Source organism: Streptomyces sp. NPDC052225 (genome assembly GCF_040679615.1).
GTDB lineage: Bacteria > Actinomycetota > Actinomycetes > Streptomycetales > Streptomycetaceae > Streptomyces.
Genome location: NZ_JBFAVD010000024.1, coordinates 82,301 through 139,971, shown reverse-complemented (window position 1 = coordinate 139,971; position 57,671 = coordinate 82,301). Strand labels below are relative to the sequence as shown.

Annotated in this window: 45 protein-coding genes (2 of these 45 running past the window's edge); 23 read left to right on the top strand and 22 right to left on the bottom strand. The window is 72.7% G+C overall.

The window, feature by feature from the left end:
* From AB0L37_RS29645 to AB0L37_RS29635, 3 genes are all read left to right on the top strand, one after another.
* Positions 1–1,787 carry the 3' portion of a DNA repair ATPase gene (locus AB0L37_RS29645; RefSeq protein WP_365511996.1) on the top strand. It extends 2,989 nt beyond the left edge of the window, so 1,787 of the gene's 4,776 nt are visible here — the last part of the coding sequence; its start codon lies beyond the left edge, outside the window; it ends in the stop codon at positions 1,785–1,787.
* A gap of 136 nt (positions 1,788–1,923) precedes the next feature.
* Positions 1,924–2,985 (top strand): helix-turn-helix domain-containing protein, encoded by a 1,062-nt coding sequence (locus AB0L37_RS29640; protein ID WP_365511993.1) that lies wholly within the window; start codon positions 1,924–1,926, stop codon positions 2,983–2,985.
* 86 nt (positions 2,986–3,071) lie between these two features.
* Positions 3,072–3,866 (top strand): alpha/beta hydrolase, encoded by a 795-nt coding sequence (locus tag AB0L37_RS29635; protein ID WP_365511990.1) that lies wholly within the window; start codon positions 3,072–3,074, stop codon positions 3,864–3,866.
* 24 nt (positions 3,867–3,890) lie between these two features.
* Here AB0L37_RS29635 and AB0L37_RS29630 read toward each other — a convergent pair whose 3' ends face one another.
* Positions 3,891–4,646 carry a phosphotransferase gene (locus AB0L37_RS29630; RefSeq protein ID WP_365511987.1) on the bottom strand — a complete coding sequence of 252 codons (756 nt, stop codon included), beginning with the start codon at positions 4,644–4,646 and terminating at the stop codon, positions 3,891–3,893.
* Between the two features lie 266 nt (positions 4,647–4,912).
* Here AB0L37_RS29630 and rsgA point away from each other — a divergent pair, with 266 nt between their 5' ends.
* The 3 genes from rsgA (at position 4,913) to AB0L37_RS29615 (ending at position 8,215) form a co-directional block, all read left to right on the top strand.
* Complete coding sequence (rsgA, locus tag AB0L37_RS29625) at positions 4,913–6,034, top strand: ribosome small subunit-dependent GTPase A (protein ID WP_365511984.1); 1,122 nt, start codon at positions 4,913–4,915, stop codon at positions 6,032–6,034.
* 269 nt (positions 6,035–6,303) lie between these two features.
* Positions 6,304–7,713, top strand: coding sequence for an Ada metal-binding domain-containing protein (locus AB0L37_RS29620; RefSeq protein WP_365512028.1), 1,410 nt, complete (start codon positions 6,304–6,306; stop codon positions 7,711–7,713).
* Positions 7,714–7,720: 7 nt separating this feature from the next.
* Positions 7,721–8,215 carry a methylated-DNA--[protein]-cysteine S-methyltransferase gene (locus AB0L37_RS29615; protein ID WP_365511981.1) on the top strand — a complete coding sequence of 165 codons (495 nt, stop codon included), beginning with the start codon at positions 7,721–7,723 and terminating at the stop codon, positions 8,213–8,215.
* A 71-nt stretch (positions 8,216–8,286) separates the two neighbouring features.
* Here the strand turns inward: AB0L37_RS29615 and AB0L37_RS29610 are convergent, their stop codons facing one another.
* From AB0L37_RS29610 to AB0L37_RS29590, 5 genes are all read right to left on the bottom strand, one after another.
* Positions 8,287–8,931, bottom strand: a complete 645-nt coding sequence (locus AB0L37_RS29610; RefSeq protein ID WP_365511979.1) for a response regulator transcription factor — start codon at positions 8,929–8,931, stop codon at positions 8,287–8,289.
* Complete coding sequence (locus AB0L37_RS29605; RefSeq protein ID WP_365511976.1) at positions 8,922–10,061, bottom strand: histidine kinase; 1,140 nt, start codon at positions 10,059–10,061, stop codon at positions 8,922–8,924. The genes AB0L37_RS29610 and AB0L37_RS29605 overlap by 10 nt, the downstream gene beginning before the upstream one ends.
* An 11-nt stretch (positions 10,062–10,072) precedes the next feature.
* A complete protein-coding gene (locus tag AB0L37_RS29600) occupies positions 10,073–10,750 on the bottom strand; it encodes a DedA family protein (protein WP_365511973.1) in 678 nt (225 codons plus the stop codon).
* Positions 10,751–11,107: 357 nt separating this feature from the next.
* Positions 11,108–11,590, bottom strand: a complete 483-nt coding sequence (locus AB0L37_RS29595) for a DUF456 domain-containing protein (RefSeq protein WP_365511970.1) — start codon at positions 11,588–11,590, stop codon at positions 11,108–11,110.
* A gap of 112 nt (positions 11,591–11,702) precedes the next feature.
* Positions 11,703–12,683 carry a helix-turn-helix domain-containing protein gene (locus AB0L37_RS29590; protein ID WP_365511967.1) on the bottom strand — a complete coding sequence of 327 codons (981 nt, stop codon included), beginning with the start codon at positions 12,681–12,683 and terminating at the stop codon, positions 11,703–11,705.
* 191 nt (positions 12,684–12,874) lie between these two features.
* On the opposite strand from AB0L37_RS29590, the gene AB0L37_RS29585 reads away from it, so the two are divergent.
* The 3 genes from AB0L37_RS29585 to AB0L37_RS29575 all read left to right on the top strand — a co-directional run bounded on the left by AB0L37_RS29585 (position 12,875) and on the right by AB0L37_RS29575 (position 20,030).
* Positions 12,875–16,627 carry a S8 family serine peptidase gene (locus tag AB0L37_RS29585; RefSeq protein WP_365511964.1) on the top strand — a complete coding sequence of 1,251 codons (3,753 nt, stop codon included), beginning with the start codon at positions 12,875–12,877 and terminating at the stop codon, positions 16,625–16,627.
* A 122-nt stretch (positions 16,628–16,749) separates the two neighbouring features.
* Complete coding sequence (locus tag AB0L37_RS29580) at positions 16,750–18,006, top strand: protein phosphatase 2C domain-containing protein (protein ID WP_365511961.1); 1,257 nt, start codon at positions 16,750–16,752, stop codon at positions 18,004–18,006.
* Between the two features lie 278 nt (positions 18,007–18,284).
* Positions 18,285–20,030: a pyruvate dehydrogenase gene (locus AB0L37_RS29575; RefSeq protein ID WP_365511958.1), complete on the top strand. Its 1,746-nt coding sequence runs from the start codon at positions 18,285–18,287 to the stop codon at positions 20,028–20,030.
* Between the two features lie 40 nt (positions 20,031–20,070).
* Here the strand turns inward: AB0L37_RS29575 and AB0L37_RS29570 are convergent, their stop codons facing one another.
* Positions 20,071–23,136, bottom strand: coding sequence for a glycoside hydrolase family 38 C-terminal domain-containing protein (locus tag AB0L37_RS29570; protein WP_365511955.1), 3,066 nt, complete (start codon positions 23,134–23,136; stop codon positions 20,071–20,073).
* Between the two features lie 174 nt (positions 23,137–23,310).
* Here AB0L37_RS29570 and AB0L37_RS29565 point away from each other — a divergent pair, with 174 nt between their 5' ends.
* Complete coding sequence (locus tag AB0L37_RS29565; protein ID WP_365511952.1) at positions 23,311–23,862, top strand: ATP-binding protein; 552 nt, start codon at positions 23,311–23,313, stop codon at positions 23,860–23,862.
* Between the two features lie 47 nt (positions 23,863–23,909).
* On the opposite strand, the gene AB0L37_RS29560 is transcribed toward AB0L37_RS29565, so the two are convergent.
* Positions 23,910–24,983, bottom strand: a complete 1,074-nt coding sequence (locus AB0L37_RS29560) for a DUF2637 domain-containing protein (protein ID WP_365511949.1) — start codon at positions 24,981–24,983, stop codon at positions 23,910–23,912.
* 186 nt (positions 24,984–25,169) lie between these two features.
* Positions 25,170–26,033, bottom strand: a complete 864-nt coding sequence (locus AB0L37_RS29555; RefSeq protein WP_365511946.1) for a (2Fe-2S)-binding protein — start codon at positions 26,031–26,033, stop codon at positions 25,170–25,172.
* Between the two features lie 241 nt (positions 26,034–26,274).
* Between AB0L37_RS29555 and AB0L37_RS29550 the strand changes: the two genes are divergently transcribed.
* On the top strand, positions 26,275–27,027 hold the full coding sequence (locus AB0L37_RS29550; protein ID WP_365511944.1) for a GntR family transcriptional regulator: 753 nt from the start codon (positions 26,275–26,277) through the stop codon (positions 27,025–27,027).
* A gap of 105 nt (positions 27,028–27,132) precedes the next feature.
* Here the strand turns inward: AB0L37_RS29550 and AB0L37_RS29545 are convergent, their stop codons facing one another.
* Positions 27,133–27,894, bottom strand: a complete 762-nt coding sequence (locus AB0L37_RS29545) for a hypothetical protein (RefSeq protein ID WP_365511941.1) — start codon at positions 27,892–27,894, stop codon at positions 27,133–27,135.
* A 153-nt stretch (positions 27,895–28,047) separates the two neighbouring features.
* Positions 28,048–29,724 carry a PucR family transcriptional regulator ligand-binding domain-containing protein gene (locus AB0L37_RS29540; protein WP_365511938.1) on the bottom strand — a complete coding sequence of 559 codons (1,677 nt, stop codon included), beginning with the start codon at positions 29,722–29,724 and terminating at the stop codon, positions 28,048–28,050.
* A gap of 300 nt (positions 29,725–30,024) precedes the next feature.
* On the opposite strand from AB0L37_RS29540, the gene AB0L37_RS29535 reads away from it, so the two are divergent.
* From AB0L37_RS29535 to AB0L37_RS29515, 5 genes are all read left to right on the top strand, one after another.
* Complete coding sequence (locus AB0L37_RS29535) at positions 30,025–30,915, top strand: xanthine dehydrogenase family protein subunit M (RefSeq protein ID WP_365511935.1); 891 nt, start codon at positions 30,025–30,027, stop codon at positions 30,913–30,915.
* Positions 30,915–31,502, top strand: coding sequence for a (2Fe-2S)-binding protein (locus tag AB0L37_RS29530; RefSeq protein ID WP_365511932.1), 588 nt, complete (start codon positions 30,915–30,917; stop codon positions 31,500–31,502). Before AB0L37_RS29535 ends, AB0L37_RS29530 begins: the two co-directional genes overlap by 1 nt.
* 4 nt (positions 31,503–31,506) lie before the next feature.
* Positions 31,507–33,906, top strand: coding sequence for a molybdopterin cofactor-binding domain-containing protein (locus AB0L37_RS29525; RefSeq protein ID WP_365511929.1), 2,400 nt, complete (start codon positions 31,507–31,509; stop codon positions 33,904–33,906).
* 145 nt (positions 33,907–34,051) lie between these two features.
* On the top strand, positions 34,052–35,509 hold the full coding sequence (locus tag AB0L37_RS29520; RefSeq protein WP_365511926.1) for an NCS2 family permease: 1,458 nt from the start codon (positions 34,052–34,054) through the stop codon (positions 35,507–35,509).
* Between the two features lie 42 nt (positions 35,510–35,551).
* Positions 35,552–36,700: an XdhC/CoxI family protein gene (locus tag AB0L37_RS29515; protein WP_365511923.1), complete on the top strand. Its 1,149-nt coding sequence runs from the start codon at positions 35,552–35,554 to the stop codon at positions 36,698–36,700.
* Here AB0L37_RS29515 and eccCb read toward each other — a convergent pair.
* Both eccCb and AB0L37_RS29505 read right to left on the bottom strand, forming a co-directional pair.
* Complete coding sequence (gene eccCb / locus AB0L37_RS29510; protein ID WP_365511920.1) at positions 36,697–40,983, bottom strand: type VII secretion protein EccCb; 4,287 nt, start codon at positions 40,981–40,983, stop codon at positions 36,697–36,699. The two genes, AB0L37_RS29515 and eccCb, sit on opposite strands and share 4 nt — an antisense overlap.
* A complete protein-coding gene (locus AB0L37_RS29505; RefSeq protein ID WP_365511917.1) occupies positions 40,946–41,395 on the bottom strand; it encodes a hypothetical protein in 450 nt (149 codons plus the stop codon). Before AB0L37_RS29505 ends, eccCb begins: the two co-directional genes overlap by 38 nt.
* Positions 41,396–41,663: 268 nt before the next feature.
* Between AB0L37_RS29505 and AB0L37_RS29500 the strand changes: the two genes are divergently transcribed.
* Positions 41,664–42,917: a glycoside hydrolase family 6 protein gene (locus AB0L37_RS29500; protein ID WP_365511914.1), complete on the top strand. Its 1,254-nt coding sequence runs from the start codon at positions 41,664–41,666 to the stop codon at positions 42,915–42,917.
* A 5-nt stretch (positions 42,918–42,922) separates the two neighbouring features.
* Here AB0L37_RS29500 and AB0L37_RS29495 read toward each other — a convergent pair whose 3' ends face one another.
* Positions 42,923–43,951, bottom strand: a complete 1,029-nt coding sequence (locus AB0L37_RS29495; protein WP_365511911.1) for a saccharopine dehydrogenase NADP-binding domain-containing protein — start codon at positions 43,949–43,951, stop codon at positions 42,923–42,925.
* A 127-nt stretch (positions 43,952–44,078) separates the two neighbouring features.
* The gene (locus AB0L37_RS29490; RefSeq protein ID WP_365511908.1) at positions 44,079–44,513 is read right to left on the bottom strand and encodes an SRPBCC family protein; all 435 of its coding nucleotides are present in this window, start codon (positions 44,511–44,513) and stop codon (positions 44,079–44,081) included.
* A 192-nt stretch (positions 44,514–44,705) separates the two neighbouring features.
* Here AB0L37_RS29490 and AB0L37_RS29485 point away from each other — a divergent pair, with 192 nt between their 5' ends.
* A complete protein-coding gene (locus tag AB0L37_RS29485) occupies positions 44,706–45,917 on the top strand; it encodes a cytochrome P450 (protein ID WP_365511905.1) in 1,212 nt (403 codons plus the stop codon).
* Between the two features lie 43 nt (positions 45,918–45,960).
* On the opposite strand, the gene AB0L37_RS29480 is transcribed toward AB0L37_RS29485, so the two are convergent.
* Positions 45,961–46,749, bottom strand: coding sequence for a polysaccharide deacetylase family protein (locus AB0L37_RS29480; RefSeq protein WP_365512025.1), 789 nt, complete (start codon positions 46,747–46,749; stop codon positions 45,961–45,963).
* A 97-nt stretch (positions 46,750–46,846) separates the two neighbouring features.
* Positions 46,847–49,900, bottom strand: coding sequence for a glycoside hydrolase family 3 N-terminal domain-containing protein (locus tag AB0L37_RS29475; protein ID WP_365511902.1), 3,054 nt, complete (start codon positions 49,898–49,900; stop codon positions 46,847–46,849).
* A 355-nt stretch (positions 49,901–50,255) separates the two neighbouring features.
* On the opposite strand from AB0L37_RS29475, the gene AB0L37_RS29470 reads away from it, so the two are divergent.
* Positions 50,256–51,776 (top strand): hypothetical protein, encoded by a 1,521-nt coding sequence (locus tag AB0L37_RS29470; protein WP_365511899.1) that lies wholly within the window; start codon positions 50,256–50,258, stop codon positions 51,774–51,776.
* A 151-nt stretch (positions 51,777–51,927) separates the two neighbouring features.
* Here AB0L37_RS29470 and AB0L37_RS29465 read toward each other — a convergent pair whose 3' ends face one another.
* Positions 51,928–52,395, bottom strand: coding sequence for a CBS domain-containing protein (locus tag AB0L37_RS29465; protein WP_365511896.1), 468 nt, complete (start codon positions 52,393–52,395; stop codon positions 51,928–51,930).
* A gap of 100 nt (positions 52,396–52,495) precedes the next feature.
* Positions 52,496–53,794, bottom strand: a complete 1,299-nt coding sequence (locus tag AB0L37_RS29460; RefSeq protein ID WP_365511893.1) for an ArsB/NhaD family transporter — start codon at positions 53,792–53,794, stop codon at positions 52,496–52,498.
* Between the two features lie 199 nt (positions 53,795–53,993).
* On the opposite strand from AB0L37_RS29460, the gene crcB (AB0L37_RS29455) reads away from it, so the two are divergent.
* The 4 genes from crcB (AB0L37_RS29455) to AB0L37_RS29440 are packed head-to-tail and all read left to right on the top strand — an operon-like array spanning position 53,994 to position 55,511.
* The gene (crcB, locus tag AB0L37_RS29455) at positions 53,994–54,458 is read left to right on the top strand and encodes a fluoride efflux transporter CrcB (RefSeq protein ID WP_365511890.1); all 465 of its coding nucleotides are present in this window, start codon (positions 53,994–53,996) and stop codon (positions 54,456–54,458) included.
* The gene (locus tag AB0L37_RS29450; RefSeq protein WP_365511887.1) at positions 54,455–54,829 is read left to right on the top strand and encodes a DUF190 domain-containing protein; all 375 of its coding nucleotides are present in this window, start codon (positions 54,455–54,457) and stop codon (positions 54,827–54,829) included. Before crcB (AB0L37_RS29455) ends, AB0L37_RS29450 begins: the two co-directional genes overlap by 4 nt.
* A complete protein-coding gene (crcB, locus tag AB0L37_RS29445) occupies positions 54,826–55,200 on the top strand; it encodes a fluoride efflux transporter CrcB (RefSeq protein WP_365511884.1) in 375 nt (124 codons plus the stop codon). Before AB0L37_RS29450 ends, crcB (AB0L37_RS29445) begins: the two co-directional genes overlap by 4 nt.
* A gap of 38 nt (positions 55,201–55,238) precedes the next feature.
* Entirely contained in the window at positions 55,239–55,511 is a 273-nt protein-coding gene (locus tag AB0L37_RS29440) for a DUF190 domain-containing protein (RefSeq protein WP_365511881.1), read from the top strand.
* A gap of 4 nt (positions 55,512–55,515) precedes the next feature.
* Here the strand turns inward: AB0L37_RS29440 and AB0L37_RS29435 are convergent, their stop codons facing one another.
* The 3 genes from AB0L37_RS29435 to AB0L37_RS29425 form a co-directional block, all read right to left on the bottom strand.
* Complete coding sequence (locus AB0L37_RS29435; RefSeq protein ID WP_365511878.1) at positions 55,516–56,601, bottom strand: hypothetical protein; 1,086 nt, start codon at positions 56,599–56,601, stop codon at positions 55,516–55,518.
* A 135-nt stretch (positions 56,602–56,736) separates the two neighbouring features.
* Positions 56,737–57,627, bottom strand: coding sequence for a YhjD/YihY/BrkB family envelope integrity protein (locus AB0L37_RS29430; protein WP_365511875.1), 891 nt, complete (start codon positions 57,625–57,627; stop codon positions 56,737–56,739).
* A protein-coding gene (locus tag AB0L37_RS29425; RefSeq protein ID WP_365511872.1) for a DUF6069 family protein crosses the window boundary here: on the bottom strand, positions 57,608–57,671 show its end. 449 nt of this gene lie beyond the right edge of the window; 64 of the gene's 513 nt are visible here — the last part of the coding sequence; its start codon lies beyond the right edge, outside the window; it ends in the stop codon at positions 57,608–57,610. The genes AB0L37_RS29430 and AB0L37_RS29425 overlap by 20 nt, the downstream gene beginning before the upstream one ends.

Sequence of the window (57,671 nt, the reverse complement as noted above, 5' to 3'; positions counted from 1 at the left end):
TGCCGGACGCGGAACGGAAGGTGCTCACCCGGCGCGCCGCCTCCCTCGCCCGCGCGCGGGACACCTTCGGACTCGCGCCCGCCCTCGACGACTTCCGTGCCGAACTCGCGGCGCGCATGGACGGCGACCAGGAGGCCGCCGAGTACCTCTTCGCCGAACTGAGCTGCGCGCCCGCGGGCTTCGTCGTCGCGTCGCGGACCCGCGATCTCCTCGACAAGTTCCGCCGCACGGTGGACAGTTCGGCCTACGAGGACGACGTCACGGCCGTCACCGACCTGGCCGCCCGCCGCCAGCTGGTGGAGGCGTGGCTGACCGCGTACGCCACGGCGGCCGGCGAGGACCCCACCGACCTGCCCGAGGCCGTGGCCGTGGAGCTCTGCCCGGACCTGGAGCGGTACGAGAACGCCACGGACCTGACCGCCACGGTCGACGGGCTCCTCGGCGCCCACCCGCGGATCGAGAGCCGCCGCCTCGCCTTCCGCATCGACGAACTCCTCGCCCGCACCGAGGAGTTCAGGACCAGGACGGTGCCCGGGTTCCGCGCCTACCAGCGGCTGCGCACCCGTGTCGCCGCCACCGAACGCGCCCGGCTGCGCCTCGACGACCACCGTCCCCGCGTCCTGTCCACGTTCGTGCGCGGCCGCCTCGTCGACGAGGTGTACCTGCCGCTCGTCGGCGACAGCCTCAGCAGGCAACTCGGCAGCGCGGGCGGCCTGTTGCTGCTCATCTCGCCGCCCGGCTACGGCAAGACGACCCTCATGGAGTACGTCGCCGACCGGCTCGGCATGATCCTCGTCAAGGTCGACGGGCCCGCCCTCGGCCGCACCGTCACCTCCCTCGACCCCGCCGACGCCCCGAACGCGACCGCCCGCCAGGAGATCGACAAGGTCAACTTCGCCCTGGAAGCGGGCAACAACGTCCTCCTCTATCTGGACGACATCCAGCACACCTCGCCGGAACTCCTCCAGAAGTTCATCGCCCTGTGCGACGCCCAGCGCCGCATGGACGGGGTGTGGAACGGCGCCCCGCGCACGTACGACCTGCGGGGCAAGCGGTTCGCCGTCTGCATGGCGGGCAACCCGTACACCGAGTCGGGCGCCCGCTTCCGCGTCCCCGACATGCTCGCCAACCGCGCCGACGTGTGGAACCTCGGCGACGTCCTGACCGGCAAGGAGGACGCCTTCGCCGCCTCCTTCATCGAGAACGCGCTCACCGCCAACCCGCACCTGGCGCCGCTCGCCGCCCGCGACCGCGCCGACCTCGACCTCCTCCTCGGGCTCGCCGAGGGCGACCCGGCCGCCCGCGCCGACCGGCTTCTCCATCCGTACGCACCCGCCGAGCGCGACCGCGTCGTCGCCGTCCTGCGTCACCTCGTCGCGGCCCGCGCCACGGTCCTCGCCGTCAACGCGGCCTACATCGCGTCGGCGGCCCAGGACCCGGCCACCCGCACCGAACCGCCGTTCCGGCTCCAGGGCTCGTACCGCGACATGAACAAGATCGCCGCCCGGATCGACCCGGCCATGAACGACGCCGAGCGGGACGCCGTCGTCGACGACCACTACACGAGCGAGGCCCACACCCTGACCAGCGGTGCCGAGGCCAACCTGCTCAAACTCGCCGAGCTGCGGGGCCGGTTGACGGAGGGTCAGGCCGCGCGCTGGGCCGAGGTGAAGGCGGGCCACGTACGCGCCCAGAGCGACCCCGGCGTGCGGGCCGTCACCGCCCTCGGCCTGCTCGCCGACCGTCTGGCCGCCGTCGAAGCGGCGATCACCGGCCGTGGTCGCTGAGGGCGCCCCGCCGGACCCGGCCGGCACCCCTTTCGCCACGGTCGGCGCGGGCCGCCCGGCGCACCCCCATCGCCCCGCCGTGCACGCCCGTGCGCTAAGAATGCGTCAGCGAGGCACCGGAACGGCGGGGGCGACCATGACGACGACGGCACAGGACATACCCGAGGAGTATCTGGCGGGCTGCGCCGACATCGTCGGCAGGGCGTCCTCGACCGGCCGCCGGCTGACCCGTGACGAACTGGAGTCGCGCCGCGCCCTCGGCGCGCGCGCCGCCGAGGCCGGGCTTCCCCTGCGGGCGCTGATCGGCGCCCACCTGGCGACGGCCTCCGGCTCCCTCGTCACCGGCGCCGCCACGGAGGCCGTCCTCGCCGCGAGCGCCCAGGCCGTCGACGCGCTCATCGAGGGGTACGAGCGGGCCCAGCGCCACACCATGCGGCAGGAGGAGGCGGCCCGCCGCGAGTTCATCGACGACCTCCTCTACGGCCGCAGCGATCTCGGCCGACTCGCCGAGCGCGCCGAGCGGTTCGGCCTGCGCCTGTCCTTCGCGCACGCGGTCGCGGTGGCCGAGGGGGAGTCCGCCCACGACGAGGGCGACCCCGTGCTCCGCGCGGTCGAGCAGGCCCTGATCGCCCGCTTCGCCGACCGCAGCATCCTGCTCACCACCAAGGACGGGCGCCTCGTCTGCGTCGCGCCCGGCGACCAGGACGAGGTCCTCGCCTTCTTTGCCAAGCAGGCCTACGCCGCCACCGACGGCGGCCGGGTCGCCATCGGCCGCCCGCACTCGGGCCCCGGTGGCGTCGTCCAGTCCTACGAGGAGGCGCTGAGCGCCCTCGACCTCGCCGCCCGCCTGGATCTCGACGCGCCCGTGCTGCGCTCGGCGGACCTGCTCGTCTACCCCGTCCTCACCCGCGACCGGCAGGCCATGGCCGAACTCGTGGGCAGTGTCCTCGGCCCCCTCCGGCAGGCGCGGGGCGGCGCCCGGCCCCTGCTCGACACCCTCACCGCGTACTTCGACGCGGGCTGTGTCGCGGCCGAGGCGGCCCGTCGCCTGTCCCTGAGCGTGCGCGCGTTCACGTACCGCCTGGCCCGCATCCACCAGCTGACCGGCGCGGATCCCTCCGACCCCGTCCACCGCTACACGCTCCAGACGGCGGTGATCGGCGCGCGCCTGCTCGACTGGCCGACGCGCAGGCTCTGACCCGGCGGGGCGCCCGCCAGAAATTTATACGCTCGTATTAGACGAACGTATTGAACAACCGTATAGATCCGGGCTACGGTACAGCCATGGACATCGACGAGAACACCCACCGCTCCGCGCTGACCATCGACGGCCGCACGCTCTCCTACGTCGATTTCGGCGGCGCGGGACGCCCGCTGCTCGCCCTGCACGGGCACATGTCCGAGGGCGCCTCGTACGCGGACCTCGCCGCCCGCCTCGGCCCCGAGTGGCGGGTCATCGCGCCCGACCAGCGCGGCCACGGCGCCTCGGACCGCGCCGCCGACTACACCCGCGAGGGCTACCTCGCCGACATCGAAGCCCTCCTCGACCATCTGCACCTGGACAGCGTCGTCCTGCTCGGCCACTCGCTGGGCGCCATCAACGCCTACCAGTTCGCTGCCCGCCACCCGCACCGCGTCACGGCGCTGATCAACGCAGAAGGCTGCGCCGAACTCGGCCTCGACGGCACCAACCCCCTCGCCTTCGTCCTGAACCTGCCCACCGCGGGCGCCCCCACCAAGGAGGCGTACGTGTCCCAACTGGGCCCGTTCGCCCCGCACTTCGAGTCCGTCGTCCGTGAACTGCCGGACGGCACCTGGGGTCTGCCCTTCGACCCCCAGGACATCTACGACTCCGAGGAGCGGGTCCACGGCGATCACTGGGCGGACTGGACCGCCGTCACCTGCCCCGCCCTCCTGGTGCGCGGCACCAAGGGCGTGCTCCCCGCCGAACAGGCGCGGCAGATGGTGGACCGGTGCCCCGGCACGCGCCTGGCCGAACTGGAGACGGACCACTTCGTCCACGCGGCCGACCCCGCCGGCTTCGCGGACGCGGTCCGCGGCTTCCTGGCCACGGTCTGACGCCGGGAGCTCGGGCGAGGGCGCTCACATCCGGGCTTTGAGCACGTCGACCTCGGCGCCCGGCATGAACGGGTCGAAGCCGTGCTCGGCCAGCCAGCGCACCACCAGCAGACTGCGCAGCGACCACCACGCCCGGATCACGTCGAGGTCGACGTCCGCGTCGGTGCCGTAACCGGCGAGGAGGTCCGCGAGGTGCTCCTCGTGGCCGAGCGTGAAGGTGGCGAGGTCGTGGAGCGCGTCACCGCTGCCCGCCTCGGACCAGTCGATGACGCCGGTGACCTCGTCGTCCCCGTCGAGGAACACATGGGCGATCTGGAGATCCCCGTGGGTGAACGCCGGGGTCCACGGGCGCAGCGCGGCCTCGGCGACCCGGCGGTTGCGCGCGACCAGGGAGGCGGGCAGGACACCGCTCGCCACCAGCCGCGCGCACTCGTCGTCGAGCTCGGCCGCCAGCGCGGCGGGTTCGCGTCCGGCCTGTCCCCGCCGGGCCGGAACCGGAGCCTCGTGCAGCGTGCGGATGGCGGCGCCGGCCGCGGCCCACGCCCTCGGCGAAGCGGTCGACGGTTCGCCGAAGCGGCCGAGTGGCGCCCCGGGAAGCGCCGCGAGCGCGAGCGCCGGCGGCCTGTGCCACAGCACGCGCGGGGTCGGCACCGGGGCCAGCGCCATCAGCTCGACCTCGGCGTTCATCCGCGCCCGGTCGGCGTCCACCTTCAGGAACACGTCACCGACGCGCAGCGTCGCGCGCTCGGAGTGGGCGACGACGACCTCGACCTCATCCATGCATCGGGATATTAGGAGGGGGCCTGAACGGGGGGACGGTAATTCGGTGGAAGAGGACGGGGGAGGCGGCTAGGGTCGTGTCCGTTCCGGCGGCTCCTGCCGCCGACTCTGTGAGACATGGGAGGTGTCGACCGATGGCTGTCGTCGAGATGGGCGTTGCCCGCATCCGGAAGTCCGTCAAGTCCACCTCTCTGGCCACCGGCTGATCACACCTCTTCCTTCTTCGCCGGGGCCACCCTTCGAAGGGTCACCCCTTGTCTCACGGCATGTCTCACCGCCGCACCACCACTACCTCTCCCTCCACGTCCTTCTCCGCATCCCTCGCCCCGTACGGCTGGGACGAGGAGTGGGCCGCCGCGTTCGCGCCGTACGGTGAGCGCGGGCTCGTGCCCGGCCGCGTCCTGCGCGTCGACCGCGGGCAGTGCGATCTCGTCACGCCCGAAGGCGTCGTGCGCGCCGACACCGAGTTCGTCGTCCCCCGCGACCCGATGCGGGTCATCTGCACCGGCGACTGGGCCGCCGTCGACCCCGAGGGCGGCGACCCCCGCTATGTGCAGGCGTTCCTGCCGCGCCGGACCGCGTTCGTGCGGTCCACCTCCTCCAAGCGGTCCGAGGGGCAGATCCTCGCCGCGAACGTCGACCACGCCATCATCGCGGTCTCGCTCGCCGCCGAGCTCGACCTCGGGCGCATCGAACGGTTCCTGGCGCTGGCCTGGGAATCCGGGGCGCAGCCGCTGGTCGTCCTCACCAAGGCCGACCTCGTGCCCGACGCGACCGGCCTGTCGTACCTGGTCTCCGACGTCGAGACCAGCGCGCCCGGCGTCCAGGTGCTGCCCGTCAGCGCGCTCGACGGAGCCGGCACGGATGTGCTGCGGGCCGTCGTCTCGGGCGGTACGTCCGTGCTGCTCGGGCAGTCCGGAGCAGGCAAGTCCACCCTGGCGAACGCGCTGCTCGGCGCCGACGTCATGGAGGTCCAGGCCGTACGCGACATGGACGGCAAGGGCCGCCACACCACCACGACCCGGAACCTGTTCGTGCTGCCCGAGGGCGGCGTCCTCATCGATACGCCCGGGCTGCGCGGCGTCGGTCTCTACGACGCCGAGTCGGGCGTCGAGCAGGTCTTCGCCGAGATCGCGGCGCTCGCGCAGGAGTGCCGGTTCCATGACTGCGCGCACACGGTGGAGCCCGGCTGTGCGGTGATCGCCGCGCTGGACTCCGGGGTGCTGCATCAGCGGCGGCTCGACAGTTACCGGAAGCTGCTGCGGGAGAATCAGCGGCTCGCGGCGCGGACGGATGCGCGGGTTCGGGACGAGTTGCGGCGGGTCTGGAAGCAGCGGGGGCGCCAGGGGCGGGACGCGATGGAGGCCAAGCGGGGGCGTCTCGGCTAGGAGCGCCCAGGCGTCTGCCGGGTTCTCGTGATCCGGCGGGTGCGGCTTTCGTCGTGGCTGCTCGCGCAGTTCCCCGCGCCCCTGAGATGCGCACCTCCGGTGCGGCATCTCCCCTATGAAGGCTGCGCGCAGCGCATGCCTTCCAGGGGCGCGGGGAACTGCGCGAGCGACCCCCACCGGCCCGCAGCCCGCGACGAGAGCCGAAGCCGCACCGCCATGTCCGATTCCCGCCAGCCCGAGCGGCGCGAACCCGTGACACTGGAAGCGTGATGATCGATGAGGACACGCGGTACGAAGCCGTGCGCAGCCGCGACGCCCGGTTCGACGGGGAGTTCTTCTTCGCCGTCGAGACGACCGGGATCTACTGCCGCCCGAGCTGCCCCGCGGTCACCCCGAAGCGGCAGAACGTGCGGTACTACGCGACGGCCGCCGCCGCGCAGTGCTCCGGGTTCCGGGCCTGCCGGCGGTGCCGCCCGGACGCCGTACCGGGCTCTGCCGCATGGAACGTACGGGCCGACGTCGTCGGGCGTGCGATGCGGCTCATCGGCGACGGCGTCGTCGACCGCGAGGGCGTCGGCGGGCTCGCCACCCGGCTGGGCTACAGCGCACGCCAGGTCCAGCGGCAGCTGACCGCCGAGGTGGGCGCGGGACCCGTCGCGCTCGCCCGCGCCCAGCGCGCCCACACCGCCCGCGTGCTGCTCCAGACCACCCCGCTCCCGGTCACGGAGATCGCCTTCGCGGCCGGATTCGCGAGCGTCCGCCAGTTCAACGACACCGTCCGCGAGGTGTACGCCCGCACGCCCACGCAGCTGCGCGCCGACGCCCCGGGGCGCGCCGCCGAACGCCGCGCCATCGCCTCCGCCGCCGGGATCCCGCTCCGGCTCGCCCACCGCGGCGCCTACCGGTCGGCCCCGGTCTTCGACCTGCTCGGGCGTGAACTCGTCGCGGGGATCGAGGAGTTGAGCGGTGACGTCGGCGCCCGCGTCTTCCGGCGCACGCTGCGGCTGCCGTACGGGACCGGCATCGTCTCCGTCGACGAGGCCGGGCACGAGCAGCCCGGCGCGCAGGCCGAGCACCGCGGCGGCTGGCTCGACGCCCGCATCCATCTGACCGACCTGCGGGACCTGACCACCGCCGTCGGACGGCTGCGGCGCCTGTTCGACCTGGACTCCGATCCGTACGCCGTCGACGAGCGGCTCGGCGCCGACCCGCGGCTCGCCCCGCTGGTCGCCGCCCGGCCCGGACTGCGCTCACCCGGCGCCGCCGACCCCGACGAGCTGGCCCTCAGGATCCTCGCGGGACCCGCGGAGTCCGCACGGCTCGTCGACCGGTACGGCAAGCGGCTCGACGCGCCCTGCGGCGGCCTCGCCCTGCTCTTCCCCGCGCCCGAAGCCCTCGTCGACGAACCCGGCACGCTGGGCGCCCTCGCCCGCGCGCTCGCCGACGGCGCGCTGCGCCTCGACCCGGGCGCCGACCGCGACGACGCCGAGGAGGCGCTGCGCGCCCTGCCCGGCATGGACCCGCGGACCGCCGCCCTGATCCGGCTGCGCGCCCTCGGCGACCCCGACGTGGCCGTGCCCGGCGACGACGTCCCCGCCGCCGACGCCTGGCGCCCCTGGCGCTCGTACGCCCGCCACCACCTGATCGTCGAACACCTGGCACGAGAGCAGAAGGACTGATGCCGCGATGACCACGACCCACCCGATCTGCTTCGACACCGTCGACAGCCCGCTCGGCGAGCTGCTGCTCACCTGCGACGCCACCGGCGCCCTCACCTCCCTTTCCGTCCCCGGGCAGAAGGGCGGCCGGACCGTCCAGGAAGGGTGGGTGCGCGCGCCCGACCGGTTCACCGAGGCGGCGCGGCAGCTCGACGCCTACTTCGCCGGTGAACTCAAGGAATTCCACCTGGAGTTGAGGCCGGAGGGGACCGAGTTCCGACGCCGTGTGTGGGACGCCCTCGACGACGTTCCGTACGGCGCCACCACCACGTACGGTGCCGTCGCCGCCCGCATCGGTGCCTCCCGCCCGGCCGTCCGCGCCGTCGGCGGAGCGGTCGGCGCCAACCCGCTCCTGATCGTGCGCCCCTGTCACCGAGTGATCGGCGCCGACGGCACCCTCACCGGCTACGCGGGCGGCCTGGACCGCAAGGTGCGACTGCTGACCCTGGAAGGCTCCCTGTGAGCGCCGTCGCACAGCCGTCCGGGACCGGCACGCCGCGGATCGCCTGACCCGCCGGGTGCGAGGCGACGCACTCAGGCCTCCAGGTAGCGCAGGACCGCCAGGATGCGCCGGTTGTGCTCGGTGGTGCGGGGGAGGTCCAGCTTGTCGAAGACGGCGTTGAGGTGTTTCTCCACCGCGCTGAGCGAGAGGTGCAGCCGCGCGGAGATCCCTGCGTTCGTGTGGCCCTGCGCGAGCACCTCGAGGACGTCGCGCTCGCGCGGGGTCAGCCGTGCGAGGGGGTCGGTGCGGGTGGTGCGGCCCACCAACTGCCGTACGACCTCGGGGTCGATGACCGCCTGCCCCGCCCGGATCCGCTCCAGCGCGTCCAGGAACTCCTCGACCTGCGCCACCCGGTCCTTGAGGAGATAGCCGACGCCCTCGGCGCCGCCCGCCAGCAACTGCGCCGCGTACGTGCGCTCCACATGCTGGGAGAGGACCAGCACGCCGGTGTGCGGGCGGCGTTCGCGGATGGCCAGCGCCGCCCGCAGCCCTTCGTCGGTGTGCGTCGGCGGCATCCGGATGTCGACGACCACGACATCGGGGCCGTGGGTGTCGACGGCCTCGGGCAGCCCGTCCGCGTCGCCGAGCGCGGCGACGACCTCGTGCCCCTCCTCGGCGAGCAGCCGTACCAGGCCCTCGCGCAGCAGGGTCGAGTCCTCGGCGATGATCACGCGCACGGCAGCTCCGCGGTGACGGTGGTGGGTCCCCCTGCGGGGCTGTCGATCCTCAGGCGGCCGTCGAGCGCCTCGACGCGGCCGCGCAGTCCGCCGAGCCCGGTGCCCGCCGGGTCGGCGCCGCCGCTGCCGTCGTCCCGTACACGGACGGTCAACACGCCCGCCGCGACGGAGAGCTGAACGGTGATCTCCGACGCCGACGCGTGTTTGGCCGCATTCGTCACGGCCTCCGACACCATGAAGTACGCGGCCGTCTCGACCGGACCCGGCAGGGCCTGCGGCACGTCGTACGACAGTCGCAGCGGTACGGGGCTGCGCTCCGCGACCCCGCCCAGCGCTTCCCGCAGGCCGAGCCCGTCGAGCGCCGACGGATAGACCCGCCAGGCCACTTCGCGCAGCTCGGTGAGGACGGCCTGCGACTCCTCGTGGGCCTGGCGCAGCAGCGCCTCGGCCTGGTCGGGGGTGCGGCCCGGGCGCCGGGCCCGGCCGAGCAGCATCGCGAGCGCGACGAGGCGCTGTTGCAGGCCGTCGTGGAGATCGCGCTCGATGCGGCGGCGCTCCGCGTCGACGGCGTGCACGACGGCCGCGCGGCTGGTGGCGAGTTCGTCGATGCGGCGGCGCAGCAGCTCGCCTTCCGAGGGGCCGAACGTGTCGCGGGCCAGGCGCGCGTCGAGGACGTACAGGGAGCGCAGGCCCTGGACGCCGAGGAAGAGCAGGACGCCGCCGAGCAGGACCGGCCACGCGAGTTCGGAGGCCCCGACCCGGCCCGTGACGACGGCCGCCGCGAACACCGCCGCCAGGACGGCCCCGAAGCCGAGCAGCGCGAGCGTGAACCCGGTGACCGTCCCCGAGTACGCCCGCTGGGCGACGTACCGCAGCACCTGGCCGCCCTGCGGCGTGTAGTGCAGCGGGAAGCGGTCCCCGAAGAGGGCGGTGCGGCGGCGCCGGTCGAGCGCGGCGATGCGACGGGCGCCCGCGCTCAGCGCGGCCCCGGCCCGCGCGCGGGTGCGCGGCCACAGCAGGAAGGGGCCCAGGACGGTGCCGGCGACGGCGAGATACAGCAGCCCGGCGAGCGCGGTGAGACACCCGAGGAGCACGCCCACTCCCTTGCGCCCCGCACTCTTCCCCCGCACGTGGACCGACCCTACCGGCTCTGCTTCTCGCGCGGCCGGGACTCCCGGTGCCGCCCCCGACCCCGCAGCCGTACGACGAGGTACGCCACCACGGCCACCGCCGCCGCGCCGAGCACGACCTTGGAGACGACGCCGACATACGTCTCGACCAGGTCCCACTGGTCGCCCAGCCAGTAACCGGCGAGCACCAGAACGGAGTTCCAGATCAGCGAGCCGACCGCCGTCAGGGCGAGGAACACCGGCAGCCGCACCCGCTCCACGCCTGCCGGGATCGAGATCAGGCTGCGGAAGATCGGCACCATCCGGCCGAGCAGCACCGCCTTCGTGCCGTGCCGCTGGAACCAGGCCTCCGTCCGCTCCAGGTCGGAGATCTTCACCAGCGGGATCCGCGCCCACACCGCGTACATGCGCTCGCGGCCGATGAGCCTGCCGATCCCGTACAGGGCGGCCGCGCCGACGACGGAGCCGAGTGTCGTCCAGAACAGGGCCGAGGCGAGCGAGATCACGCCCTGCCCAGCGGCGAAGCCGGTCAGCGGCAGGATGACCTCGCTGGGCAGCGGCGGGAACAGGTTCTCCAGGGCGATGGCCAGGCCCGCGCCGGGGCCGCCGAGCACATCGACGAGGTGAGCGGCCCACCCCGCGATGCCACTGGTCGGCTCGGCGGCGGCGGCCAAAGTCACGAGATGCACAACGGGTCTCCAGGCGTGGGCGGTCCGGTCCGTCCGCGCTGCTGCCCGGACTTCGCTGGCAAAGCCAGGCTAAAAACCACAGATCAGCGCCACTACGAGGGTAACCGTTTGGCAAAGTGCGGCGATCCGCGCCGGGCACCCCGCGGGAAACCGCGGGGCGCCCGGCCCCGCACCCCAGCGGGATGCCGCTGCCCCGGCCGTGACCAGCGCGGACACGCCCGTACCGGACAGGATCCCGATGGCGCCGTCGCCGGCATCCTCGTAGGGCGGTGTCCGGCCGTGTCCGTCGCGGGCCTCGATCCGGCCCGCGACGCCATGACGAACGACACACGCCGCACCCACGCTCCGCGGCAGGGCTCAGCCCCAGAGCACGGCCCCGAGCCACGCCCCCACGATCAGCAGGCACGCGAACAGTTCGGCCAGCACGCTGGAACCCCCGGCCCGCATCGCCGTCCGGGTCGACGCCACCGCGTCCCCGTGCCCGCCGAGCCGCAGCCGCTCGGACACGTAGATGCCGCCGATGAAGCCGGGGATCGCGCCGATCACCGGGATCACGCAGAACCCGACGACCGCGCCGAGCCCCATCCAGACGGCGAGTCTGCGGGTGGCTCCCGCCTGGCGCAGGCGGCGCGGGGGCAGTTGCCAGCGCAGGACCTGGGAGGCGAGCAGGACGGCGGTGGCGCCGACGAGGACGCCCCACGCCAGGCCGTCCGGTTCGCGCAGCGCCCAGACGGCGACCGCGGCCCAGACCAGCCACGAGCCGGGCACACCCGGCACCAAGACTCCGCACACGCCGAGCGCCATCACGGCCCCGACCAGCAGGAGTTCCCACGCTCCCATCTGCCCAGGGTCCCCCAGACGCGGCGAACGCGCAGGTCAGCTTAGGCCGAGGCCGGGTGCGCGGGGTCTGAGCGGGTCGGGGGAGCAGCGGCGCTCTTCCCGGCCGCCCCGCTCAGCGGGCGACCCAGCCGCGCTCGTACGCGTGCCACCCCAGTTGCAGCCGGGTCGTCACCCCGGCCAGCTCCATCAGCCGCTTCACCCGGCGCTGCACCGTCCGCAGCCCGAGGTCCAGCTGCTTGGCGACGCTCGCGTCCGTGAGCCCCGCGAGCAGCAGCGAGAGGACCTCCAGGTCCGTGTCGTCGGGCCCGTCCGCGCCGACCGTCTCCGCGTGCCCGCTCTCGCCGAGCCGCAGCGGCAGCGCCTCGCGCCACACCGCCTCGAACAGGCCGGTCAGCGACTCCAGGAGACCGCTCGCATGGACGACGAGCGCGGCGGGTTCGGCGGTGCGCGAGGTCAGCGGCACCATCGCGAGGGTGCCGTCCGCGATGACGAGCTTCGTCGGCACCTGGTCCACCACCCGCACCTGCTCGTCGCGGCCGATCGCCGCGGACAGGTCGGTCAGCCCCTCCGGCTGCGAGAGCACCGCGCGCTCGATCACCACGCGGTAGTCGACGCCGCGGCCGACGGCCTGGGCCTCCGCGGCGTTGTCGGGAGCGGGGACCACGACCGGGTTGCCCGTCACCAGGGCGCACACCTCCGTGGTCGCGCCCAGCTGGATCTGGAGGAACCGCTGCGACACCGCGGCCGCCCCGGTCACCACCTCGACGAGGTCGTGCACCTCCGGCTCGACGGCCTGGGAGCGGTACTCCTCGGCGAGCAGCGCGGCCGCCAGCTCCGCCTTCTCCAGCTCGTGGCGCTGCTGGGTGAGCAGGGCGCCGAGCGCGACGCCGGGCGGCGCCGCCACCCAGCGGCCGGGGCGCGCGGAGGACTGGGCGGCCAGGCCGTGGTGTTCGAGGCGGCGCAGCGTGCGCTCGGTCTCGTGCTCGGCGAGCGTCAGCCGCCGCGCGAGGTCGCTCACGTCGGCCGCCCCCACCGACACCAGGGCGCGATACGCCGACTCGTGCACCTCGTCCAGACCTATCGCACCCAGCATGCGGCGATACCCCTCCCGGCCGTCCGTTCCGTCACCCCCGTGGCGGGAAAGAGCCACGGCACATTCCCGCCGCCCCCCATCTTCCCTGTACCGCCCGTCACTCTGCCAATGTGGCGCCACCGCAGCATCAACACCCGCCGGGAATACGGGCTTTGCCCCGTATTCACCTGCGCATTCACTTGGGGAGAGCGATGCGCCCGATAGCGCGTACGGCCCTCGGGGCGGCGACCGCCGCCACCCTGGCCGTCACGGCGGCCGTGCCGTCCGGAGCCGTGGAGGGGACGGCTCCGGAGGCCCGCCGCCCACTCGTCGGCTCGGCCGCCGACGCCGCGAGGACGACCACCGCGACGGTGACGCTGGTGACCGGCGACCGCGTCCTGGTCACGACCGACGCCGACGGGAGGAGCGCCGCGACGGCCCTGCCCGCCGAGGACGGCAGCACGTCGCTGCTCCAGACCCGGCAGTCCGGCAAGGACCTGTACGTGTACCCGGCCGGCGCCGCACGGGCCCTCGCCGCCGGCCGCGTCGACGAGGAACTCTTCAACGTCACCGGGCTGATCCGGCAGGGCTACGACGACGCGCACAGCGCCACCCTGCCGCTCATCGCCACCTACGACTCCTCGGTCGACGTCACCCGGGGCGTGCCCGTCACCCCGCGCGGGGCCGAGCGCGGCCCGGTCCTCGACCCGGTCGGCGGCGTCGCGCTCACCGCCGACAAGAAGAAGGCCGCCGATCTCTGGGCCGATGTGTCGGCCCCGCGCTCGCGCGCGGCCGGTGACCTCAAGAAGCTGTGGCTCGACGCCAAGGTGAAGGCGCTGCTCGACCGGTCGACGAAGCAGGTGCACGCCGACGCGGCGTGGGCCGCGGGCTACGACGGCAAGGGCACCAAGGTCGCCGTCCTCGACACCGGCGTCGACACCGAACACCCCGACCTCAAGGGCCGCGTCGCCGAGTCGAAGAACTTCACCGACTCCGACACCGCCGACGACCACCAGGGCCACGGCACCCACACCACGTCCACGGTCGGCGGCACCGGCGCGGCGAGCGACGGAAAGAAGAAGGGCGTCGCGCCCGGCACGACCCTGCTCAACGGCAAGGTCCTCAACGACAACGGCGAGGGCGCCACTTCGTGGATCATCGCCGGCATGCAGTGGGCCGTCGACGAGGGCGCCGACGTCGTCTCCATGAGCCTCGGCAACCCGTCCGAACTCGACTGCTCCGACCCGATGGCGCAGGCCACGCAGGAACTCGCGCGCTCCGCGAAGAACACGCTCTTCGTGATCGCCGCGGGCAACTCGGGACCGCACAACAACACCGTCTCGTCGCCGGGCTGCGTCCCCGAGGTGCTCACCGTCGGCGCCGTCGACCGGGACGACTCCACCGCGAGCTTCTCCAGCCGCGGCCCGATCCAGCGCACCCACACCCTCAAGCCGGAGATCGCCGCGCCCGGCGTCGCCATCTCCGCCGCAGCCGCGGGTGGCCGGGGCGTGTACGCGTACCAGTCCATGAGCGGTACGTCGATGGCGACCCCGCACGTCGCCGGTGCCGCCGCCATCGTCAAGCAGCGCCACCCCGACTGGAGCGCACAGCGGATCAAGCAGGCACTCGTCGCCTCCGCCGACGCCGGCATCCCCGGCGACGTGCGCCAGACCGGCGCGGGCCGGCTCGACGTGAAGGCCGCGATCGACCAGACGGTCCTGGGCGCCGACGCCGTCCAGGCCGGCACCTACACCTGGCCGCAGGACAGCAGCGACCGCACCACGGTGCAGGTCCCGTACACCAACACCACCGACAAGCCGGTCACGTTGAGCCTGTCCGTCGACGGCGTCACCGGCAACAACGGCTCCGCCGTCCGCTCCTCGGTCGCGCGCCTCGACCGCCGTACGGTCACGGTCCCGGCGGGCGGCACCGTGCAGGTCCCGCTGCGGATCGACCCCACCGCGCACCTGACCCCCGCCCAGTACGGCGACGTCACCGGCCGCGTCCTGGCGACCGGCGCGGGCGGCACGCACCTGAGCACCCCGTTCTCGCTGTACGTGCAGCCCGAGACGGTCACCCTGCGCGTCAAGGTCGTCGACCGTCACGGCGACCCGGCCGGCGGCGCGTCCTCGCTCGACCTCATCGGCACCGACGACGTCTCCGGCGAGCGCCGGGTGAACGACGGCGCCGCGGACCAGACGTACCAGGTCCGCCCCGGCGCGTACTTCCTCTCCGCGTTCGTCGCGACGCCCGCGGCCCAGGGCACACTTGTCGACTCGGCGACGTTCCTGGCGCGGCCGCAACTCGACCTCACCAAGGACACCACCGTCGTCCTCGACGCCCGCAAGGCCCACAAGCTGAGCATCAGGACGGACCGGGCGAGCGAGGTGCGCGGCGCCACCCTCGGGTTCGCGCGCACCTTCGGCGAGGACGGGTGGCTGCACGCCGCGAGCATCCAGGGCTCACGTACCGTCGCCGGCTACTACGCCGACGTCCAGGGGCGCGCCCGCGACGGGGAGTTCGAGTTCGACAGCTTCTGGCGGGCCGCGGCGCCGCAGATCAGCGCGTTCGGTGTGGTGGGCGGCCCCGCGCTGCACCCGGTCACCGGCTCCACGAACTCCTCGAACCTCGACGGCACCGGTACGGCCGAGATCGTCGACGGCAAGACCGGTACGGCCGACGAACTAGCAGCCGCCAAGGGGAAGTTGGCGCTGGTGAAGCTGCCCGAGGGCGGCAGCGCGAGCGCCGTCGCCTCCGCCGGGATCAAGGCCGGCGTCAAGGGCCTCGTCCTCTACCGGGAGGCCGCGGGCCGCTGGTACCCGGCGGTCGGCTTCGTCGGCGCGCCGCTGCCGATGCTCACCCTGGAGACGGCGGAGGGCACGGCCCTCGCCGAGCGGGTCGCCGCGGGCGCGACGACGCTGCGCTGGAAGGCCACGGCGAAGAGCCCGTACATCTACAACCTGGCGTTCCCCGAGGCCGGCGAGGTGCGCTCCGGCCGCACCTACCGCGTCGACGACGCCGACCTCGCCACCGATCGCGCCACGTACAAGGCGATGGGCACCGCGGCGGACTACATCGACCTGCCGTCGGTGACCCGCCCGAACGGACTCGCCACGTACTTCGGCGACATCAACACCGTCCCGGCGCCCTCGACCCGCACCGAGCTGTACTCCGCCGGCACCACCGGCTTCGGACACCAGGTGTCCAGCAGCTTCCCGTGGGGCGAGTTCATGATCGACCCGGTGCGGACGTACGAGAAGGGGGAGCGGCGCACCGAGCAGTGGTACGGCGGCGTCGTCGCCCCCACGGCACCGCTCGACGAAGCGGGGGAGCAGACCCTCGCCGCCGAACGGCAGGGCAACCTGATCGGTGTCGCGCCCGGCTTCTGGGGCGACGGCGAACACCTGGGGATCCAGGGCGGTTTCGGCGACATCGGCAGCGTCACCCTCGCCCGCGACGGTGAGGAACTCGGCCACAACGGCTGGCCGTTCGGCGTCTTCACGGTCCCGGCCGACGACGCGGCCTACGACCTCACCCTGGAGACGCTGAAGATCGGGTCCAAGGTCTGGAACCGCTCCCCGCACACCCTCACCACGTGGTCGTTCCGCTCGCACCTCGACGAGAACGTCTCCTCGCAGGGCATCCCGCTGCTCTTCCCGCGCCTCACGCTGCCGGAGGACGGTCTCAAGACCGTGGCGGCCCGGGACGGCGAGCGCATCGGGATCACGGCGACGGGCCACGCGGGCTACACCGCGGGCGCGTTGACCAAGGTCGCGCTCTCCTACTCGTACGACGACGGGACGACCTGGTCCGAGGCGCGGACGGCCGAGGCGGACGGCCGGTGGACGGCGACCGTGGACCACGCGGGCGCCTCCGGCAAGCAGGTCACGCTCAAGGTCCGGCTCACCGACGCGAAGGGGAACTCGGTGGCGCAGACGGTGTATCGCGCCTACGACGTGCGCTGACCGCGAGGCGGTGCGAGACCGGTCCGCCGGGTGGATCCTCCTGTGGGGGGTGGGGCCACCCGGCGGACCCTTTTTTCCGCGTAGCCCGTTTTCGTACGCGTCCAGCGGTGGACAATAAGGACATGAGCCAACAGGGGGAGAGGCCCACCCGTCACCCGGCCCAAGAGGACGACTGGTGGGGGCAGTTGTACGAGGACGACGCCGCCGAGGCCGACACGGGGCCCGCCCCGGCACCGGACACCCTGGACGACCGCTTCGCCTCGGCCGGAGCGGTGGCCTCCCCGCCCCCGGAGGCGAGGGGGCTCGGGGAAGCGGCGGGGCCGTGGGTCGACACCCCGCAGCCGGCGCCGGTCCCGGCACCCGCGAAACCCACCGAGCCGCCGGTCGTCGCGCAGGCCCCCACCCCGCTCACCGTCCCGTACGTCGGTGACGGTCCGCCCACCTACGACGCCGAGCCCACCGCGCTGCCCGCCGCCGACCCCGAGGACCTGGACGACCTCGTCGCCGACACGGTGCTCGACGGGGCCCGGTACGGGACCAGCACGCTGCGCGCCGCCTCCGTCCGAGGGGACTCCGCGCGGTTCCGCGGCGAGCCGCGCCGCGACAGCCTGCTCACCGCCCGGTTCGGCAGCGGCGCCGACGCGCTGGTGCTCGTCGCCATGGCCACCGGCGCCCGCGCGACACCGGGCGCCCACCGGGCCGCCGCCGAGGCGTGCGGCTGGATCGGCCGCGCCGTCGGGCTCAGCTACGCGCGGCTCGCCGAGGACATCAGGGCCGGGCGGCGCGGCGACCTCAAGTCCGGCCTTCACCGGCTCACCGACCGCAGCCTCGGCAAGCTGCGGGCCGGCGCCGCAGAGCAGGGCCTCGACCCCGAGGAGTACGCGGCCACGCTCCGCTGCCTGCTCGTCCCGGCCGACCCGAAGTGCCGCACCCGGGTGTTCTTCGGGGTCGGCGGAGGGGGCCTGTTCCGGCTCAGGGACGGCGAGTGGCAGGACATCGAGCCGAGCGCCGCCGAGCAGAGCGGGGCGCCCGTTGTGGGGTACGGGTCGCTGCCCGAGGCCGAGATGACGCCCGAGGGCGACCGGCTGACGATGGATCTCGGGATCACGACACCGCCGAGCCCGTACGAGCCTGCTCCGCAGCCGGTGCGGGACCCGTTCCGGTTCCGGGCGTCCGTGGCCCGGCCGGGGGACACGCTGCTGCTCTGCACGGCCGGTCTGGCGGAACCCTTGCGCGGGGAGCCCGAGCTGTCGTCCCACCTTGCCGCGCGGTGGGCGGCGGGGGATCCTCCGGGGCTTGCGGCGTTTCTGGCGGATACGCAGGTGCGCGTCAAGGGCTACGCGGACGATCGCACGGCGGCGGCGGTCTGGGAGGCGTGACGCGCCCCGGCGCCGTAGGGGTTGGCCGCCGTTTGCGAGTGCCGCGCCGTCGTGGCTGGTCGCGCAGTTCCCCGCGCCCCTGAGATGCGCACCTTTGGTGCGGCATCTCCCCTATGAAGGCTGCGCGGAGCGCATGCCTTCAGGGGCGCGGGGAACTGCGCGACCAGCCCCCACGCACCCGCAGCCGCCCGACAATCCGGATGCCCCCGCCCCAGAGGCGCCCCCACTCCGCCTGTGACTACATGGAGGGACCACCACAGGCGAAGGGGCGAGAAGTCATGGCCAAGCAGAACGTCGCGGAGCAGTTCGTGGACATCCTGGTCCGCGCAGGCGTCCAGCGCATGTACGGCGTCGTCGGCGACAGCCTGAACCCGGTCGTCGACGCCATCCGCCGCAACAGCGCCATCGACTGGATCCACGTACGCCACGAGGAGACCGCCGCGTTCGCCGCCGGCGCCGAGGCGCAGATCACCGGGAAGATGACCGCCTGCGCGGGCTCCTGCGGCCCCGGCAACCTGCACCTCATCAACGGCCTCTACGACGCGCACCGCTCCATGGCCCCGGTCCTCGCCCTCGCCTCCCACATCCCCTCCAGCGAGATCGGCCTCGGTTACTTCCAGGAGACCCACCCCGACCGGCTCTTCGCGGAGTGCTCGCACTACAGCGAGATGATCTCCAGCCCGCAGCAGATGCCCCGCGTGCTCCAGACCGCCATCCAGCACGCCGTCGGCCGCAGCGGCGTGAGCGTCGTGACGCTGCCCGGTGACGTCGCCGACCAGGCGGCGCCGGAGAAGTCCGTCGAGACCGCGATCGTCACGTCCCGGCCGACCATCCGCCCGGGCGACGCCGAGATCGACAAACTCGTCGAGATGATCGACGAGGCCGACAAGGTCACGCTGTTCTGCGGCAGCGGCACCGCGGGCGCGCACGCCGAGGTCATGGAGTTCGCGGAGAAGGTCAAGTCCCCGGTCGGGCACGCGCTGCGCGGCAAGGAGTGGATTCAGTACGACAACCCGTTCGACGTGGGCATGAGCGGCCTGCTCGGCTACGGCGCCGCGTACGAGGCCACCCACGAGTGCGACCTGCTCATCCTGCTCGGCACCGACTTCCCGTACAACGCCTTCCTGCCGCAGAAGGACGTCAAGATCGTGCAGGTCGACATGCGGCCCGAGAACCTCGGCAGGCGCTCGAAGCTGGACCTCGCCGTGTGGGGCGACGTACGCGAGACCCTCAAGTGCCTCACCCCGCGTGTGAAGCCGAAGTCGAACCGCCGCTTCCTCGACAAGATGCTGAAGAAGCACGCCGACCAGCTCGAGGGCGTCGTGAAGGCGTACACGCGCAAGGTCGAGAAGCACACCCCGATCCACCCCGAGTACGTCGCCTCCGTCCTCGACGAACTCGCCGCGGAGGACGCGGTGTTCACCGTCGACACGGGCATGTGCAACGTGTGGGCCGCCCGCTACATCTCGCCCAACGGGCGGCGCCGCGTCATCGGGTCGTTCTCGCACGGCTCGATGGCGAACGCGCTGCCGATGGCGATCGGCGCGCAGTTCACCGACCGGGAGCGGCAGGTCATCTCCATGTCGGGCGACGGCGGTTTCTCGATGCTGATGGGAGACTTCCTGACGCTGGTCCAGTACGACCTGCCCGTGAAGGTCGTCCTGTTCAACAACTCCTCTTTGGGAATGGTGGAGTTGGAGATGCTGGTCGCCGGTCTGCCGTCGTACGGGACGACGAACAAGAACCCCGACTTCGCCGCCGTCGCGCGGGCCGCGGGCGCGTACGGGGTCCGCGTCGAGAAGCCCAAGCAGCTCGCGGGCGCGCTGAAGGACGCCTTCAAGCACAAGGGGCCGGCGCTCGTCGACATCGTCACCGACCCGAACGCCCTGTCCATCCCGCCGAAGATCAGCGCCGACATGGTGACCGGATTCGCGCTGTCCGCGTCGAAGATCGTGCTCGACGGCGGCGTGGGACGGATGGTGCAGATGGCGCGCTCCAACCTGCGCAACGTGCCGCGCCCCTGACCTGTCGGGCGGGGCGGGGCACCGGCGTGCGCGCGCCTGCTCACACGGGACGCAGCCGCAGCGTCAGGATCTGGAACGGCCGCAGGGCGAGCGCGAGCCCCGCGTCCGACGTGGCCGCGGGCCGCAGCGGACGCTCCAGCAGATCCGTCTCGTCGGCTGCCGCCACCGGGAAGCCCGTGGTCAGCGTCGCCGCCGCGCGCCCGCCGCGCGACTCGTAGAGCCGCACCACCACGTCGCCGCTGCGGTCCTCGGCGAGCTTCACCGACTCGACCGTCACCGCCGGGTGGTCGACCGAGACGAGCGGGGTGACGTCGGGCGCCTGCGCGATCCGCAGCGGCAGGTTGAGCGCGAGTCCCTCGGCCACCGCGTCACCGGTCGTCGCCCCCGGCACCAGCGCGTACGTGAAGCGGTGCGTGCCGAGATCGGTCTCCGGGTCGGGGGAGTGCGGGGCCCGCAGCAGCGTCAATCGCACGGTGGTGCCGAGGACGTCACCGTCGTGCCGGGTGCGGGTCACGTCGTGGCCGTACGTCGAGTCGTTGACCAGGGCGACCCCGTACGCCTCCTCGGCCACCCGCAGCCAGCGGTGCGCGCAGATCTCGTAACGCGCCGCGTCCCAGCCGGTGTTGGCGTGCGTGGGCCGGTGCACGTGCCCGAACTGGATCTCGGCCGTCGACCGCTCCGCGTGCACGTCCAGCGGGAAGGCCGCCTTGAGGACCTTCTCCGACTCCTGCCAGTCGACGTCCGTGATCACGTCGAGACGGCGGCTGCCCGCCGCGAGCCGGTACTCCTGCGTGACCCGGGACTTCCCGAAGGACCGGATCACCCGCACCGCCACGCGCAGCGGCCCGTCCTCCACCAACTGCACCGACTCGGCCTGCGTGAGGTCCGTGCGGGTGTGCCGGTAGTGCGCGTCCAGGTCCCAGGCGTCGTACTGGGTGGGGTGGTCGGGGTGCAGCTGGAGGAGGTTGCCGCGCGCCCCGGGTGCGAGGACCTCGCGGCCGCCGCCGCGCACGTCCCGTACGGAGGCCAGGAGCCCGTCGCTGTCGACGGTCACGCTCAGGTGCTCGTTCGCCAGGACGATCGCGCCCGCGTCGACGGTCGCGGCGGCGCGTGCGCCGGGGCCCCGCGGGTGCGCGGCGGCCTCGCCGAGGTCACGGGCCCCGAGCCCGCCGACGTTCACCTGCACCAACTGCCCGTCGTGCGCGACGACTTCGCTGCGCGGATACGGGGAGGAGTTGAGCGCCGAAGGGGTGCCCGGGCCGAGCCGGCGTACGGCCTCGCCCGTGATCTCGTCCAGCTCCGCGAGGACGCGCGCGTACGTCTCGCGGGCCTCCCGGTGCACCCACGCGATCGAAGAACCCGGCAGGATGTCGTGGAACTGGTGCAGCAGCACCGTCTTCCAGATCCGGTCGAGCTCCTCGTACGGGTACGCGTACGAGGGATCGCGCAGCGCGGCGGCCGTGCACCACAACTCGGCCTCGCGCAGAGCGTGTTCGGACCTGCGGTTGCCCTGCTTCGTCTTCGCCTGCGTCGTGTAGGTCGCCCGGTGCATCTCCAGGTACAGCTCGCCCGACCACACCGGCGCCTTCGCCGCGTACTCCTCGTGCGCCGCCTCGAAGAACGCCGACGGCTTCTCGATCTCGACGCGCGGCGAGCCCTCCAGGGACTTCAGGCGGCGCGCCTTCTCCAGCATCTCCCGGGTCGGACCGCCGCCCCCGTCGCCCCAGCCGAACGGCACCAGGGACCGGGAGGCGCCGCCCTTCTCCGCGAAGTTCCGCTCCGCATGGGCGAGTTCACGGGCGTGGAACTGGGAGTTGTACGTGTCCACGGGCGGGAAGTGCGTGAAGACGCGCGTCCCGTCGATGCCCTCCCACCAGAACGTGTGGTGCGGCATCTTGTTCGTCTGGTTCCAGCTCAGCTTCTGCGTCAGGAACCACTTGGCGCCCGCCAGCTTCGCCAACTGCGGGAAGGCGGCGGTGTATCCGAAGGAGTCCGGCAGCCAGATCTCCTCCGTGTCGACGCCCAGCTCGTCGAGGAAGAACCGCTTGCCGTGCACGATCTGCCGGGCGAGGGCCTCACCGCCCGGCATGTTGGCGTCCGACTCCACCCACATCGAGCCGACCGGCGCCCAATTGCCGTCCGCGACCGCCTTCTTGATGCGCTCCCAGATGTGCGGCTGGTGCTCCTTGACCCACGCGTACTGCTGCGCCTGCGAGCACGCGAAGACCAATTCCGGGTAGTCCTGCGCCAGCGCCGTGACGTTCGCGAACGTGCGCGACGCCTTGCGGACCGTCTCGCGCAGCGGCCACAGCCACGCCGAGTCGATGTGCGCGTGGCCGGCCGCCGAGACGCGGTGCGCGCTCGCGTGCGCGGGCCGGGCGAGGACCTCGGCCAGTTCCGCGCGCGCCGCCTGCGCCGTGCCCGACACGTCGTGCAGATCGAGCGCGTCCAGCATCCGCTCCAGGGCCCGCAGGATGTCATGGCGCCGGCCGCGCTCCGCGTCCAGCTCGTGCATCAGCTCGGACAGCACTTCCACGTCGAGCGCAAGATGCCAGACGGCCTCGTCGAGTACGGCCAAGTCGGCAGCGCGGAATCGGTAGATGGGCCGATCTCCGGCCGTCAGGACGTCACCCATCGTGGTGGGTTCGAAGTCGCGCAGCACCGTCGGATTGGCCGCCGCCTCCAGCAGCAGATGCACCGGTTCGCCTCCGACGGCCGGGGCGCCGACCGTCAGGTGCCGGTTGCGCGGATGGATGCCCTTCAGCGGGACACCGGAGGCGTCGTACAGCAGCCCCTCCGCCTGGAACCCGGGGCCCTGCCCGCTGAACCCGGGGTCCACCACGACTTCCACACGCCGCCCTGCCCACTCCTCCGGCACCTGCCCTGTCAGGCGGAACCAGGTGGTCGACCACGGTTTTCCCCACACGGTGCCCGGATCGAAAGGCGTGTACTCCCCGGCGAGAGCCTCCGCGACGGGCACCGGCTCGCCCGGCGCGTGCCAGGCGCCGATCGTCAGCGGCACCCGCTGCGCGTACTGCGCGGGCCGCACGAACTGACGCATCGCGCGCTCAAGTCGGCCCTCCACGAGCTGTCGGTCGTCGTGCACAGCGGCTCCTTCCGGTGCGGGTCCCCACCCCTCCTTCCCCGAGTGGTGGACGAATCAACAAGAGTGCCGACATGCGCACGGGGCATGCATCCCCGTGTACGCGTTCGAGAGAGCAGCCGAGCAGCACATATCCGTAGTGAGAAGGGCATCGGGATCGCTGTGTGGGCGGGGGTCATGAAACGGCAGGCACGAGGGGGCGGCCCGGTGAGCATCGGGAGCCCTCCGACCACGAGTACGACTACGACTACGACTACGACTACGACTACGACGAGCACGAGTACGCAGGAAGTACTGGCCGACCGCGCGGATCCGGGGGACGGGACGCCACGACAACTCACGCGCACGCTGGGCAGGGCGGACCTCAGGGCCGTGCCCGAGACCCGGCGAGCGCTGCGCGAGCTGCTCCACCACTGGGGCAGGCCGGAAAGATCGGAGATAGCCGAGCTGCTCACCAGCGAGCTCGTCACCAACGCGCTGGTGCACACCGACCGCGAGGCGGAGCTGACGGCGACCGTGGGGCCACGCGGCCTGCGGGTGGAAGTCAGGGACTTCGTGGGACACCGGCCCAAGCTGCGGGTACCGAACGCCGACGACGGTACGCACGGCACGAGCGGGCGCGGTCTGATCCTGGTGCAGTCCCTTGCCGACGCCTGGGGCGTCGCGGCGCCCGGCGCGGGGAGCACGGGGAAGGTGGTGTGGTTCGAACTGGACGGCGACGCCGTGTGAGTCCACGGCGCCGCCGTGTCCGGAGGCCCTGACGCCCGGACGGGGCGTCAGCCGAACTGCTGCTCAAGGTCCTTGAGCTTCCGCTCCAGCGTGTCCAGGCGCGGCAGCGCCTGTGTGTCGTCCTCCGCCGTCAGATCGACGACGGGGGACGGCTGCTGCTCACTGCCGCTCCTGACGGCCTGGAGAGAGGGCCGCGCGCGCAGCGGAAGCTGGTCCTGAGAGGGCGGGGTTCCCGGCGATATGGCGGGGTCCGAGACCTGCGCGGACCCCGCGGCCGGAGCCACCGCGGGCACGTCCACCTGCCGTCCGCCGCGCCCCGTGAACGAACGCTGGCCACGGCTGAGCGCCCGCAGCTGCGCCCGCTCCAGCTTCTGGTGCTCGCGCTGCCGCAGCCGGTTCTGCACCTTCTGCCGCTTGTCCTCGCGCACCTCGTCCACGGCCTCGTCCAGGGTCCGTACGCCTTCCAGGAGCATCAGCGACCAGGCGCTGTACGTCTCCCGGGGCGCGCGCATCCACCGCACCATCCGGATCTGCGGCAACGGCCGCGGCACCAGGCCCTGTTCGCGCAGCGCCGCGCGGCGCGTCTGCTTCAGGGCGCGGTCGAAGAGCACCGCCGCCGACAGGGACATCCCCGCGAAGAAGTGCGGCGCACCCGCGTGGTCCATCCCGCGCGGCGCGTGCACCCAGTTGAACCAGGCGGCGGCACCGGCGAACGTCCACACCAGTATCCGGGAGCCGAGCGCGGCGTCGCCGTGGCTGGCCTCGCGCACGGCGAGCACGGAGCAGAACATCGCCGCACCGTCGAGCCCGAACGGGACGAGGTACTCCCAGCCCCCGGTCAGGCTCAGGTTCTGCCGGCCGAAGCCGACCAGGCCGTGGAAGGAGAGAGCGGCGGCGACGGCGGCGCAGCAGAACAGCAACACGTAGGAAGCGGTGCCGTAGACGGCCTCTTTGCGTCTGCGGCGCTCCTCGCTGCGCTCCCACGACTCGTCGGTCGACGATGTCGCGGCCTTCTCCCCGGCGCGCTTGCCGCGCGCGAGCACCGCCACCGCCGCAAGGCCGCCCAGGAGCAGCACGGCGCCCGGAAGCAGCCAGTCCAGCGATATCTCGGTCAGTCTCATCTGGGTCCCTTGCAGAGCGATAAGGCGGAACGGGCGCCATATTGGCGCAGCCGTCCGAGCTCGCAGGGGGTTTCGGGACAAGAGAACGCCATTGGAGTGCAAGGGGGCGTGCAAACCGGTCGTACGCTCGAACTCCCGCCGCAGAAAGAGCAGTTGAGTTCGAATTACGTCACTCGTATGAGTGGTTCAGGCTGCCGTGGTTGCGGTGAGCTTCGCGATGCGGTCCGCGTCGCAGGTGCGCGGGCAGGTCACGCAGGTGTCCTCGGGGCGCAGCGTGTAGAAGAGGCAGCAGCTCGCGCGGTCGCGGGTCGGCAGCGACTCGCCCTCCGGACCCGTGAGTTCACGGAACGCGGCCTTGCCGACGTACGGCTTCGTCGTGCCCGGCAGGAGTGCTTCGAGCTCGGTCATCGCGCGCCGCTCCTCGCCGAGCAGATGGCCGACGTACCAGAGGCCCTCGACGATCTCGTCCGTCGCCATGCCCCACAGGGCGCGCGGCCCGCGCCGCATCCGCGGGCCGAAGCCGGTGAGGACCGGCTGGAGGTGTTCGGCCACGGCCGCCCGCACCTCGGCGCGCAGCGCCTCCTCGTCCGGGACGACGTGCGCGCCGGGCAGGGAGGCGGCCGGGTCGCCGGGCAGGCATGCGAAATCCGTCACACGTACGGCCATCCGGCCGAGCGCGCGCTGGAAGGAGACGTGCGCCGCGGGGAAGCGGGGCACGCGACGGTGCAGGAACCAGGGGACCGTGATCAGCAGGCAGGCGGGCCAGGCGTAGCGGTGCAGGCCGAAGCTGGCGATCACGTCGGGGCGGGCCTGCTGCCCGTAGTCCTTGAGCACCTGCGCGTTGTCCCAGGCCAGGAACGCGTCCAGCGCGGCACCGCCCTCGGCGAGCTGCCGGGTGGAGACCCAGCCGGCCCCTTCCGGCAGCCGTTCATCGGCCGCGAGCTCGGCGATGCGCAGGCTGGGGAACACCTCGGTGAGGCGGGCGTACGCGGCCGTGGCGGGACCGGCCGGGCGTGGCATCGCGGCGGGCGCCGGGGTGACGAGGGTCATGCAGGGACCACCGAATCACGATCGTTGCAGGTAAGCCTTACCTTACCCGAAGGATTCGGGGTTTGAACTGCGGGCCCAGGGCTTCGTACCGGACGCGCTTGGGCCTGCGCCCGGTGCGCCGGGAGCGGGTGCGAGGCGTCGCGAGACGGGCGGGGGTTTGACGACAGGCCCTGGCGGCCTATCGTTCTTCGTTGAGCTTCGGACAAACAGCCAGGAACGGCTGGGAACGGCGGCGAAGGGGATGACCGGGGTGGAGCAGGCCAGACCGCGCACGGCGGCTTTCGGGGTGCCCGAGCAGCGGTCCGCCACGACGTGGGCCGCCGCGGCGCCGCCGCCCGTCGAGCGCAGCCGGGGCGACCACACCCACAGTGAGCCGCCCGCACCGGCCGTCGCCGTGCGCGGGACGGTGGAGCGGCCGTCCGTGCGCGGGCAGGTCCTCGACGCGCTGCGCGCCGCGCTCGTCTCCGGCGATCTGGCGCCCGGCGAGGTGTACTCGGCGCCCGCGCTCGGCGAGCGGCTCGGCGTCTCGGCCACGCCCGTGCGCGAGGCGATGCAGGAGCTGGCCCGGGAGGGCGCCGTCGAGGTCGTGCCGAACCGGGGCTTCCGGGTGACCGAGCGGACGGCGCGCGAGCGTGCCGAGCTGGCCGAGGTGCGGGCGCTCATCGAGGCGCCGGTGGTGTTGCGGCTCGCCCGTACGGTGGGGGCTCCGCGGTGGCGGGAGTTGCGGCCGGCCGCGCTGGAGACGGTCGCGGCGGCGTCCTCCGGGGATCTCGCGCGGTACGCCGAGGCGGACCGGGCGTTCCATCGGGCCGTGTTGTCGTTGGGCGGGAACGAGCAACTGGTGCGGGTCGCTGACGACTTGCGGCGGCGGATCGTGTGGGCCGGGTGTGATCTTTCGCGGGACGCGGCGGAGCATGTCGCTCTGCTGGACGCGCTGGAGGCCGAGGATCCGGGGGCGGTCGGGGTCGTGGTGCGGGAGCACTTCGGGGGTTGAGTGTCTGCCCCGCTCGGGTTGTGTTGCCGGGTGAGGGTTTCGATGTGGCTGGGCGCGCAGTTCCCCGCGCCCCTGACCGGGCGCTACCCTCCCCGTCCGAAAAAGTCACGCCGCCGCCGGCAGCGCTCCCGCCAGCCACGTCGGGACTCCGCCCAGGAGGCGGAAGAGGCGGGCCGCTTCCGCTCGGAGGCGGGCCTTTGTCTCCGGTTCGGGTTCGGCTTCCGCCAGGGAGACCAGGGCCGGGGCCGTGCCCACCAGGTAGCCGAGTTCCTCCCGCAGGCGGAGGGACTCCGCGAAGCCGTGCCGGGCCTCCGCCAACTCGCCCTCGCGCAGGGCCAGTCCGGCCAGATGGCGCCAGGTGAAGGAGAGCAGCAGGATGTCTCCGTGGGCGGTGGCGCCCGCGTGGGCCCTGCGGTACGCGGCGCGCGCCGCCTGTGGGGAGTCCGCCAGGTTCTCCGCCATCAGGCCGCGCCGGAAGTCCAGGATCGCCCGGCCCGCCGCGCCCGGCGCGATCAGGGCAGCCGCCCGGCCGAACGCCGAACGGGCCTCGTCGACCCGGTCCCGTACCTTCAACAACGTGGCGGCGTAAGCGAGTTGGCCCCGCTCGCAGGCCGCCGCGCCCCGCTCGTCGTCGGTGTGGGCGAGGGCCTCGGCGGCGCGCAGCGCGTCCTCCGCCTCGGGCCAGCCCTGCTCCGTGTACAGGCACCGCTCGACGAGCAGCGCCGCCCGCTGGAGGGCGGCGCCCGGGTCCGTCGCCGCGTGGTGGTCGAGGAGTGCTGCCGCGTCGACCCAGCAGCCGCGTGAGCGCAGCCGCCATACCGCGGTCTGGAGTGGATCGTCCCCTGCGTTCGTTCCGGAACCAGACATGGCGGTATGCGCCACGTTGCCCTCCCCGAGCACGCCGTCGAGCCGAGTTGCTGTGGGGCATCTCAGCACGGATCACCGGGCCCGGCCAAGGGGGTGGGTGAAAGATTTCACAAAGGGATGGGGTTCCGGCCGCGGGCCGGAGCGGGTAACGGGTCAGCTCATGCGCAGGGCCAGGAAGAAGTCCAACTTGTCCTCCAGGCGCGAGAGATCACGGTTCGTCAGCTGTTCGATGCGGCCGACGCGGTAGCGCAGCGTGTTGACGTGGAGGTGGAGCCGCGACGCGCAGCGGGTCCACGAGCCGTCGCAGTCGAGGAACGCCTCCAGCGTCGGGATCAGCTCCGCGCGGTGCTTGCGGTCGTAGTCGCGCAGCGGGTCCAGGAGGCGGGCCGTGAACGCGCGGCGCACGTCGTCCGGGACGAAGGGGAGCAGCAGGACGTGCGACGCCAGTTCCTGGTGCCCTGCCGCGCAGACCAGGCCCGTGCGGGCGGCCGCCACCCGGCGGGCGTGCCGGGCCTCCTCCAGGGCGCCGCGCAGCCCCTCCGCCGAGTGCACGGCCGCGCTCACGCCGATCGTCAGGCGCCCGTCGTCCGCGAGCCCCGCCGAGAGCGGGTTCCGCACGGTCTCCAGGAGCGTGTCCGCGATCAGGCCCTGCTCCGAGCCGTCGTGCTCGGACGAGACCGCCGGGAGCGGGACGAGGGCGATCGCCTCGTCGCCGGTGTGCGCCACCGCGATCCGGTCGGACGGCTCGGGGCCCGACGACAGCGGGTCGACGAGGATCTCCTCCAGGAGCGACTGGGCGACCGGGCCGCCCTCGATGTCCCCGCCCTCCCACTCGACGCGGGCCACGACGACCTGCCAGTGCGGGGCCGCGCCCAGGCCGGGGAGCAGCACCGGGGCCGCCACCCGCAGGCGCGCGGCGATCTCCGCCGGGGCCGCGCCCGTCTGGACCAGTTCGAGGACCTCCTGGGCGAGCCTGCGCCGTACCGTACGGGCCGCGTCACGGCGGTCGCGCTCGACCGAGATCAGCTGGGTGACGCCCTGGAGCAGGTCGAGCCGCTCCTCGGGCCAGTCGCCGGCGTCCGCCTCGACGGCGAGCAGCCAGTCGGCGAGGACCGTCTCGCGCACGTCACGGGAGGCGGGCACCGGGCCCCGGCCGCCGGAGCGGATCGGGAACAGCGAGTACGTCGTGCCCTCGACCGTGACGCGGTGCGGGGCGCGGCGGCCGCCGCGGGTCGCCGACAGGTGCTCCGCGGCGAGACGGGCGCACACCTGCGGGGACAGCTCGGCGCCGCCCGTGTGCGAGCCCGCGATGGCGCGGCCCGCGGGGGAGAGCACCCAGGCCCGCAGGTCCAGGTCGCTGCCGAGCAGGTCGAGGACCACCTCGGGGCCGCCGCCCGCGGGGCCCGACGTCATCAGGCGCCGGTGCCGGTCCACGACGGCGGCCAGGTCACCGGCGCGCTCGCCGGAGACCTGGCGTACGACGTGCTCGGTGATGGTCGCGAACGCCACCGACTCGCTCACCGCGAACAGCGGAAGACGGTGCCGGGCGCAGGCCTCCACCAGGTCGTCGGGGATGGCGCCCATCTCGGCCTCACCGGCCGCGAGGGCGGTCGCCCCGGCCGTCGACAGGATCCGTACGAACGGCTCGGAGTCGGCGGCGTCCCGGCGCCAGGCCAGGCCCGTCAGGACGAGCTCGCCGCCCGACATGTAGCGACTCGGGTCCCGCAGGTCCGTCGTCATCACGCCACGGACCGTACGGTCCAGCTCGTCCTCGCCGCCGAGGAGCCTGAGGCCCAGCGCGTCCGTGTCCAGCAATGCGCGCAGCCGCATGTCGTGGTCGCCGCCGATCTGTCTCGAAAATGTGCGTCGTACGTGGCCAGGGACCTGTGGCCCCGGTTTCTGGTGGAAGACGGTGAGGTTTCTGATGCCGTCTGTTCATACGAATCTACAAGACACCCCCCTCGGCCAGCCAACTCCTTCATGGTTTCCGTGACTGACACAGGTGGAGCACAGGGCGGTGTACTGGCCCCACTCCACGTGAACACCACATGAACGAGCCCCCGTGATCCGCACATTGCGTGGCTCGATCGCTTCGAACGAACCACGAAACGACGTAGAAGAGAGCCGCTCATGGACTTCCTTCGCCCCGCCAGCTGGGAGGAGGCGCTCGCCGCCAAGGCCGAGCACCCCACAGCTGTGCCGATCGCGGGTGGCACCGACGTCATGGTCGAGATCAACTTCGACCACCGGCGTCCCGAGTACCTCCTGGACCTCAACCGCATCAGCGAGCTGAGCGAGTGGGAGGTGGGCGAGGAGACCGTCCGGCTCGGTGCCTCCGTCCCTTACGCCAAGATCATGGAACATCTGCGGGCCGAGCTGCCGGGCCTGGCGCTCGCCTCGCACACCGTGGCCTCGCCGCAGATCCGCAACCGCGGCGGCGTCGGGGGCAACCTCGGCACCGCCTCGCCGGCCGGTGACGCGCACCCCGCGCTGCTCGCCGCCGACTGCGAGGTCGAGGTCGAGTCCGTCCGCGGCTCGCGCCGCATCCCGATCGACGCGTTCTACACCGGCGTGAAGCGCAACGCGCTGGCCCCCGACGAGCTGATCCGCGCCGTGCACATCGACAAGGCCGACGGACCGCAGCAGTACTCCAAGGTCGGCACGCGCAACGCCATGGTGATCGCCGTGTGCGCCTTCGGGCTCGCGGTGCACCCCGGGACGCGCACCGTGCGCACGGGCATCGGCTCCGCCGCCCCGACGCCGATCCGCGCCAAGGAGGCCGAGCAGTTCCTCAACGCCGCGCTGGAAGAGGGCGGGTTCTGGGACAACGGCAAGATCATCACCCCGTCGGTCGCCAAGCAGTTCGCGGACCTGTGCTCCGCCGCCTGCAACCCCATCGACGACGTACGGGGCACGGCCTCGTACCGGCGCCACGCGGTCGGCATCATGGCCCGCCGCACGCTCACCTGGGCCTGGGAGTCGTACCGCGGCAGCGCCGCCAGCACGGAGGGAGTCGCGTAATGCGCGTCAATTTCACGGTCAACGGCCGCAAGCAGGAAGCCGACGACGTGTGGGAGGGCGAGTCCCTGCTGTACGTGCTGCGCGAGCGCATGGGCCTGCCCGGCTCGAAGAACGCGTGCGAGCAGGGCGAGTGCGGCTCGTGCACCGTCCGCCTCGACGGCGTACCGGTGTGCGCGTGTCTGGTCGCCGCCGGACAGGTCGAGGGCCGCGAGGTCGTCACCGTCGAGGGCCTCGCCGACTTCGCGACCAAGCGGTCCTGCGGCTCCCACGAGGGCGGCGCCTGCGGTACGTCGCTCCAGGAGGCCCAGGGCTGGTCCGCCCAGGGCACCGACTCGCAGACCGGCGAGGGCACCGAACTCGCCCCGATCCAGCAGGCGTTCATCGACGCCGGTGCCGTCCAGTGCGGCTTCTGCACCCCGGGCCTGCTCGTCGCCGCCGACGAGATGCTGGAGCGCAACCCGAACCCGTCGGACGCCGACATCCGCGAGGCGCTCTCCGGCAACCTGTGCCGCTGCACGGGCTACGAGAAGATCATGGACGCGGTCCGGCTCGCCGCCGCGCGCCAGTCCGAGCCTGAAGGGGTCTGAGGTCATGGCCGACACACGCACCACCGGTATCCCCTTCAACGTCACCCAGGGCGCCCCGACCAAGGGCGGCATCGGCGAGTCCACGCTCCGCCCCGACGGCACCCTCAAGGTCACCGGCGAGTTCGCGTACTCGTCCGACATGTGGCACGAGGACATGCTGTGGGGCCAGATCCTGCGCTCCCCGGTCGCGCACGCCGAGATCCTCTCCATCGACACGGGTGAGGCGCTCGCGACTCCGGGTGTCTACGCGGTCCTCACCCACGACGACCTGCCGACCGACGTCAAGCACTACGGTCTGGAGATCCAGGACACCCCGGTCCTCGCGACCGGCAAGGTCCGCCACCACGGCGAGCCCGTCGCCCTGGTCGCCGCCGACCACCCGGAGACCGCGCGCCGCGCCGCCGCCAAGATCAAGGTCGAGTACCGCGAGCTGCCCGTCATCACCGACGAGGCCTCCGCCACCGCGCCGGACGCGATCCTCGTCCACGAGAACCGCGACGACCACCACATCGGCCACGTCCCGCACCCGAACATCGTGCACCGCCAGCCCATCGTGCGCGGCGACGCCGACGAGGCCGCCAAGCGGGCCGACTTCATCGTCAAGGGCGAGTACACCTTCGGCATGCAGGACCAGGCCTTCCTCGGCCCCGAGTCCGGTCTCGCCGTGCCGGCCGAGGACGGCGGCGTCGACCTGTACGTCGCCACCCAGTGGCTGCACTCCGACCTCAAGCAGATCGCCCCGGTGCTCGGCCTGCCCGAGGACAAGGTGCGCATGACGCTGGCCGGCGTCGGCGGCGCGTTCGGCGGCCGCGAGGACCTGTCGATGCAGATCCACGCCTGCCTGCTGGCGCTCCGCACCGGCAAGCCGGTCAAGATCGTCTACAACCGGTTCGAGTCCTTCTTCGGCCACGTCCACCGCCACCCCGCCAAGCTCACGTACGAGCACGGGGCGACCAAGGACGGCAAGATCACGCACATGAAGTGCCGGATCGTGCTCGACGGCGGCGCCTACGCGTCGGCGTCCCCGGCCGTTGTCGGCAACGCGTCGTCGCTGAGCGTCGGCCCGTACGTCATCGACGACGTCGACATCGAGGCCATCGCGCTCTACTCCAACAACCCGCCCTGCGGCGCCATGCGCGGCTTCGGCGCGGTCCAGGCGTGCTTCGCCTACGAGGCCCAGATGGACAAGCTCGCCGACGCGGTGGGCATGGACCGGGTCGCGTTCCGCCAGCTCAACGCCATGGAGCAGGGCACGATCATGCCGACGGGGCAGCCGGTCGACTCGCCGGCCCCGGTCGCCGAACTGCTGCGCCGCGTCAAGGCGATGCCGCTGCCGCCCGAGCGCCAGTGGGAGTCCAGCGAGGGCTCCGACGTCCGCGCCCTGCCCGGCGGCCTGTCCAACACCACGCACGGCGAGGGCGTCGTCCGCGGCGTCGGCTACGCGGTCGGCATCAAGAACGTCGGCTTCTCCGAGGGCTTCGACGACTACTCCACCGCCAAGGTGCGCATGGAGGTCATCAACGGCGAGGCCGTCGCCACCGTGCACACCGCGATGGCGGAGGTCGGCCAGGGCGGCATCACCGTCCACGCGCAGATCGCCCGTACCGAGCTCGGCGTCTCCCAGGTGACCATCCACCCCGCCGACACCCAGGTCGGCTCGGCCGGCTCCACGTCCGCGTCGCGTCAGACGTACGTGACCGGCGGCGCCGTCAAGAACGCGTGCGAGCTGGTCCGCGAGAAGGTCCTGGAGATCGGGCGCCGCAAGATGGGCACCTACCACCCGGCGTGGGCCACCGCCGAACTCCTCCTGGAGGGCGGCAAGGTCGTCACCGACGGCGGCGAGGTCCTCGCCGACCTCGTCGACGTACTGGAGGACGAGGCGGTCGAGATCGAGGAGGAGTGGCGCCACCGGCCCACCGAGGCCTTCGATCTGCGCACCGGCCAGGGCAACGGCCACGTGCAGTACTCGTTCGCCGCGCACCGCGCCGTCGTCGAGGTCGACACCGAACTCGGCCTGGTCAAGGTCATCGAACTGGCCTGCGCCCAGGACGTCGGCAAGGCGCTCAACCCGCTCTCCGTGATCGGCCAGATCCAGGGCGGCACGCTCCAGGGCATGGGCGTCGCCGTGATGGAGGAGATCGTCGTCGACCCCGTGACGGCGAAGGTCAGGAACCCCTCCTTCACCGACTACCTGCTCCCCACGATCCTCGACACACCGACCATCCCGGTCGACGTGCTCGAACTCGCCGACGAGCACGCCCCGTACGGGCTGCGCGGCATCGGCGAAGCACCCACCCTGTCGTCCACCCCGGCCGTCCTCGCGGCGATCCGGAACGCGACGGGCCTCGAGCTCAACCGGACTCCCGTCCGGCCCGAGCACCTGACGGGCACGGCTTCGGCCTGACCGTCCCGCGGGGGCCGGCGCTCACGCCGGCCCCCGGTCATCCTCTACGCCTCGGGCCGTCCCCCGGGTCGTGCAGCCATCCCAAATCCCGCATGCCGTAGGGCATTTGGCGGGTGCCCCTGTGAACCTTGGGAAACGAGGCACCATGACCCAGCAGTCCGTGGAGCCGAAGACCACCGCAGAGGACGCGGGCTCCGGCTCGCGTGTCCCCGCCGGCCGGTCTTGGCTCGACCGCTACTTCCACATATCCGACCGGGGATCCTCCGTCGCACGCGAAGTGCGCGGCGGCGTCACGACCTTCATGGCCATGGCGTACATCCTCCTGCTCAACCCCCTGATCCTGTCCGGCAAGGACGCCGCCGGTGACACCATGGGCCAGAAGGCCCTGATCACCGCGACCGCCTTCGCCGCCGCGTTCACCACGCTCCTGATGGGCTTCGTCGGCAAGGTCCCGCTCGCCCTTGCTGCCGGCCTCTCCGTCTCCGGTGTGATCTCCTCGCAGGTCGCCCCCCAGATGACCTGGCCGCAGGCCATGGGCATGTGCGTGATGTACGGCGTCGTGATCATGCTGCTCGTCGTCACCGGGCTGCGCGAGATGATCATGAACGCGATCCCGCTGGCGCTCAAGCACGGCATCACCATGGGCATCGGCCTGTTCATCGCCCTGATCGGCCTCTACAAGTCCGGCTTCGTCCAGGTCGGCAAGGCCACCCCGCTCACGCTCGGCGCCACCGGCGAACTCTCCGGCTGGCCCGTCCTGCTCTTCGCGGGCACGCTCCTGCTCATCTTCATGCTCCAGGCGCGCAACACCCCCGGCGCGATCCTGATCGGCATCATCACCGGCACCGTCGTCGCGATGATCCTGAACGCGCTCGACGTGATCGACCCCAAGCAATGGGCCAACGGCGCACCGGAGTTGCACGGCAGCGCGGTCTCCACGCCCGACTTCTCGCTCTTCGGGGACGTCGAGTTCGGCGGCTGGGGCGAGGTCGGCGCGATGACCGTCGGCATGATCGTCTTCACTCTGGTCCTGGCCGGCTTCTTCGACGCGATGGCCACCATCATCGGCGTCGGTACGGAGGCGGGGCTCGCCGACGACAAGGGCCGCATGCCGGGCCTGTCCAAGGCGCTGTTCATCGACGGCGCGGGCGGTGCGATCGGCGGCGTCGCCGGCGGCTCCGGCCAGACCGTGTTCGTCGAGTCGGCCACCGGCGTCGGCGAGGGCGCCCGCACGGGCCTCGCGTCCGCCGTCACCGGGCTGTTCTTCGCGGCCTGCCTGTTCTTCACACCGGTCACCGCGATCGTCCCGCAGGAGGTCGCGTCCGCCGCCCTCGTCGTCATCGGCGCGATGATGATGATGAACGCCCGGCACGTCGACTGGGCCGACCGCGCCACCGCGATCCCGGTCTTCCTGACCGTGGTCCTGATGCCGTTCACGTACACCATCACCACCGGTGTCGCCGCGGGCGTCATCTCCTGGGTCGCCATCAAGATCGCCCAGGGCAAGGCGCGGGAGATCGGGGCCTTCATGTGGGGGCTCGCCCTGATCTTCCTCGTGTACTTCGCTCTCAACCCGATCGAGAGCTGGCTCGGCGTCCACTGACGCCCGTCAACTCTCATACGTCACTGCTGAGGAGACCGAGACATGCTGGACATCGCCGAAGAGCTGCACCGGTGGGTCGGGCAGGGCCGCGACTTCGCCGTGGCCACCGTGGTGGCCGTCGGCGGCAGCGCGCCCCGGCAGCCGGGCGCGGCGCTCGCCGTCGACAGCGAGGGCACCGCGATCGGCTCGGTCTCCGGCGGGTGCGTGGAGGGGGCGGTGTACGAACTGTGCCGACAGGCGCTCGAAGACGGCGTGACCGTGCTCGAGCGCTTCGGCTACAGCGACGACGACGCCTTCGCGGTGGGTCTCACCTGCGGCGGCATCATCGACATCCTGGTCACGCCGGTACGCGCCGAGGACCGGGCCGTACGGGACGTGCTCGCGGCAGCGCTGTCCGCCGCCTCCTCGGGGGAGGCGGCGGCGCTCGCCCGCGTCGTGTCCGGACCCGCCGAACTCGTCGGCCGCGCGCTCCTGGTGCGCCCCGACGGTTCGTACGAGGGCGGGTTCGGCGCCCACCCCGAGCTGGACCGCACCGTGGTGGGGGAGGCGACGGCGTATCTCGACGCGGGACGCACCGCCACCCTGGAGATGGGTGAGCAGGGCTCGCGATGCGGAGCACCGCTCACGCTGCTGATCGAGTCCTCGGTGCCCGCGCCCCGGATGATCGTGTTCGGCGCGATCGACTTCGCGTCCGCGCTCGTCCGCATGGGCAAGTTCCTCGGCTACCACGTCACCGTGTGCGACGCGCGCCCCGTCTTCGCGACGGCCGCCCGCTTCCCCGAAGCCGACGAGATCGTCATCGAGTGGCCCCACAAGTACCTGGAGCGCACGGAGGTCGACGGCCGCACCGTGCTCTGCGTCCTCACCCACGACGCCAAGTTCGACGTCCCGCTCCTCCAGCACGCGCTGCGCCTCCCGGTCGCCTACGTGGGAGCCATGGGCTCGCGCCGCACCCACCTCGACCGCAACGAGCGCCTTCGCGAGGTCGGCGTCACCGACCTCGAACTGGCCCGGTTGCGCTCCCCGATCGGCCTCGACCTCGGGGCCCGTACGCCGGAGGAAGTGGCCGTGTCCATCGCCTCCGAGATCGTGGCGAACCGGCGCGGCGGCAGCGGCGTCTCGCTGACCGGCGCGCACACGCCGATCCACCGCGAGGCCGGGGTCACCCGGCGGATCGGGTCGGTGGCCTAGCTCATCTTCGGCGGCGCGTAGGCGAGTTGGAGCTCGGCGGCGCCCTCGCGGGTGACGAGTGTGCCGCGGCCCGGCGGGCGGTGCGCGGCGCGGGTCCTGCCGAGCAGGGTGCCCTCGTTGGGGTCGCCGGACAGGATGATGCCCGGCTGGCCCAGCTCCTGCATGCGCTGGAAGAAGGGCTCGAACAGAGCGCGGCTCACCCCGGCCGTGGTGCGCGTCACGACTATGCGCAGACCGACGTCCCTGGCGTACGGCAGCGCCTCGATGAACTGGCCCAGCTCCTGGCCGGCCTGCGGAGCCACCAAGTCGTAGTCGTCGATGAGCAGATGGAGCGCGGGGCCTGTGTACCAACTGCGGCTCCGCAGCTGCTCCGGCGTCACGTCCGGTCCCTCCATGCGGAGCTGGACGGTCTTGTGCAGCGTCGCCATCGCGTGCCGCAGCTCCGAGGGTGACGTGCAGTACGCGGCGACATGCGAGTCCGGCAGCTCGCCGAGGAGGGAGCGCCGGGGGTCCGCCACAATGATCGTGGCCTGCTCCGGCGTGTACTTCGCCGCGATCGAGTGCGCGAGGAACCGCAGCAGCGACGACTTGCCCGACCCCGCCTCGCCCAGCACGACGAGCAGCGGGTCCTGGGCGAGGTCGAGGAGCACCGGCGACAGGGTCGTACCGTCGAGGCCGATGGCCAGGGTGTGGGGAGGCGTGTCCGCCGGGGCCGGCAGCTGAGCCGGGTCGAGCACCGCCGGCAGCATCCGGACCGGCGGCGCCGCCGGCCGGTCGCCCCACGCCGTGCACACCCGGTCGGCGAGCGCGGCGGTGGCCGCCGGGAGCGAGGCGGCCGCGTCGTCCCCGAGCCGGGGGAGCCCGGCGAGGAACGCGCGCCCGTCGCCCGCGATGCCGTGCCCCGGGCGGCCCGTCGGGACGTTCCTGGCGCTCTTGCGGTCGATCTCCGAGTCCAGCGGGTCGCCGAGACGCAGCTCGACACGGGGACCGACGTGCTCGCGCAGATTGAAACGGACGTCCATGTACCGGTTGGCCGTGAGCACCAGATGGACGCCGAACCGGTGGCCGCGCTGTGCGATGTCGTGGATCGCCTGCTCCAGGTCCTCGTAGTCGGCGCGGAGCGTGGCGTATCCGTCGATGACGAGGAAGACGTCGCTCCACCGCTCCTCGGCCCCGCTCCGCTCGCCGAGCCCGTCCCGGTACTCGGCGATCGAGGCGACACCGCGCCGCCGGCACTCGCGCTCCCGCCACGCGAGGATCTCCACGATCTCGGTCACGGTGCGCCGCACGAGCTCCGCGTCGAGCCGATCGGTGACCTGCCCGACGTGCGGCAGCCCGGCCAGGCTCGTCAACTGGCCGCCGCCGAAGTCGAGTACGTAGAACCGCGCCTCCTGCGGGGTGTGCGTCAGGGCGAACGCCGTGACGAGGGTGCACACCAGTGTCGACTTGCCGGACTGCGGACCGCCGACGAACAGGGCGTGCGGCTTGTCCCCCGAGAAGTCGAGCAGGGCGAGCGCGCGCCGCTGCTGCTCCGGTACGTCCAAGAGCCCGACGGGGACGGTCAGCGCGCCCGGCGGCACGGCCGATGCGGAGTGCAGACCCCGCTCCGCGTCGACCGCCGGCGGTGCGAGGAGCTCGTCGAGGGCCGGGGGTTCGTCCAGCGGCGGCAGCCACACCGGGTGGCTCACCGGCCCCTGCCCCGCGAGGTGCGCCACGATCGTGTCCAGGACCGAGGCGTCGGTCGCGCCGTCCTCCTCCGGCGCCGGCGCGGAGGCGTAGGCGGCCTGGAAGCGTACGAGGTCGCCGGTGCCCGTCCGCAGATAGCCGACGCCCGGGTCGAGCGGCACCCGGTTCGCGTCCGCGACGCCGAGGACGGTCCGCGACTCCGCGGTGGTGGCGGTGCGCAGCGCGATCCGGTACGAGAGGAACGTGTCGAGCCCGCGCAGCGTGTTGTCGCCCAAGTGGCGTGCCGCGAGCAGCAGATGGATGCCGACGGACCGTCCGACGCGGCCGAGCGCGATCAGGGTGTCGGCGAACTCCGGTACGGCGGAGGTCAGTTCGGTGAAGTCCTCGAACACGACGAGCAGCGTGGGCAGCGGTTCGAGCGGCGCGCCCTGCTCGCGGGCGCGCTGGTAGTCGTGGCGGGAGGAGAAGTGGCCCGCGTCGAGCAGCAGGGCCGTACGACGCTCGATCTCCCCGGACAGGGCGAGGGCGAGCCGGGTCGTGCCGGGCGCGTCCCCGGGGCCGATCGCGGCGAGTGCGGAGGTGTGCGGCAGCGCGCCCAGGGACCCGAAGGTGCCGGGCGACCCGACGAGGAGGAAGTTCAGGTCCTGCGGCGCGTGCGTCACGGCGAACGACAGGACGAGGGTGCGCAGCAGCTCGGACTTGCCGGAACCCGCGGCGCCCACCAGGAGCCCGTGCGGCCCGGCGCCGCCGAACGCCGCGGCCCTGATGTCGAGCAGCACCGGGGTGCCCGACGCCGTCCGGCCCAGCGGCGCGGTCAGCGGCTGCCCGGCGGGAAGCTGCTGCCACGGCGGGGCGGCGGTCTGCCCTGTCGGCGGGGTGAGCCCGAGCAGCTCCGTGAACGAGACCACGGCCGGCATGGTCCGCTCCGCCACCGGGCCCCGCCGCCAGCTTGCCGAGATCCGCTCCACCGTGGCGTCCAGCGAGCGGCGCGCCGCCTCGGGGCCCGCCACGTCGTCGAGGCGCGGCACGGCCACCCGGAACCTGCGCCGGCGCGAGAGGCCCCAGCCGACGCCCACGCTCGCCGCGAGCACGGGATCGACGAGCGACTCCTGGGCGTTGTCCAGGGCCAGTTCGAGTCGGGTGCCTAGCAGGCCGAGGAGGTCCGGCGACAGGTCGCTCCAGCGGCGGGCGCTCACGCACAGGTGGACGCCGTAGTTGAGGCCGGTGTTGGCGAGCCGGTGCACGTCGTCGGCGAACTCGGGGGTCTCCCAGCAGAAGTCCAGCCAGCCGTCGACGACGAGGAACAGGTCGCTGGTCTCGGCCGAGCCGAGGGCGTCCTGCGCCCGCAGCGCGCGGAACGCCTCGACGGAGTCGATGCCGTGGTCGCGGAAGAGGGCGCGGCGGGAGGCGATGGCGTCCCGCACCGTGGCGAGGGCCGCACGGACCCGGTCCTCCTCGTGCGGCGCGGCGAGAGCGCGCACATGCGGCAGCGACCGCAGCACCCCGAGCCGGTTGACGGCGCCCTCCAGGAGGACGAACTCCGCCTCGCCCGGCGTGTGGGTCAGGGCGAGGGACAGCACGAGGGCGCGCAGCAAAGTGGTCTTGCCGCTGCCGAGCTTGCCGACCACCACCGCGTTGCCCTCGCGGCCCGCGAAGTCGACGCACATCAGGTCGCCGTGCGCCGAATGCTCCAAGCGGCCGATGGGCGCCCGCAGTTGGGCCGAACCCTCCCAGGCGTCGCAGGTGAACCCGCGGTCGGCGGTCTCGATCGGCGGCGGGAGCAGCGCGCCGAGGGCCAGCTCGTGCGTGGCCGCCGCGCGCCCGGCGGGGCCCGCGGCGACGTCCTGCACGGGCGCGTAGGCCAGCGCCACATCGCCTTCGCAGCGGCCGGACTTGGTGGGCGTCTGGTCGGGCCCCGCCTGGTTGCGGACCGCGTCGTGGACGTACGAGTACAGCTCGTCCGGGGTGATCACTCCGTCCCGGTTGAGGTCCGCGAGGCCGGTGCTCAGCCCTTCGATCACGGCGTTGGTGAACCGGGGCGCCGACAGGGCGTTGTCCATCGTCAACTGGTCGCCGTCATAGGCGTATTCCAGCGAGTTGGTGGCCGTGATGACGAAGGTGCCGCGCCCGGTGAGCGCCGACTCCACGTCCACGGGCGCCGGTGACATGGGGACGCCGCGGTGGAAGAGGCCGCTGTAGCAGCAGTCGAGCAGCACGACCTTGGTGCCCGCCTGGCTCTCGTCGAGCCGCCCGTGCAGGAAGTCCGCCCCGACCGCCGTGGACCCGGGGCGGCTGAGGCGGGTGCTGAGGGTCGCGAAGAAGAGGTGGTCGCCGTCGGTGCGGATGCCGTGGCAGGCGAGGTAGAGCAGCACGAAGTCGTCCGGGTCGCGGTCCGCGAGGAGGTCCTCGACGGCGCCCTCCACCTCGTCCTTCGGCCGGTTGATCAGCGCCCGCACCTCGTCGAACCGGCCGATCGCCGGGTCCTGGAGCAGCGAGCGCAGCTCGGCCGCGCCGCGCGCCGGGGCCCGCAGCCGGTTGAGCCCCGGGTCGTTGTAGCCGTCAGTCGCGACCAGCAGTGCGATCCGGCGCCCCGCCATCGGTGTCCCCCGCCTCGTCCGTACCGTCCTGCCCGCCGGCCGCGCCTGCCGCGATCCGGGCCGTCACCGCCGCCATGAAGGCCTTCTGGTCCTCCGCGGACACGGCGGTGAAGGACCCCTTGTTCCCGTCGAACTCCCATTCCACGGAACGGGACTTGGAGCGATCGACGTAGGCGATCACGACGTTGCTGACCGCCTTGATCGTGGCGGCGGAGAACACCCCGCTCAGCACGAGGACGGCGAGATCGTGACCGGCGCCCGCCATGGCCCCGTCCGGCGCGGCCGTCGTCTTGCGCGCGACGCGCAGCGCCCCGAGCCGGCGCAGGTCCTGGAAGAGGGAGCGGACGTGACGCTCCAGCTGCTCGGCGGGCACGCCGTCCCCGACATCGACGCGCAGCTCAAGTTCGGACACGGCCTCGCTCCTTCCGCCGGCGTGCCCGGGGCCGGGCCCGCCGGGGAGATCGTATCCGGCGCGCGCCGCCGCCCGTGAGGCGTGCGGGTCAACAGCCGCCTCGTGCACCGCCCTTGACGCCGCGCGCCCCGGCGCACGACCCTCGTGTGGGAGCGCTCCCGTCCGGCGTGGGAGCGCTCCCGCGCGCCCTGTCGGCAAGACCGGCTCGCCGTGCTCAGCAAGTCCCCCCGGCAAGTCCCCGTGACCGCAAGGACCGAGGAGCGAACCTGTGCGAGGACCTCTCAGACGTGCCCGTACGCAGACCCGTACGCAGACCCGTGGTCGCACCCGTACCCGTGGCCGCGCCGCCCGGCGGGCCTCGACCGGCATAGCGGCGCTGGCCGTCGCGCTGGCCGTGTCGCTCGGCGGCGCCCCGGCCGCCCACGCCGCCGACGATCCGGCCCTGAGCGGACGCGGCCCCCGCCTCTACACCCCCGACCCCAACCCCGATGCCCTGAGCCAGGTCGCCGGCCTCGTCAAGGCCGGGCAGTACCGGGACGCCGCCGGGATCGCGGCCATGGTCGCCACCCCGCAGGCCGTGTGGTTCGGCGACCAGACCCCGGCGCAGGTCGAGAAGCTGACCCGGGACGTCGTCCGGGACGCGGCCCGCGCCGACGCCGTCCCGGCGTTCGCGCTCTACAACGTGCCCGGCCGCGACTGCGCCAACTACTCGGCGGGCGGCGCCGCGAACACCGCCGAGTACCAGGCATGGATCGACGCCGTGGCCCGCGGCATCGGCCGCGGCGACGCGATGGTGGTCCTCGAACCCGACTCCCTCGCGCTGCTGCCCGCCGACTGCGGCCAGGACGACGCCGAGGGCACGAAGACCGCCGCCCGCTACGCCGAAGTGAACTACGCCGTCGACCGGTTGGAGCCGCTGCCGGGCACCCGCGTCTACCTCGACACCGGCCACCCCGGCTGGCACGCGGTGAGCTCGATCGTGCCGCGCCTGATCAAGGGCGGCGTCGCCCGGGCCTCCGGCTTCTTCACCAACGTCTCGAACTACAACACCGACGACGCCAACTCCTGGTACGGCAAGCTGATCTCGTCGTGCCTCGCGTACGTCGACGGCGGCGGCGACGCCGCGCAGTGCCCGCACCAGTCGGCGCCCCGGGCCGAGACACAGGCCTGGATCGACGCGCATGTGCACGTCCCGCCCTCCCGGATGAAGCACTTCGTCACGGACTCCAGCCGCAACGGCCAGGGCCCCTGGGTCCCGCCGGCCGGCAAGTACACCGACCCGCAGGACTGGTGCAACCCGCCGGGCCGCGGCCTCGGTGCCCGGCCGACCCTGCGCACCGGCGACCCCCTCCAGGACGGACGCCTGTGGATCAAGACGCCGGGGGAGTCGGACGGCCTGTGCCTGCGCGGCACGGCGGGGCCCGAGGACCCGGAGCGCGGCACGGTCGACCCGAAGGCGGGGGACTGGTTCCCGCAACAGGCCCTTGAGCTCGTACGGTTGGCCAACCCCCCGTTGTTCTAGAGCAGTTATGTGTTCGGCAGGGTCAGTTCGAAGACGTCCAGGTCGGCCAGCGTCCGCAGGAACTCGGGCGCCTCGAACGCCTCGGCCGGGCTGAACACCCCTGCCTTGGGCGGCCCTTCGCCGCCGGTGAGCCGGAGCACGGCCTCCACGGAGGCCACTGCTCCGGCCCGCCAGATGTCCCGCCCCCGCACATGCGCGTTCCTGCCGCCCCCTTCGGCCCGTACGACCTGAACCGCCACGGTGTACTCGGTACGGGCCCGCTCCTCGGGGCTCGCGTCGGTGCTGCTGAAGATCTGCTCCTCCTCGAACGTCGAGGCGGTGAGCTGTACTTCGACGGCGCGGGCCGGGACGTGCCGGGGCACCGTGACGACCTCCCCGGAGGGGAACGGCACGATCGTCGTGCGCGGGCCGACCGGCGGCGGGAACGGGAACACGGAGTTGCGGATCTCGACGGGCCCGATGCGCTGCGCCCCGTCCGCGTACGAGATCCGGTCGATCTCCCCGATGAGCAGGTTCGCGGTGTTCACCGCGCCCGGCGTCATCCGCCAGCCGGTGACTGCGTAGCCGACCGTCACCTTCTCCACGTCCACAAGGCCCTCGGCCGCCGCCGCGGCGAGCAGGTCGCCGAGGCCGCCGTAGAAGCTCATCTGCGGGATCAGGACGGCGCCGGTCCGCTCCGCCGTGCTCTGGAACGCGTCGAAGAGATGCTTGACCGGGTGCGGCTCGATGGCGTGGTCGACGTACGGGATCCCGGCCTCGGCCGCCGCCGCGGCGACCGGGGCTCCCGTGGTGGTGAAGGGGCCCGCGCAGTGGTTCAGGGCGTCGGCCCTGCGGGCGAGCCTGCGCAGCGCCTCACTGTCGTCGAGGGGTGCCACGTGGACGTGGACGTGGTCGGGGGCGGCGAGTTCGGCGGCCAGGTCCCGCAGGCGCTGTTCGCTGCGCCCGGCCAGGATCACGTCCTGGCCCCGGGCGAGGAGTTCGGCGGTGACGAGGCGCCCGGTGTGTCCCGTGGCGCCGTAGACGGCTATGGCCATGAGCGACTCACTTCCGTTCGGTGGGGTCGAAGGAGCGCGAAGGGTGGTGACCGGAAGGGGACAAGGTACAACTCATCGGCGTACAGGGCGAGTTGTCGGACAGGGCCTGTGGCGGGTGAGGTGACCGTCAACTCCCGTCGCGCAGAAGGCCGTTCACCGCGCGCCCGAACATCCATCGCCCCGCGGCCGCAAGGGCCCGGTCCGTGAACCCCGGAAGGCCGCGCACCCCGATCTCCTCCCGCCACTCCACCCGAGATCCGCCGCCCGGGAGCGTCCGCACCTCGAACTCGGCCCAGCCCGTGACGAATCCGCCGCGCTTCTCCATCCGGCAGCGGTGCGGCGGCTGCCACGCCACGATCTCCATCGTGTCGTCGAAGCCGAGGCGGCTGCCGACGCCGGTGCGCGCCACGAACACCGTGCCCGCGGCCGTCGGTGGCGGTGTGGTCACGGTGACGCGGGTGAGCGGGACGACATCGCCGTGCCGCTCCCACGTGGTGAGCCGGCGCCACGCCTCGGCCACCGAAAGCGGCGTTTCGCGGACGATCCGGATATGGGCGGTCATGGCGCGATTCTAGGAGCCCGTCCCCGCGCCCCGGCTCCCGCCCGGCGGCGTGTCGCCCTGGTGCGCGACAACTTCCCAGCCCCTACGATCAGTTGAACGCAAACGATCATGGCGAGTCCGATCCGCCCCCACAGGTCCCGATCCACAGACCTGCCCCCACAGGACCCGACCCCCACAGGAGCCGACCCTTTCATGACCGCCCCCACCGCCCCGATACCCCTCGACCCCGCGGGCCGCGACCTGCACGCCGAGAACGTCCGGCTGCGCGCGCACGGCGCCGCGGCCCTCGTCGAACTGCCGGGCGGCGTACGCGCCTGGGCCCCCACCCGGTACGACGTCCTCAAGCAGCTCCTCGCCGACGACCGCGTCTCCAAGGACCCCAACCAGCACTGGCCCGCCTGGATCAAGGGCGAGTACCGGGAGACCTGGGTCAACTCGTGGGTGGGCGTGACCAACATGTTCACCGCGTACGGCGCCGACCACCGGCGGCTGCGCAAGCTGATCTCGCCCGCCTTCACCAAGCGCCGCACCGACGCGCTGCGCCCGCGCGTCGAGGAGATCACCGCGCAGCTGCTCGACGCCATGGCCGCGGCCCCCGACGGCCGCGCCGACCTGCGCGCCGCCTTCGCGCACCCGCTGCCCATGATCGTCATCTGCGAACTCTTCGGCCTGCCCGAGGAGCGGCGGGCCGACGTCGCCCGCCTCGTCGCCGGGATCATCGACACCACCCTCACCCCCGAACAGGCCATGGCCGTGTGGCAGGAGGTGCAGCAGCTCCTCGGCGACCTCGTCGCCGCCAAGCGCGCCGCGCCCGGCGACGACCTCACCAGCGTCCTCATCGCCACCCGGGACGACGAAGGCTCGGGCCTGAGCGAGCAGGAGCTGATCGACACCCTGCTCCTCGTCATCGGCGCCGGGCACGAGACGACCGTCAATCTCATCGGCAACGCCGCGCACGCCCTGCTCAGCCATCCGGGCCAGCTCGCCCGTGTCCGCGCCGGCGAGATCCCCTGGAGCGACGTCATCGAGGAGACCCTGCGCTGGGCCCCCTCCATCGCCAACCTCCCGCTGCGCTACGCCGTCGAGGACATCGCCCTGCCCGACGGCACGGTGATCCAGCGCGGCGACGCGATCCTCGCCTCGTACGCCGCGGCGGGCCGCGACCCGCTGCGCCACGGTCCCGACGCCGGCACCTTCGACGCCGCCCGCGTCGACAAGGAACACCTCGCCTTCGGGCACGGCGTCCACTACTGCGTCGGCGCCCCGCTGGCCCGCCTCGAAGCGGCGATCGCGCTGCCCGCCCTCTTCGCCCGCTTCCCCGGACTCGCCCTGGACGAAGGCGCCGTACAGGTCGAGTCGTTCATCGCGTACGGCTACGGGACGCTGCCGGTACGCCTGGCCTGAACCGTGAGGACGACCGTCCGGGCGCTGCCCCCGCGCTCGCCGCTCAGGGCTTGTAGACCGTGCCCGGCTCCGCCTTGCCCGGCGCGAGCAGCTGCGGCACCGTCACGAACACGAAGCCCTTCCGCTTGAGGGCGTCGATGATGCCGGGGACGGCCGGGACGGTGCCCCGGTAGATGTCGTGCAGCAGGATGATGCTGTCCCGCCGCGTCTGCGTCACGGCCCGCTTCCGGATCAGGGCCGAGTCCGTGGTCTCGTAGTCCTTGCAGGTCACGTCCCACAGGATCTGCGCGAGCCCCTCCTCTTTGGCGAGGGCGCTCACGTGGTCGTTCGTGCGGCCCTGCGGCGGGCGCATCAGCGTCGGGCGCTTGCCCGTCAGCCGCTCCACGGCGTCGTCGGTGCGCCGGAGCTCGTCACGGATCCGCGCGTCGTCGATGTCGGTGAGGATCTTGTGGTCCCAGGTGTGGCTCGCGAGTTCGTGCCCCTCGCGAGCCATCCGTTTCACCAGGTCCGGGTGCTTGGCTATGTGGTTCTTTCCGAGCAGGAAGAACGTGGCCGGGACCTTCTCGTCCTTCAGGATGTCGAGCAGCCGGGGGCTGTTCTCGCTCGGGCCCGCGTCGAAGGTGAGCGCGACGCACTTGGCCCGCCGGCAGTCGACCGTGCCGAACGCGCCGGTGGCGCGTGCGCCGCCCCCGGGCTTGGCGTCGACGGCGGCCTTGCGGGCCCCGCTGGGCTTCGTCGTGTCGTACTGCGTACAGGCGCTCGAACCGAGGGAGAGGGCTCCGGCGGTCGCGAGGACGGCGACCGCGCGGAACCCTCTCCGCATTTTCTTCATCTTCACGGATGCGGCAGGCATGCCGTCACTATACATACGGTGTATACACCGGGTTTATAGCCGCCTGACCTGTCGGTTCTCCATCAGGTCCGCTTCGTCATGCCTCCTTGTAGGCGGCGATCAGTTGAGCGATCGCCCCCGCGTAGTCGCCGGTGAGGGCGAGGTGGTCGGCGTTCGCGAACGGCTTCGCCCAGGCCGGGGTCACCGTGCCGCCCGCCTTGTCCTGGACGATGAGGCGTGCCTTGCCGACGAGCGCGCGGCCCGCCGTCGCGTCGTGCACGTGGCGCGCCGCCGCCGCGAGCGCCTTGAGCGTGTGCTCGCCGCCGCCCGGCGTCCTCGTCAGGGTCGTCAGGCCGTAGCCGTACGGGAACTGCGGGTCGTACGCCGCGTCGCCCACGTTGATCGGAAGCTGGGCCTCCGACTTCGGCCAGGTGACGGGGAGTTGACCGGTGAAGGCCCGCTTCCCGTACAGCACGTCGGCGACGCCGTCGCCCTCGGTGCCGGGCAGCCAGGAGGCGACGAGGCCGTCGATGTCATCGAGCCGGTCGCCGATGAGCTGCGGCCGGCCGGAGACCATGAGGACCACGCACTTCATCGCGCCGCAGACCTTGTCGACGGCGGCCTTGTCGGCGGCCGTCAGCTCCAGGTCGTTGCCGTTGCCGACATCGCCGATGCCCTCCGCGTACGGGGTCTCGCCGACGACGACCACGCCCACGTCGTAACCGGCCGTCGGCGCCGAGGCGTCCTTCGAGTACGCGACGGTCGCGTCCGGGGCCGCCTCGCGCATGGCCTGGAGGACGGTCGTGCCGTCGGTGTGGGTGCCGGACTGCCCCTGCCAGGTGATGGTCCAGCCGCCGGTCTGGTTGCCGAGGTCGTCGGCGTTGGACCCGGCGACGTACACCTTCTGCGACGGCTTCAGCGGCAGCACGTTCCCCGCGTTCTTCAGAAGCACCTGCGACTCGGCCGCCGCCTGCCGGGCCACGGCACGGTGCGCGGCCCCGCCGATGTCGTCGATGTTCGACGTGTCCGCGTACGGCTTCTCGAAGAGCCCGAGCCTGAACTTCTGGGTCAGGATGCGCGAGACGGCGTCGTCGATCCGCTTCTCGGTGACCCGCCCGGCCTTCACCTCGGCGACCAGGTCGTCACGGAACTCCCTGTACGCGTACGGGGCCATGACCATGTCGACGCCCGCGTTGACCGACGTACGGACGTCGCTCGGGTAGTCGCCCGGGATCTGGTTGATGCCGTCCCAGTCGCTGATCACGAACCCGTCGAAGCCGAGCTTGCCCTTCAACTCCCCATTGATCATCGGCCCGTTGGCGTGCATCTTCACCGGGCCATCGGAGTCGCCGACGATGTCGAGCGACGAGTACGACGGCATCACGGAGCCGACGCCGCGCCGTACCGCCTCGCCGAACGGCGCGAGGTGCACCGACTCCAGGTCCTGCCGCGTCACCGTCGTGACGCCCTGGTCGATCGTGTACGTGCCCGTGGTGGAGGAGCCGTACGCGGTGCCGCCGTCGCCGACGAAGTGCTTGGCCGTGGCGAGTACCTTGTCGTCGCGGTCGAGGTCGCCGCCGTCCGCGCGGCCCTGGAAGCCCTGGACCATGGTCTCCATGGACTCGACGAGCGCCGGGTCCTCGCCGAACGACTCGTACGAGCGGCCCCAGCGCTCGTCGCGCGTGACGCACAGGCACGGCGCGAAGTCCCACGGGACGCCGGTGGCGCGCACCTCGGAGGCCGTGACCGCGCCCGTCCGCTCGGCGAGCCGGGGGTCACGGGTCGCGCCGATGCCGATGTTGTGCGGCATGACGGTCGCGCCGGTGAGGTTGTTGTGGCCGTGCACCGCGTCCACGCCGTAGATCAGCGGGATCTGGAACCGCGTCGCCCGCGTCCGGAGTTGGAAGCCGTCGATCATCGAGGCCCACGCCTCGGGGGTGTTGGGCGTCGGCGTCGAACCGCCGCCGGAGAGCAGCGAGCCGAGGTCGTACGCGGCGACGTCGCCGCCGGTGCCGACGGCGCCGCGCTCGGCCTGCGTCATCTGCCCGGCCTTCTCGGCAGGCGACATCCGCGCGACCAGGTCGGCGACGCGCTTCTTCACCGGGAGCTTCTTGTCCAGATACGGCAGCCCATGCGCGTCGATGACGACCTGCGGGGTGTCGGCGGGCGCCTTGGCGCCGGTCACCGTGAGCTTGAGCGGGATCGTCTCGGCGTTCTCGGCCTTGTCACCGTCCTTGCCGGTCGCGACGGTGACCGTCTTCGTCGCGCCGGACGCGGTGCCCGCCGGGAAGGTGACCGTGCCGGTCGCCGGCGTGTAGTCCTTGCCGCTCGTCGCCGTGCCGCCCTCGGTGGCGTACGCGACGGTGACGTCGTCGGAGATCGGCACGTTGCCCGTGGTCGTCACGGACAGCTTCACCTGCGCGGAGCCGCCCTCCTTCACCGGGTACACGGGCGCGTCGGTCGACACCTGAGCGCGCAGCGACTGGTCCGCCTTGCCGTACAACTCGACGTGGTCCAGGGCGAACCGGCTCTTCGTCCCGACCGGAAGGGTGAGCGCGTAGCCCCACATCCTGTCGAGGCCGAGCACGTGGTCGATGCCGCCGACGGGCTGGTAGTCGGTGCGGTACGTGAACTGCGTGAACGGCAGCTCGACCTGCTTCCAGCCCGAGAAGTCGTCCGTGAACGAGGTGTTCCACAGCTCGGACGCCTCGCCGTGCGCGCCGCCGTCCTTGAGCTCGAAGGCGATCTTCCGGCCCGAGTTGTCGCCGTACCACCAGAAGCGGATGCCCCGGTGCGCCGACCAGTCGTGGGCGGGCTTGTCGGCCGCGTAGTCGTGCGTGAAGCCGCCGTAGCCGCTGATGTCGTAGGCGCCTTCGAGGACCTTGGCGCCCTCGGGCGCGTCCGCGCGCTCCCGCAGCTCCAGCTTCGGCGGGTCGTCGGCGTCGCTGCCCCAGGTGAACAGGCCTTCGGCGGGCTGCGGGGCGAACGGCACCTCGCCCTCGAACCGGTCGACGGCGACCGGCGCCGGGTCGTCGGCCGCGGCCGGACCCGCGGTGGACAGGGGCAGCAGACCGGCGGCGAGCGCGGAGACGGCGAGCAGGGCGGCCCGTCGTCTTCGGCCCGATCCCGGCGTGCGTGTGGAGTGACGCAAGTTTCCCTCCCGATGGTCCCGATACGGGTGTTGGTGGTGCGCCGTGATCGTTGCGTTGTGTGCCATGTGCGTGGTGCGTCTTAATTCAAGTATTGAGTTAAAGGGGGTGCCAGGAGGGCGTCAAGCCTTCGGAACGTAAAGGCAGTTGGCGGTGTGTGACCGATTGACAGCGGCATGCATCGCCCCGGATCGTGTCAACTTGGGTGTGACACCTGACGGTTGGGGGACCGCTATGAGGTGGCCGGGGGACGCGTCCGACAGTCGCAGTGACGGGGGAGAGGCGGGTGGCGGCGCGGGCGGCGGGTTCGGACCGCCGCCGCAGATGCCGCCGCCGATGCCCGCCTACGCCCCACCCGTGCCACCCCTGCCTCCCGCCCCGCCGCCCGGCCCCGCCGAACCCGCCCGCGCCGTGGCCGCCGGGCTGCTCAACCTCAGCGGCCTGGGCCTGGGTTACGTGTTCCTGCGCCGCTGGTTCCTCGCCGCGCTCTGCGTCGCCGCGACGGTCGCGCTCGTCGTCGTGGCCCTGCCCGCCGACCCCGACGGCGTCCCCGGGTGGGCCGTCCTCGGCTACCTCGCGCTGTTGCTGCTCGCGGCGCTCGACGGCGCCCGGCGCGGACTGCGCGCGCCCTCGACCGCCGTACGGGCCAAGCCGGTTGTGGCCGTCGTCGCCGCGCTCGTACTGCTCGTCGTCCCCGTCGGGGGAGCGGTCGCGTACGACCGGCTGCGGGACGACGCCGTCGAGGAGATGCTCCTCGACCGGCTCGCCGCGACCGACGCCCTGGTGAAGAAGGCGGCGGACCAGGACTTCGCGCAGGCGCGCCCCACCTACCGCAAGGCCCTGTCGCGCTACCGCGCGCTCACCGAGGACCACCCGGACTCCAAGGCGGCGCACCGCGTGCACGGCAGCCTCGACGCGTACTACAAGGCCGTCGCGGCGCCGTACCGGGCGGACGACCACTGCGCCGCCGTCGCGCCGCTGGAGTACCTGCGCGACGTCCCGAGGACCATCGACCGCGATGTCCTCGGCACCCTGCGCACCTGGCCCGACAAGCCCCTCGCCGAGTCCCTCCTCGCCTGCGGCACCGGCAAACTGGGCACCGCCGCAGGTGACGGCGACGGCGGCGAACTCGGCCAACTCCTGCGTACGTTCCCGAAGTCGGCGCAGGCGGCCGAGGTCGAGCCCGCCGTGCGCGCCGCCGTCGACGACCGCTCCGCCGACCTCAAGGGCGCCGAACCGTGCCGCGCCACCGAGGAGTTGCGCACCATCGGCGACACCGCGAAGGAGCTGCCCGACCCGGCGCCCGGCCATCTGCGCGACGACGTCGCCGGAGCCGTCGAGAACGGCGCCTACGCCTGCGGCATGGACCAGTTCGGCGACAAGAAGTTCGCCGCGGCCCGCAAGACCCTCGCCGACTTCGCGGACACGTACAAGAGCGACAAGCGCCGCGCCCGCGCCGAGCAGGTGGCCATCGCCGCCGAGATCGCCGAGCAACGCCCGTCCGCGGGGGCCCACTTGCCGCCCGCGAAGTCACCCGGCGGCTCGCGCATGCAACTGGTCATCAGCAACGACGGCCCCGGCCCGGTCGAGGTCCTCTACACCGGACCCGTCACCGGCCGCATCACCATCGGCGGCTGCGCCTCCTGCAAGACGTACGCCAGCGAGGCGGCGGGGCGCAGCAAGGCGTGCCGGGCGAGCGGCAAGTCGTACCCGAAGAAGACGCTCCGGCTGCCCGCCGGGACGTACCACTTCCTGCACAAGCCCGGCGGCTCCTCCGCCACGGCCCGCAGCAGGGCCGCGGGCGGCAGCATCCAGCCCGGATACACGTACACGCAGTGCAGTTACGTGGTGATCGGCGGATACGGCACGGATCTGTGAGAGGTGGGGGCCCGGGACCCCCGAGCGACGACGTCGAGACGGACATCACCGCGCACCACCAGGCCGACCTGGCCGACATGGTCCAAGGGCCGACAAGGCCTTCGGTCGGCACTTCACGAGGTGCCTCGACCACATCGGCACACGGCAGCGATCAGGGCGCGTCCCCGACCCCGAGCAGCGCCTGGAGCAGGTGCGACGCGGTGATCACGCCGAGCAGCCGGCCCCCGTCCGGGCCGCGCTCGGTCACCGCGACGAGGGGGCTGCGCACCCGTGCCATCAGCGCGGCCACCTCCAGGGCGGTGTCGTCGGGCGCGGCCACCGGCGGCGGCGCCGGCTTCGACGGCAGGCAGTCGCCGACCGTGCGCCCCTTGAGCGCCTGGCACAGCCGGTCGGCGTGCTTCTCGTCGACGACCGCGGCGAGCGTCGGATCCTCCAGGACGTAGGCCGGGACGATCGCCTTCACCAGCTGCGACGCGGGCAGGATCGCCGCGGGCGCCCCGTCCGCCCCCAGCACGAGCAGCCCCGGCAGCCGGTGCTCGGCCATCAGCCGGGCGGCCTGCGTGGCGTCGTCGGCGACGCCCACCGTCTCGTACTCGACCGCGAGGTCACGTGCGCGCACTGTCAGCTCCTCGGATGCGTGGTGCCTGTCCGCGCCAGCGTCGTACGGACGGCCGCCGATGACCAGCGGCGCGCCGGACCTTGACGCAGCCCATACGTCCTCAGGCGAGCGCGAAGTAGCGCAGCCACACGTACGCCGCCGACACCGCGACCGTCACGGCCGTGACCACGAGCCCGTATTTGGTGAACTGCCAGAAGGAGATGGGCTGTCGGTTGCGTTCGGCGATGCCGAGGACGACGACGTTGGCGCTCGCGCCGATCGCCGTCGCGTTGCCGCCGAGGTCGGCGCCGAGCGCGAGCGCCCACCACATGACGTGGTCGGCCGCGCCGCCCATGTCGTGGACCAGGTCGGCGGTGATGGGCGCCATCGTCGCCACGTACGGGATGTTGTCGACGATGCCGGACAGCACGGCGCTGCCGCCCAACAGGACCATGGAACCACCGAGTTCACTGCCGCCGATCAGCTGCGCGAGGCCCTCGGAGACCTCACCGATCACGCCCGTCCCGATCAGGCCGCCGATCATCACGAAAAGACCCGCGAAGAACGCCAGCGTCGGCCACTCGACCTCGCCGAGCACCTCCCCGGTCTCGACGGTGGAGAGGGCGACGAGCAGCCCGGCGCCCAGGAGGGCGACGACGCTGGGTTCGTAGTGCAGCACCGGGTGCAGCACGAACCCCGCCACCACCAGGGCGAGCACCACCAGGCCCTGGACGAGCAGGCGCGGGTCCTTGATCGCCTCGCGCTCCTCCAACGCCATGACCTCGGCGGCGCGCTCCTCGTCGTACACGAACGACGCCCGGAACATGACCCGGCACAGCAGCACCAGGACGAGCGTCAGCACGACGGCGAGCGGGGCGAGATGGACCAGGAAGTCGTTGAAGGTCAGGCCCGCGCGGCTGGCGATGATGATGTTCGGCGGGTCGCCGACGAGGGTCGCGGTGCCGCCGATGTTCGCGGCGAAGACCTCGGCGATCAGGAACGGCGCGGCCGGCAGCGCGAGCCGCTCGCACACCAGGAGCGTCACCGGGGCGACGAGCAGCACGGTGGTGACGTTGTCGAGCAGCGCCGAGGCCACGGCGGTGAGGACGATGAGCATCACCATCACGCGGAACGGCCGGGCACGCGCCCGCTTCACGGCCCAGATCGCGAGGTACTCGAACATGCCGGTCTTCTTGAGCACGCCGACGATCATCATCATGCCGAGGAGCAGGAAGACGACGTTCCAGTCGATGCCGGCCTCGGTCGAGTAGAAGGCCGCCTTGTCGTCCGTGGCGCCGAGGGCGAGCATCAGACCCGCGCCGCCGAGGGCGGCAGCGACCCGGTGGATCTTCTCGCTGATGATGAGGGAGTACGCGCCGACGAAGACGGCGATCGCCGCCCAGCTGTGCCAGTCGCTCACGGTGCTCCGATCGGTCGGCGGCTTCGGGCGGAGCGTTTTCGCGCACCCGTTGTCACTTCGCCGACCAGACTTCCCGGCACACCGCCGGGAACCTTACACGTCCTTGACGCGGGGCCGGCAGGCCCGGTGAACAGGACCGGGATAGGCTGCCGGGCGCGATGAGCAGCGAAATGTCCACGTGCGGAAGGTCCGTCCGCCCATGATCGACCCCGATGTCGAGCCCGTCCCGGAACTGCGCCCGCGTGCGCGGCGCCGGGAGCAGTGGCGCGGGCAGGGCCCGGTCGTCGCGGCGGTCGCGCTCGGCGGCGGCACCGGCGCCGCGGCCCGGTACGGGGCGTCGCTGCTGTGGCCCACCGGGGCCGGCGCCTTCCCCTGGACGACACTGACCGTGAACGCGGTCGGCTGCGCCGTCATCGGCGTCTTCATGGTCGTCATCACCGACGTGTGGGCGGCCCACCGCCTGGTGCGCCCGTTCTTCGGCACCGGCGTCCTCGGCGGCTTCACCACCTTCTCCACGTACGCCGTCGACATCCGGGGGCTCATCGACGGCGGCCACCCGCGCACCGCGCTCGGCTATCTGGCCCTGACCGCGTGCGTCGCCCTGGTGGCGGTATGGACCGCGGCGCACCTCACGCGCCGCGTCATCTCACGGAGGCAGCGATGACGAGTCGACGGCTGACCGGTTCCGCCCTGCGCGTCACGGTCTTCATCGGGGAGAACGACACCTGGCACCACAAACCCCTGTACGCGGAGATCGTGCGCCGCGCGCACGAGGCGGGGCTCGCGGGCGCCTCCGTCTTCCGCGGCATCGAGGGCTTCGGCGCCTCGTCGCTCGTCCACACGAGCCGGCTCCTGTCGCTCAGCGAGGACCTGCCGGTGGCGATCGTCATCGTCGACACCGAGGACCGCGTCCGCGCGTTCCTGCCGCAGCTCGACGAACTCGTCGCCGAGGGCCTCGTGATCCTCGACGACTGCGAGGTCATCCGGTACGTGGGCCGCGACGCCGACCCGTCAGAGGGCGGGGATCAGGCGTGAACTGGGTCCTGGTGATCGCGGGCGCCATGGTCGGCGCCCCGCTGCGCTACCTCACCGACCGCACCGTCCAGTCGCGGCACGACTCGGTCTTCCCCTGGGGCACGTTCGCCGTGAACGTCGCGGGCTGTCTGATCCTCGGCCTGCTCACCGGCGCCGTGGCCGCGGGGGCCGCCTCCTCCCACGTCCAACTGCTGCTCGGCACGGGCCTGTGCGGGGCCCTCACCACGTACTCCACGTTCTCGTACGAGACGCTGCGCCTGACCGAGGACGGCGCCCGCTTCTACGCGGCGGCCAACGTGCTCGGCAGCATCGCCGCGGGCCTCGGCGCGGCCTTCCTCGGCGCGACCCTCGCCGAGGCGATCTGGGCCTGAACCTTGCCGGAGTCCCGTGCGGGGACTACGACTTCGGCATGCGCCCGCCTCGCGCCGCCACCCGCCTCACCGTGCACCTGCCGGCCACGGCCCTGTGGCACCGCAGACCGGCGTACGCGGAGATCGTCCACCGCGCCCACCGCACGGGCCTGGCCGGCGCCACCGTGCTGCACGCCGTGCACTCCACGGCGTGCGCGGTGATCGTCGTCGACGAGGACGACCGCGTCCGGGCCTTCCTCGCCGAACTCGACGACGTGCTGGAGACGGCGAGCGGGGTCGCCATCCTGGACCGGGTGGAGGTCGTCCCCTGACCCCTCAGGTGCGGGTAGCCGTCCCGCACGTGCCGCCGTCGGACATCCGCTCGTCCACCGTCCTGCTGCGGTCGTACGGGTCCACGGTGGGCCCGTCGCCGGGGCCGCTGTCCTGGTCGAAATCCGGGACGAGGTAGCCGGTGTAGGTGCCGCAGCCGCCGTTGGCGGAGTCGACCCTGTACGACAGGAGGGAGACCGTGCCCGGCTCGGTCGCGCGCTTCGACGGGTCGTCCCAGCTCATGACCACTTCGCGCCGCACGATCGTGCGCACCACCTGGTCGCCGCCCGACGCGGGGGCCACCGGGTACACGTACGTCACGTCCGCGGTCACCTTCAGCGCGCCGTACTCGCCCTCTTCGTAGGTCATCCGGCCCCGGACCTTGACCACGTCGCCGACGAGCCGGACCTTCGTCCCGTCGAAGCGGCTGAACAGCGTCAGCGGGTTGTCGGTCTTGCTCGGGGCGGTCAGCGACGTGGCCAGGAACTTCCGGACGTCCTTCTGGCGCGGGTTGAGGAACGCGATCGCCCGGTCCGGGCGATCGCCGCGCAGCACGTCCCGGTCGAGGCTGGACGCGGCGAGGAAGTCCCTGCTGCTCTCCAGGGCCCGGGTGACCTGGTCCTTCGTCATCCAGCCCGTGGCCTTCGCCGCGGGCAGACCGATCCCGGCGGTGCCGTCGGCCCAGCGCGCGGCGGGCGAACCGCGGAACGGCTCGTCCAGCGTGGGGCGTTCGGCGTCCCCGGCCGGCGGCGCCGTGCTGGGGCGCACCGACTCCGTGGCGAGCGGGGCGGCGTCCGTGTCGTCGCCGCCCCCGAACCAGCCGATCGCCCGGCCCGGGTTCAGGGCCACGATCACCAGGGCGAGCGCGGCGACGAGCCCGACGACGTACCAGACCTTGCTGCGGCGCGGCGGCCGGTGCGCACGCCACGGCTCCGGCGCCGCGTCCTGCTCGCGCAGCCGCCGCGTCACCATCCGGGCGCGCGCCGACGGCTCCTTGGGCGCGTCGCGCACCCCTTCCTCCGACTCCCGGAGGAAGCGCTCCCACTCCTCGTCCGACACGGACGAACCACTCTGGTCCCCACCCGAGTTCATGCCCGGCTCCCCTGTTCCCCTACTGCCTGTGACGGCGCGTGGAGCGCATGATCGCATACCTGTAGGCACCATGCGTGTGTGACGTATGAGGCTGCCGGTGCGCTGGGGGGCCGGTGCCCGCCCCCGGAGAACCTGTCAGCCGGAACCGGCCGGCAGACGGTCCGGCTCCGGGGGCTCGCGGCTCAGATAGCGGTCGAGCGGCGGCTCCTGGGCGAGGACCGCGCCGATCGTCACAGCGAACGTGACCGCCGCGCAGAGCACGATCAGCCACGACAGCATGGCGAGGACCAGGCCCAGGGAGCCGTACTCGCTCAGGGCCCGGTTGAACGCGAGGGGCAGGTAGATCCGGGAGGCGACCGCGAGGACGCTCGTCGCGGCGCCCGCGAGGAGCGCCCCGGGCAGCAGCGGGAGCCAGTGCACGCGGCCCGCGAGCAGCAGGTGCTGGGTCCACAGCCAGACCACTGTGCTCAGCACGAAGTACAGCGGGATGCCCAGTAGCGCGCCCGCCCCGAAGCCCGTACGGATCGGACCCTGGAGGAAGACGAACAGGAGCAGGGCGAAGAGCCAGACCACCCAGCGCCAGGCCGCGATCCGGGTCCCGGCCTTCGGCAGCTTCCACGCGGCCTCGCAGACGCGCGCCATCGCCCGGCTGAAACTCGTCGCGGAGCCCAGCGCCACCAGCAGACCGATGATGCCGGTCGTCTCCCGCAGGTTGTTCTCGGCGGAGGGGTTGAGGACCTGCTGGAACTGTTCCTGCGCATGGCCGGTGACACCGAACATCGCCCGCACGGAGTCCTGGAGCTGAAGGCGCACGCTCTGCGGCGCGAACGCGGCCACGGCGAACAGCAGCGGGACGGCCGCGAGGAAGGCCTGCGCGGCCAGCCGCGTCGCCGAGTCGAGCAGCCGCCCGGAGAGCAGCCGCTCGACCAGCTCGGAGATGACGGGGAAGCGCCGTTCGGAGACGACCCGCCACCGCAGCAGCCGCAGCCGCCACGCCGCGACGCGGTCAGCCGCGCCGGACCGCACTGCGTGCGACCGACGAGAGCAGCGAACCGATCGCGACGCCGATG

Coding starts and splice junctions, on each gene's coding strand:
- AB0L37_RS29640 (WP_365511993.1), top strand. CDS start 1,924: ATGACGACGACGGCACAGGACATACCCGAGGAGTATCTGGCGGGCTGC.
- AB0L37_RS29635 (WP_365511990.1), top strand. CDS start 3,072: ATGGACATCGACGAGAACACCCACCGCTCCGCGCTGACCATCGACGGC.
- AB0L37_RS29630 (WP_365511987.1), bottom strand. CDS start 4,646: ATGGATGAGGTCGAGGTCGTCGTCGCCCACTCCGAGCGCGCGACGCTG.
- rsgA (WP_365511984.1), top strand. CDS start 4,913: ATGTCTCACCGCCGCACCACCACTACCTCTCCCTCCACGTCCTTCTCC.
- AB0L37_RS29620 (WP_365512028.1), top strand. CDS start 6,304: ATGATCGATGAGGACACGCGGTACGAAGCCGTGCGCAGCCGCGACGCC.
- AB0L37_RS29615 (WP_365511981.1), top strand. CDS start 7,721: ATGACCACGACCCACCCGATCTGCTTCGACACCGTCGACAGCCCGCTC.
- AB0L37_RS29595 (WP_365511970.1), bottom strand. CDS start 11,590: ATGGGAGCGTGGGAACTCCTGCTGGTCGGGGCCGTGATGGCGCTCGGC.
- AB0L37_RS29590 (WP_365511967.1), bottom strand. CDS start 12,683: ATGCTGGGTGCGATAGGTCTGGACGAGGTGCACGAGTCGGCGTATCGC.
- AB0L37_RS29585 (WP_365511964.1), top strand. CDS start 12,875: ATGCGCCCGATAGCGCGTACGGCCCTCGGGGCGGCGACCGCCGCCACC.
- AB0L37_RS29580 (WP_365511961.1), top strand. CDS start 16,750: ATGAGCCAACAGGGGGAGAGGCCCACCCGTCACCCGGCCCAAGAGGAC.
- AB0L37_RS29575 (WP_365511958.1), top strand. CDS start 18,285: ATGGCCAAGCAGAACGTCGCGGAGCAGTTCGTGGACATCCTGGTCCGC.
- AB0L37_RS29565 (WP_365511952.1), top strand. CDS start 23,311: ATGAAACGGCAGGCACGAGGGGGCGGCCCGGTGAGCATCGGGAGCCCT.
- AB0L37_RS29560 (WP_365511949.1), bottom strand. CDS start 24,983: ATGAGACTGACCGAGATATCGCTGGACTGGCTGCTTCCGGGCGCCGTG.
- AB0L37_RS29555 (WP_365511946.1), bottom strand. CDS start 26,033: ATGACCCTCGTCACCCCGGCGCCCGCCGCGATGCCACGCCCGGCCGGT.
- AB0L37_RS29550 (WP_365511944.1), top strand. CDS start 26,275: ATGACCGGGGTGGAGCAGGCCAGACCGCGCACGGCGGCTTTCGGGGTG.
- AB0L37_RS29545 (WP_365511941.1), bottom strand. CDS start 27,894: ATGTCTGGTTCCGGAACGAACGCAGGGGACGATCCACTCCAGACCGCG.
- AB0L37_RS29540 (WP_365511938.1), bottom strand. CDS start 29,724: ATGCGGCTGCGCGCATTGCTGGACACGGACGCGCTGGGCCTCAGGCTC.
- AB0L37_RS29535 (WP_365511935.1), top strand. CDS start 30,025: ATGGACTTCCTTCGCCCCGCCAGCTGGGAGGAGGCGCTCGCCGCCAAG.
- AB0L37_RS29530 (WP_365511932.1), top strand. CDS start 30,915: ATGCGCGTCAATTTCACGGTCAACGGCCGCAAGCAGGAAGCCGACGAC.
- AB0L37_RS29525 (WP_365511929.1), top strand. CDS start 31,507: ATGGCCGACACACGCACCACCGGTATCCCCTTCAACGTCACCCAGGGC.
- AB0L37_RS29520 (WP_365511926.1), top strand. CDS start 34,052: ATGACCCAGCAGTCCGTGGAGCCGAAGACCACCGCAGAGGACGCGGGC.
- AB0L37_RS29515 (WP_365511923.1), top strand. CDS start 35,552: ATGCTGGACATCGCCGAAGAGCTGCACCGGTGGGTCGGGCAGGGCCGC.
- eccCb (WP_365511920.1), bottom strand. CDS start 40,983: ATGGCGGGGCGCCGGATCGCACTGCTGGTCGCGACTGACGGCTACAAC.
- AB0L37_RS29495 (WP_365511911.1), bottom strand. CDS start 43,951: ATGGCCATAGCCGTCTACGGCGCCACGGGACACACCGGGCGCCTCGTC.
- AB0L37_RS29490 (WP_365511908.1), bottom strand. CDS start 44,513: ATGACCGCCCATATCCGGATCGTCCGCGAAACGCCGCTTTCGGTGGCC.
- AB0L37_RS29485 (WP_365511905.1), top strand. CDS start 44,706: ATGACCGCCCCCACCGCCCCGATACCCCTCGACCCCGCGGGCCGCGAC.
- AB0L37_RS29480 (WP_365512025.1), bottom strand. CDS start 46,749: ATGAAGAAAATGCGGAGAGGGTTCCGCGCGGTCGCCGTCCTCGCGACC.
- crcB (WP_365511890.1), top strand. CDS start 53,994: ATGATCGACCCCGATGTCGAGCCCGTCCCGGAACTGCGCCCGCGTGCG.
- AB0L37_RS29450 (WP_365511887.1), top strand. CDS start 54,455: ATGACGAGTCGACGGCTGACCGGTTCCGCCCTGCGCGTCACGGTCTTC.
- AB0L37_RS29440 (WP_365511881.1), top strand. CDS start 55,239: ATGCGCCCGCCTCGCGCCGCCACCCGCCTCACCGTGCACCTGCCGGCC.
- AB0L37_RS29435 (WP_365511878.1), bottom strand. CDS start 56,601: ATGAACTCGGGTGGGGACCAGAGTGGTTCGTCCGTGTCGGACGAGGAG.